The organism is Paenibacillus sp. FSL M7-1455, assembly GCF_038004655.1.
GTDB classification, from domain to species: domain Bacteria; phylum Bacillota; class Bacilli; order Paenibacillales; family Paenibacillaceae; genus Paenibacillus_AQ; species Paenibacillus_AQ cookii.
Map to the genome: position 1 here is coordinate 2,544,164 of NZ_JBBORO010000001.1, position 57,671 is coordinate 2,601,834.

At 53.9% G+C, this 57,671-nt stretch carries 51 protein-coding genes, 1 pseudogene and 1 riboswitch (2 of these 53 running past the window's edge); of the genes and pseudogenes, 38 read left to right on the forward strand and 14 right to left on the reverse strand.

Going from position 1 to position 57,671, the window contains the following annotated elements:
• Together NYE48_RS11710 and NYE48_RS11715 are read left to right on the forward strand one after the other, a co-directional pair.
• A protein-coding gene (locus NYE48_RS11710) for a DUF4274 domain-containing protein (RefSeq protein WP_340998713.1) crosses the window boundary here: on the forward strand, positions 1 to 261 show its end. Its footprint begins 468 nt before the window's first position; 261 of the gene's 729 nt are visible here — the last part of the coding sequence; its start codon lies off the left edge, out of view; the stop codon is at positions 259 to 261.
• 80 nt (positions 262 to 341) lie between these two features.
• On the forward strand, positions 342 to 1,067 hold the full coding sequence (locus NYE48_RS11715; protein WP_340998716.1) for a HEAT repeat domain-containing protein: 726 nt from the start codon (positions 342 to 344) through the stop codon (positions 1,065 to 1,067).
• Between the two features lie 211 nt (positions 1,068 to 1,278).
• Here NYE48_RS11715 and NYE48_RS11720 read toward each other — a convergent pair.
• The 3 genes and pseudogenes from NYE48_RS11720 to NYE48_RS11730 form a co-directional block, all read right to left on the reverse strand.
• Positions 1,279 to 2,132, reverse strand: a pseudogene (locus NYE48_RS11720) (manganese catalase family protein).
• Positions 2,133 to 2,397: 265 nt separating this feature from the next.
• Positions 2,398 to 2,748, reverse strand: a complete 351-nt coding sequence (locus NYE48_RS11725; protein ID WP_036714106.1) for a DUF2512 family protein — start codon at positions 2,746 to 2,748, stop codon at positions 2,398 to 2,400.
• Positions 2,749 to 2,975: 227 nt separating this feature from the next.
• A complete protein-coding gene (locus tag NYE48_RS11730) occupies positions 2,976 to 3,710 on the reverse strand; it encodes a hypothetical protein (protein ID WP_340998719.1) in 735 nt (244 codons plus the stop codon).
• 401 nt (positions 3,711 to 4,111) lie between these two features.
• Between NYE48_RS11730 and NYE48_RS11735 the strand changes: the two genes are divergently transcribed.
• The 14 genes from NYE48_RS11735 (at position 4,112) to NYE48_RS11800 (ending at position 23,450) form a co-directional block, all read left to right on the forward strand.
• Entirely contained in the window at positions 4,112 to 4,345 is a 234-nt protein-coding gene (locus tag NYE48_RS11735; protein WP_340998721.1) for a hypothetical protein, read from the forward strand.
• 112 nt (positions 4,346 to 4,457) lie between these two features.
• Entirely contained in the window at positions 4,458 to 5,282 is an 825-nt protein-coding gene (locus tag NYE48_RS11740) for an Hsp33 family molecular chaperone HslO (RefSeq protein ID WP_340998724.1), read from the forward strand.
• 127 nt (positions 5,283 to 5,409) lie between these two features.
• Positions 5,410 to 6,969 carry an IS5 family transposase gene (locus NYE48_RS11745; protein ID WP_340996292.1) on the forward strand — a complete coding sequence of 520 codons (1,560 nt, stop codon included), beginning with the start codon at positions 5,410 to 5,412 and terminating at the stop codon, positions 6,967 to 6,969.
• An 83-nt stretch (positions 6,970 to 7,052) separates the two neighbouring features.
• Entirely contained in the window at positions 7,053 to 7,877 is an 825-nt protein-coding gene (locus tag NYE48_RS11750; protein WP_340998727.1) for a MerR family transcriptional regulator, read from the forward strand.
• Between the two features lie 123 nt (positions 7,878 to 8,000).
• On the forward strand, positions 8,001 to 9,119 hold the full coding sequence (locus NYE48_RS11755) for an ABC transporter ATP-binding protein (RefSeq protein WP_340998729.1): 1,119 nt from the start codon (positions 8,001 to 8,003) through the stop codon (positions 9,117 to 9,119).
• A gap of 13 nt (positions 9,120 to 9,132) precedes the next feature.
• Entirely contained in the window at positions 9,133 to 12,117 is a 2,985-nt protein-coding gene (locus NYE48_RS11760; RefSeq protein ID WP_340998730.1) for an extracellular solute-binding protein, read from the forward strand.
• A gap of 67 nt (positions 12,118 to 12,184) precedes the next feature.
• Complete coding sequence (locus tag NYE48_RS11765) at positions 12,185 to 13,096, forward strand: carbohydrate ABC transporter permease (RefSeq protein ID WP_445324067.1); 912 nt, start codon at positions 12,185 to 12,187, stop codon at positions 13,094 to 13,096.
• A gap of 1 nt (position 13,097) precedes the next feature.
• The gene (locus tag NYE48_RS11770) at positions 13,098 to 14,006 is read left to right on the forward strand and encodes a carbohydrate ABC transporter permease (protein WP_212947658.1); all 909 of its coding nucleotides are present in this window, start codon (positions 13,098 to 13,100) and stop codon (positions 14,004 to 14,006) included.
• Positions 14,007 to 14,024: 18 nt separating this feature from the next.
• Positions 14,025 to 16,178: a YIP1 family protein gene (locus tag NYE48_RS11775; RefSeq protein WP_340998732.1), complete on the forward strand. Its 2,154-nt coding sequence runs from the start codon at positions 14,025 to 14,027 to the stop codon at positions 16,176 to 16,178.
• Positions 16,178 to 18,634: a DUF5696 domain-containing protein gene (locus tag NYE48_RS11780; protein WP_341000643.1), complete on the forward strand. Its 2,457-nt coding sequence runs from the start codon at positions 16,178 to 16,180 to the stop codon at positions 18,632 to 18,634. The genes NYE48_RS11775 and NYE48_RS11780 overlap by 1 nt, the downstream gene beginning before the upstream one ends.
• Positions 18,631 to 19,494, forward strand: coding sequence for a carbohydrate ABC transporter permease (locus NYE48_RS11785; RefSeq protein WP_036715457.1), 864 nt, complete (start codon positions 18,631 to 18,633; stop codon positions 19,492 to 19,494). Before NYE48_RS11780 ends, NYE48_RS11785 begins: the two co-directional genes overlap by 4 nt.
• A 30-nt stretch (positions 19,495 to 19,524) precedes the next feature.
• A complete protein-coding gene (locus NYE48_RS11790) occupies positions 19,525 to 20,502 on the forward strand; it encodes a carbohydrate ABC transporter permease (RefSeq protein ID WP_340998735.1) in 978 nt (325 codons plus the stop codon).
• A 177-nt stretch (positions 20,503 to 20,679) separates the two neighbouring features.
• A complete protein-coding gene (locus NYE48_RS11795; protein WP_340998737.1) occupies positions 20,680 to 22,038 on the forward strand; it encodes an ABC transporter substrate-binding protein in 1,359 nt (452 codons plus the stop codon).
• A gap of 50 nt (positions 22,039 to 22,088) precedes the next feature.
• The gene (locus tag NYE48_RS11800) at positions 22,089 to 23,450 is read left to right on the forward strand and encodes an ABC transporter substrate-binding protein (protein ID WP_340998741.1); all 1,362 of its coding nucleotides are present in this window, start codon (positions 22,089 to 22,091) and stop codon (positions 23,448 to 23,450) included.
• Between the two features lie 121 nt (positions 23,451 to 23,571).
• Here NYE48_RS11800 and NYE48_RS11805 read toward each other — a convergent pair whose 3' ends face one another.
• The 9 genes from NYE48_RS11805 to NYE48_RS11845 form a co-directional block, all read right to left on the reverse strand.
• On the reverse strand, positions 23,572 to 24,297 hold the full coding sequence (locus NYE48_RS11805; protein ID WP_340998743.1) for a hypothetical protein: 726 nt from the start codon (positions 24,295 to 24,297) through the stop codon (positions 23,572 to 23,574).
• A 55-nt stretch (positions 24,298 to 24,352) separates the two neighbouring features.
• Positions 24,353 to 25,741 (reverse strand): sensor histidine kinase, encoded by a 1,389-nt coding sequence (locus NYE48_RS11810; protein ID WP_340998745.1) that lies wholly within the window; start codon positions 25,739 to 25,741, stop codon positions 24,353 to 24,355.
• Positions 25,738 to 26,436, reverse strand: a complete 699-nt coding sequence (locus tag NYE48_RS11815; RefSeq protein WP_340998747.1) for a response regulator transcription factor — start codon at positions 26,434 to 26,436, stop codon at positions 25,738 to 25,740. The genes NYE48_RS11810 and NYE48_RS11815 overlap by 4 nt, the downstream gene beginning before the upstream one ends.
• Positions 26,437 to 26,837: 401 nt before the next feature.
• Positions 26,838 to 27,248, reverse strand: coding sequence for an alpha/beta fold hydrolase (locus NYE48_RS11820; RefSeq protein ID WP_340998749.1), 411 nt, complete (start codon positions 27,246 to 27,248; stop codon positions 26,838 to 26,840).
• Entirely contained in the window at positions 27,245 to 27,751 is a 507-nt protein-coding gene (locus tag NYE48_RS11825) for an alpha/beta fold hydrolase (protein ID WP_340998751.1), read from the reverse strand. The genes NYE48_RS11820 and NYE48_RS11825 overlap by 4 nt, the downstream gene beginning before the upstream one ends.
• Positions 27,752 to 27,783: 32 nt before the next feature.
• Positions 27,784 to 28,371, reverse strand: a complete 588-nt coding sequence (locus NYE48_RS11830; RefSeq protein WP_340998752.1) for a TetR/AcrR family transcriptional regulator — start codon at positions 28,369 to 28,371, stop codon at positions 27,784 to 27,786.
• Positions 28,372 to 28,464: 93 nt separating this feature from the next.
• Entirely contained in the window at positions 28,465 to 28,899 is a 435-nt protein-coding gene (locus NYE48_RS11835) for a DoxX family protein (RefSeq protein ID WP_340998754.1), read from the reverse strand.
• 36 nt (positions 28,900 to 28,935) lie between these two features.
• Entirely contained in the window at positions 28,936 to 29,397 is a 462-nt protein-coding gene (locus tag NYE48_RS11840; protein ID WP_340998756.1) for a DUF2269 family protein, read from the reverse strand.
• Positions 29,398 to 29,418: 21 nt separating this feature from the next.
• Complete coding sequence (locus NYE48_RS11845; protein WP_340998759.1) at positions 29,419 to 30,015, reverse strand: TetR/AcrR family transcriptional regulator; 597 nt, start codon at positions 30,013 to 30,015, stop codon at positions 29,419 to 29,421.
• A gap of 283 nt (positions 30,016 to 30,298) precedes the next feature.
• Between NYE48_RS11845 and NYE48_RS11850 the strand changes: the two genes are divergently transcribed.
• Positions 30,299 to 30,664, forward strand: a complete 366-nt coding sequence (locus NYE48_RS11850; RefSeq protein WP_340998762.1) for a MerR family transcriptional regulator — start codon at positions 30,299 to 30,301, stop codon at positions 30,662 to 30,664.
• A gap of 32 nt (positions 30,665 to 30,696) precedes the next feature.
• Positions 30,697 to 31,458, forward strand: a complete 762-nt coding sequence (locus tag NYE48_RS11855; RefSeq protein WP_340998764.1) for an SDR family oxidoreductase — start codon at positions 30,697 to 30,699, stop codon at positions 31,456 to 31,458.
• A 175-nt stretch (positions 31,459 to 31,633) separates the two neighbouring features.
• Here NYE48_RS11855 and NYE48_RS11860 read toward each other — a convergent pair whose 3' ends face one another.
• Positions 31,634 to 32,470 (reverse strand): sulfurtransferase, encoded by an 837-nt coding sequence (locus NYE48_RS11860; RefSeq protein WP_340998766.1) that lies wholly within the window; start codon positions 32,468 to 32,470, stop codon positions 31,634 to 31,636.
• Positions 32,471 to 32,754: 284 nt separating this feature from the next.
• On the opposite strand from NYE48_RS11860, the gene NYE48_RS11865 reads away from it, so the two are divergent.
• From NYE48_RS11865 to nagZ, 12 genes are all read left to right on the forward strand, one after another.
• Positions 32,755 to 33,078, forward strand: coding sequence for a rhodanese-like domain-containing protein (locus tag NYE48_RS11865; RefSeq protein WP_036709235.1), 324 nt, complete (start codon positions 32,755 to 32,757; stop codon positions 33,076 to 33,078).
• Positions 33,079 to 33,124: 46 nt separating this feature from the next.
• Positions 33,125 to 33,520: a DsrE/DsrF/DrsH-like family protein gene (locus NYE48_RS11870; protein ID WP_036709238.1), complete on the forward strand. Its 396-nt coding sequence runs from the start codon at positions 33,125 to 33,127 to the stop codon at positions 33,518 to 33,520.
• Between the two features lie 51 nt (positions 33,521 to 33,571).
• A complete protein-coding gene (locus NYE48_RS11875) occupies positions 33,572 to 34,684 on the forward strand; it encodes an MBL fold metallo-hydrolase (RefSeq protein WP_341000644.1) in 1,113 nt (370 codons plus the stop codon).
• A 66-nt stretch (positions 34,685 to 34,750) separates the two neighbouring features.
• Entirely contained in the window at positions 34,751 to 34,978 is a 228-nt protein-coding gene (locus tag NYE48_RS11880) for a sulfurtransferase TusA family protein (protein ID WP_340998769.1), read from the forward strand.
• A 224-nt stretch (positions 34,979 to 35,202) separates the two neighbouring features.
• Positions 35,203 to 36,390, forward strand: coding sequence for a glycoside hydrolase family 88 protein (locus NYE48_RS11885; protein WP_340998771.1), 1,188 nt, complete (start codon positions 35,203 to 35,205; stop codon positions 36,388 to 36,390).
• 18 nt (positions 36,391 to 36,408) lie between these two features.
• Positions 36,409 to 38,172: an alpha-L-fucosidase gene (locus NYE48_RS11890; RefSeq protein WP_340998773.1), complete on the forward strand. Its 1,764-nt coding sequence runs from the start codon at positions 36,409 to 36,411 to the stop codon at positions 38,170 to 38,172.
• 244 nt (positions 38,173 to 38,416) lie between these two features.
• Positions 38,417 to 40,039, forward strand: coding sequence for an ABC transporter substrate-binding protein (locus NYE48_RS11895; RefSeq protein ID WP_340998776.1), 1,623 nt, complete (start codon positions 38,417 to 38,419; stop codon positions 40,037 to 40,039).
• 164 nt (positions 40,040 to 40,203) lie between these two features.
• Positions 40,204 to 41,148 (forward strand): ABC transporter permease, encoded by a 945-nt coding sequence (locus NYE48_RS11900; RefSeq protein WP_341000645.1) that lies wholly within the window; start codon positions 40,204 to 40,206, stop codon positions 41,146 to 41,148.
• A 12-nt stretch (positions 41,149 to 41,160) separates the two neighbouring features.
• Positions 41,161 to 42,039 carry a carbohydrate ABC transporter permease gene (locus tag NYE48_RS11905; RefSeq protein WP_036709253.1) on the forward strand — a complete coding sequence of 293 codons (879 nt, stop codon included), beginning with the start codon at positions 41,161 to 41,163 and terminating at the stop codon, positions 42,037 to 42,039.
• A 97-nt stretch (positions 42,040 to 42,136) separates the two neighbouring features.
• Positions 42,137 to 44,524, forward strand: a complete 2,388-nt coding sequence (locus NYE48_RS11910; protein ID WP_340998779.1) for a helix-turn-helix domain-containing protein — start codon at positions 42,137 to 42,139, stop codon at positions 44,522 to 44,524.
• 93 nt (positions 44,525 to 44,617) lie between these two features.
• Positions 44,618 to 44,679, forward strand: a riboswitch (Fluoride riboswitch).
• A gap of 102 nt (positions 44,680 to 44,781) precedes the next feature.
• The gene (locus NYE48_RS11915) at positions 44,782 to 46,167 is read left to right on the forward strand and encodes a voltage-gated chloride channel family protein (RefSeq protein ID WP_445324068.1); all 1,386 of its coding nucleotides are present in this window, start codon (positions 44,782 to 44,784) and stop codon (positions 46,165 to 46,167) included.
• A gap of 25 nt (positions 46,168 to 46,192) precedes the next feature.
• Complete coding sequence (gene nagZ / locus NYE48_RS11920; protein ID WP_340998781.1) at positions 46,193 to 47,524, forward strand: beta-N-acetylhexosaminidase; 1,332 nt, start codon at positions 46,193 to 46,195, stop codon at positions 47,522 to 47,524.
• Positions 47,525 to 47,726: 202 nt separating this feature from the next.
• Here the strand turns inward: nagZ and NYE48_RS11925 are convergent, their stop codons facing one another.
• Positions 47,727 to 48,629 (reverse strand): DMT family transporter, encoded by a 903-nt coding sequence (locus NYE48_RS11925; RefSeq protein WP_340998784.1) that lies wholly within the window; start codon positions 48,627 to 48,629, stop codon positions 47,727 to 47,729.
• Between the two features lie 196 nt (positions 48,630 to 48,825).
• Between NYE48_RS11925 and NYE48_RS11930 the strand changes: the two genes are divergently transcribed.
• The 8 genes from NYE48_RS11930 to NYE48_RS11965 form a co-directional block, all read left to right on the forward strand.
• Entirely contained in the window at positions 48,826 to 49,737 is a 912-nt protein-coding gene (locus NYE48_RS11930; RefSeq protein ID WP_340998787.1) for a LysR family transcriptional regulator, read from the forward strand.
• A 168-nt stretch (positions 49,738 to 49,905) separates the two neighbouring features.
• On the forward strand, positions 49,906 to 50,607 hold the full coding sequence (locus tag NYE48_RS11935) for a response regulator transcription factor (protein ID WP_340998796.1): 702 nt from the start codon (positions 49,906 to 49,908) through the stop codon (positions 50,605 to 50,607).
• A gap of 2 nt (positions 50,608 to 50,609) precedes the next feature.
• Complete coding sequence (locus tag NYE48_RS11940) at positions 50,610 to 51,599, forward strand: sensor histidine kinase (RefSeq protein ID WP_340998798.1); 990 nt, start codon at positions 50,610 to 50,612, stop codon at positions 51,597 to 51,599.
• A gap of 171 nt (positions 51,600 to 51,770) precedes the next feature.
• Positions 51,771 to 52,544 (forward strand): ABC transporter ATP-binding protein, encoded by a 774-nt coding sequence (locus NYE48_RS11945; RefSeq protein WP_246536567.1) that lies wholly within the window; start codon positions 51,771 to 51,773, stop codon positions 52,542 to 52,544.
• Positions 52,519 to 54,447, forward strand: a complete 1,929-nt coding sequence (locus NYE48_RS11950; RefSeq protein WP_340998803.1) for an ABC transporter permease — start codon at positions 52,519 to 52,521, stop codon at positions 54,445 to 54,447. The genes NYE48_RS11945 and NYE48_RS11950 overlap by 26 nt, the downstream gene beginning before the upstream one ends.
• 19 nt (positions 54,448 to 54,466) lie before the next feature.
• Positions 54,467 to 55,441: a DUF418 domain-containing protein gene (locus NYE48_RS11955; protein ID WP_340998806.1), complete on the forward strand. Its 975-nt coding sequence runs from the start codon at positions 54,467 to 54,469 to the stop codon at positions 55,439 to 55,441.
• A gap of 131 nt (positions 55,442 to 55,572) precedes the next feature.
• Positions 55,573 to 57,039: a sensor histidine kinase gene (locus NYE48_RS11960; RefSeq protein ID WP_340998809.1), complete on the forward strand. Its 1,467-nt coding sequence runs from the start codon at positions 55,573 to 55,575 to the stop codon at positions 57,037 to 57,039.
• Positions 57,040 to 57,196: 157 nt separating this feature from the next.
• On the forward strand, positions 57,197 to 57,671 hold the beginning of the coding sequence (locus tag NYE48_RS11965; RefSeq protein ID WP_340998814.1) for a TolB family protein. Its footprint extends 638 nt past the window's final position; 475 of the gene's 1,113 nt are visible here — the first part of the coding sequence; its start codon is at positions 57,197 to 57,199; its stop codon lies off the right edge, out of view.

Consider the following 57,671-nt stretch of genomic DNA (forward strand, 5'->3'; position numbering starts at 1 on the left):
CTGTCTTCGCCGGAATTGATCCATGCCGTCGTGGACGGCTACAACTGGGATGACGGTCCGGAGCCGATGATTGCGGCTTACGAAAATCCGGCTTGCGCCGAGATTACGCTGCTGGATATGTACGAACTGATGGAAGCCGACTATTGGCTCGACATGGACGAAGAGGAATGGTCGCAAAACGAGGAATACCGGCTTTGGCGGCGGCTTGCCGAAGGGCTGCAGAAAAAAGTGGCTTCCGCGGACGCCATGGAAGATCGCTGAGCCAGCGACAACACCGGCTCTATGGTTGCCCGGCCAGCCTGCGGGATGTTTTTAATGGGGGCCGGGAACGCGGGAGCGTCATGCGTCAGCGGTTCAGCTTACCTGTGAATGAAGGGGAGATTTGCGTTGAGCACGATCCGGCCGGCTTTTTATGCGGCGTGCATGCCGAGGAACCGGGGGAAGTCGGGCGCTCTGCGCTTCAAATTTTGGCCAAGTTCAAATTCGGGCAGGCCAAGACGCTTTTGCGGGAGATGCTTCGCAGCGGCGATATGGCAGGCCAATTGGCGGCGCTCGAGTCGATCCAGTGGTATAGGCCGAAAGGGGACGCAAGCTTTGTTGAAGAGCTGGCCGCCTTGTTGCCGGACGTGGCGGACGAGCGGTCCTTTCGCTTAGTCACCATGATTTTACACGACTCCGGAGCGGACATGCTGCCTATGCTGCTGCCTTTTTTTGGCCACCCGCACAAGGAGTTTCGCGTTCAGGCATTGTATCTGGCAGGCAAGTCAGAGGCTAAGGCCGGCTGCGTAGAAGCCTTCCTGGCTGCCCTGGAAGACCCCGATCCGCGAGTGCAGCATACGGCGCTGCAGGCCCTTGGAGGGGTGCCGGATCCGAGGCTGCTTCCCGTTTTTGAGAAGCTATTGCAGCAGCATAAAACGAACAAGGATTATATCCGCTCAAACATTAGAGGGCTGCTGGAAGGGTTCCCTTTTGCTTCGATGGAGCAGGTCGAAAAAGAGCTCCCCTCTTCCATGAGGCAAGTGAAAGGGATGCTGAGAAAAATACTGGAGCCTTACCGCAGGAATTGATCTCCGGGGTTGAAACAAGCAGCAAGGCGCGGATTTCCGTGCAAGAAGCCTGGCGGGCCGGGAGTGATATTTGACCAAAAATGAGGGGACATGCGGATAAACAGCAAAAAAAGCTGTGCCTATGATGGCACGGCTTTTTGTATGCCTCTGATGAATACGGCAGCAGGTTGCTTCATCCGTAGCGATTCCGGCTCCTGTTCCCCGAACCGGCTTAGGCGTTCAGATCGCGAATTCCGGGGCTGTGCTCGTTAGGAGCTCCGGCAAATTCGGAACCGGAAAGCCTTCGGGCGGCTGAACGACTTGGAGACTGCCGCCGTTTCGGCTTGGGGTTTGGCCGCTGAAAATTTCGCCGATCCTCGTTGCGTCCAGCCGGAAATTGAATTGGGCGTTATGGAAGCCCATATCCACATATTTTTTGCATTCCGGATATGTATGGATATCGTAATTCGGGACCGGGAAGAGCTTGCCCCACTCCACTCCAAGCGTTTCGAGCGCTTTGGCGAATGCGTTTTGATGGGCATTGTCGCGGACGATCAGGAAAGCCAGCGTTTCCCGGAACGTTTTGTTCGAGCTCATTTCATAGATCCTTGATTTTTGCAGCACGCCCGTCGATTCCAGCACGAGATTGTCGAGCAGATTCGCTACCAGGTTGCCATGGTCGTATACATAATTGCCCATCCATGGATTTCCCGCCGCATCGACCGGCAGCGAGCTTTGAGCCCCCATGATAAAATGGTGCGGGTTCGCATGTTTGATCGCCTCGTCCAGCGGCGCTTCGTCGATGCCGGCATTGCCCGGTCCGGGAGCTCCAGCCCCTGTCAGCAGCTGGTTGATCGTATGCTGCACAAGCTCGACATGGCTGATTTCCTCCAAAAACACGCCCCGGATCAAATCCCGGTATCGGGTGTCTTTTCCCCGGAAGTTGTTGCTCTGGAAAAAGAACTGCATCATGGTCCGCATCTCGCCGAAACGGCCGCCGAGCGTTTCTTGCAGGACCTTAGCGGCAGCAGGATCCGGTTTATCCGGTACGATCAGGTTGATCAAATCTTCCTTGTAAAAATACATGGCGATGCCCCGCTTTCCTGAAATGTTGTATGCCTTCAGTTTCATTCAAGGCGGCCGGTTTCATGCAGCTAAAGGGGCAGGTAATCCTTTCCTTTGTCCTCATCTGGAAAAAATTTAAGACGAGCCAGGTCTCTACAAAAAACTAAGGACAACCCATTGCAAAAAATATAACAAGAAGCGAAAAGACCCTTTAGCACAAAGCCAGAGAGTCTTTTCGCTATTGTTGTATTGACCGTGTTAGGGCTCCGTCAGCCCTCGCCACAGGTTAGGCCCGCTGTCTGCGAACCGGGGTATGGTCCCGCAGCAGCCACATATGGAAGAAGTACTCAAAAACTCCTGCCAAAACGGTGATCACCAATATTTCCGTGAGGTTCAGCGTCCAATCGGCGGCATCGGCGATGATCCACAGCATGGCAAAAACCAATACTGCATCCGCGATGGTTGCGACGATGTTGCTGGTTCTTGGTAGAATCAGGAGATCTCCCAGCAGGTAAGCAACGATGCCTATGCCAAGCGCGGCCAGCAGCGCCGACATCAGGGTCGCGTTCGACATCAGGTAAATCAGAGCCGTAATCATGACGCCGTGAACGACCAGTTTCACCAACAGCTTTTCCATCAATATCACTCCTTTTGAAAATTAGGTTACCCAACTGATACATTTATAACCCGTTGAATCGACTTGAAACAGCGTTGTCGGTTTGTGGTACTCCGCTTTAGAGGAACGGAAGGCCCGAATGAACGGTTTGTCATCCGGAGGCATGCCGCCCCGCCCGTAATGCAAAAAGCCGTGCCAATGATAGGCACAGCTTTTTTAGCATTTTATAAAAGGTTATCCTGCTTCGATTATTTCAGCGGCAGCTGCTTGGACAACCGCTCAAATTCGTCCAAAATTGGATTGAATTTGGATGTATGGCTTTGGAAATATTTTAGGGCCGCATCGTATTTGCGCTGCTCCGCTTTGGTATCCACAGGGAATATGCTATAGGCGTGGTGAATGGAGCCGCTACGGTAATCGACGCTAAACATCTGTCCTTTTTTAAAGAAAGCTTTCATGTTGACGTTGCTGTCAAGAATGTTCAGCGTTTCATTCGGGCTTTTGTAGGTGAAGCTGTAATCCGGGTCCGCCAGCGCATGGATGACGTTGTAGCCGGTTTGGAGAACGCCGCCGCTGAACGTGCCGGTTTGGATTTCGTTCCAGCGGACCGAGCCGTCTTCCTGGGTTACTTTGTGGGTCAACGTCCCTTTGCCGCTCATTTTGTCCTGCTTCCACGAGCCCGAGTACACGACTTTATGTTTCTCGCCGTTTTCGTCGACATATTCGTTGATGTATTTTCCCGAGCCTTCCCGTTTGCCGTTGACGAATGCGCCGGAATACTGCTTGCCTTCGCCCCATTGAATCGTTCCGAGCCCATCCGGAGTCCCGTTTTTGACCTCGCCGTAATAAGAGGCTTGATTCGGTAATTTCACCCATTCTTTGGCGGCCTCGGCCTTCGCCGGGATGGAGCCTGCAGCGAGGGAAGCGGTTGTCAATGATGCGCACAGCGCCAAAGATAGGGATAAAGCCGTCCATTTTTTCATGTAAAGCATCCTTTCGAGTATGAAATTTATGTATGTCGAGACACCTGGAAACGTTTTGCGCGATGGCTGGATGGAACGTTCCCGTCCGTCGACTATCCCCATTATATACGATTTTCGACAGGAAGAAGTTGCCCCTTCTGGGGATTTTTTATCCTAAGTTCAGCGAATGCAAAAACAGCCCAAGACGACCCAACGCCTTCTTTTAAATATAGCGGTTGATCTCCGACGCCGGAAGGATTTTATTCGCCGTTTTCTAGTTGAATATTAAAACCGCACACCAGATGAATCCGGCAGGGAGTACCTGATAAATGAAGAATATTTGCAGTGTAACGCGAAATGGTGGAGTTTTGCCTAGCAATTTCGTGTTTGATGGACGGAATGGAATTAGTAAAGTAGGGGCGTTGCTGGACTTAATCCGGTTCGGCTGGAGATCGCAGGGACATCACAGGGAACTTCAGCGATTATCGCGGCAGTTATATGACGAATGCGAATTTCCGGTGCGTTACGAGGAAGGTCAATCCGTGCTGTACCGGGTGTTGCAGGAGGATCGTTATCCGCGAAAATTCTATTATCATACGGTGTTTGAGCAGCGGCTTAAAAAACACTGGATCACGCCCGGACAGCATTTTAGCTGAAAGTGCAGATCCGCACGAGTTTCGGGCTTTTTTAGCGATTTGATTCCATGCTCTTGAATCTGACGTAACGTTAGGTTGTATGATGGTGCGAAAGAGGAAAGGAGCACCAGAGATGAAAGCGACAATTGCAAAATTGATGACTACGGACAAACAAGCCAGAATTTTGTATATGGACAACACGTTCATGATGCGCGAGCTGATCGGCGAGCGTCCCATACATCCCCTATGCGCGGAAGCGTTGGCTGCGAGTTTTACGCTATCGAGTCTGGTTTGCGGTTTACTGAAGGATGGTCAGCGGTTAAGCATCCGCATCGACACGTCGGTGCCTTCCGCCTATATTCATTGCGATGTTGATTCGGAGGGCAATGTCAGGGGTTACGCCAGCGATACATTCATCAAGCAAAAACCCGTGACGATCCCGGAACTGATCGGGGACAAAGGCGTGATCCGGATCACGAAAGATATCGGAATGGGGGCGATGTATACCAGTGCCGTCGATATGCCGCACGCCAACATTACGGACGATTTCTCCCATTTTTTCTTGCAAAGCGAACAGGTGGAAACTTTTTTTCGTTATGATTATGGCACGGACAAAAACGGTAACGTCGCTTTTAGCCGCGGCATGCTGTTTCAACTGCTGCCGTTTGCAGGAAACGGGTTGTTCGAAAAGTGGGCAAGTCGGATGGATGAAAGCCGGGAGAAATTCAAGGCTGCGTCCTTGCCAATGGACCCACAGACATTAAAAACGTTGTTCCCGGACGCCGATGTCATGGAATTTGGCACCGTGCGGCTTTTTTGCGGATGTTCCAAAGATGCTTTGATCGGCTTGCTGTTCGGATTGGGCATGGAAGAATTGAATCAGGCGATCGACAAGAACCAGGAAATCGAGATCGGATGCAGCACCTGCGGCAAAACATACGTAGGGCTTGCTGAATAATCAAAAAATCCTTATCTCACAAGGGTTTAGAGGCACTATTGTCGAATTCATCTGCAAAGAAAACACGGAAAATCGGTAAAAAACCTTGCAGATGGAGTGAGCGAAAGTGTTCGTGCTGAATCGAGATATGGCAGACTTGTTGGAAAACTTCTATTTGCCCTTTGGCGGAAAATTAAATCCAACCAATCGGTGGGTGCAGCTTGCGGCGATCATCCCTTGGGACAAAGTAGAAGAGAAATATGTGAGCTCGTTCAAGTCCCCAGCCATCGGCCAAAAGGCGTACTCGGCACGTATCGCCCTCGGCTCGCTCATCATCAAAGAGCGCCTTGGTTTAAGTGACCGCGAGACCACCTTACAAATCCAGGAAAATCCATATTTGCAGTTCTTCTTGGGCTACACCGCGTATGTCGATAAAGTGCCGTTTCATCACTCCCTGCTCACGCATTTTCGGGAACGGCTCGGCTTGGAAATCCTAGCTGAAGTCAACGACTGGATCGCCCAAGCCGCGCTGCAAGCAGAGCGAGAGGTCGAGGCGAAACCGAAATCGTCCAAGCGGGATCGCGATGACGACGACAACGACGCGGGCGGCTCGCAGCTCACCATGGAGGTAGGGGACGCTTTCTCTATTCCCGAGGAGCCCCCTGTTGTGGCGAAGAACCCCCGCAACATGGCGAAAAAGCTACACGCCCTGCCATCTACAGCCGCACCGACAGCGGAAGTCATGAACAAGGGCACCCTCATGCTGGATGCGACATGCGCGCCTGCGGACATCAAGTATCCGACTGACTTGGGGCTGCTGAATCACGCCCGTGAAATCCTGGAAGACATCATCGACGTGCTGCACCGTCCCCATGTCGGAGCGATGGAGAAGCCGCGCACGTACCGCGAGAAAGCCAGAAAATCGTACCTGAGTGTTTCCAAGCAACGCAAGGCATCGGGCAAGGTGATCCGCAAAGCGATCAAAAAGCAACTTGGCTACGTGGGACGGAATCTGCGGATTATTGAAGCCCTCGTAAAGTATACGCCTCTCACGGAACTGAGCAAAAGACACTATCGCCAGCTTCTGATCATCTCGGAGCTCTACCGTCAGCAGCGCGAAATGCTAGAGAAGAATACGCATGTCGTCGCCGATCGCATCGTGAGTATCGAACAGCCGCATGTACGTCCGATGGTTCGAGGCAAAGCTGGAGCGAACGTGGAGTTCGGCGCCAAAATCGCCGCCAGTCTGGTGGACGGTTACGCTTGGATCGAAACGGCACAATGGGACAGCTTCAACGAGGCAACCACGCTGCAAGCATCGGTGGAAGCGTACAAACAGCGATTCGGGTATTATCCCGCCGTCATTCTAGCCGATAAAATCTACCGCAATCGAGACAACCTGAACTATTGCAAAACGCTAGGGATTCGCCTTAGTGGCCCGAAGCTCGGCAGACCCTCGAAAGAGCAAAGTGAAGTCGCCGATCGTCGGCAAGAGCGCCAGGACGCTGTACAGCGTAATGCGATCGAAGGAAAATTTGGAGAAGGCAAGCGCAAATTGGGCCTAGGTCGCATTCGGGCGCGTGGCGCCGAAACCAGTTTGACCGTCATCGCCCTTCAGTTTCTGGTCATGAATCTGGAGCGGCGACTGCGTGTTCTCTTTTTGCATTTTTTCAGACTGCTTGGGTTTAGAGACTTGCGTTGGGTGTAGATGGAACGAATCTTGTTCAGCAAGCCCTACGTATATAATAGCAGGGACTTGCTTGCTCTCATGGGGAAAGGATAAGATGCGCAATGGAACAAGAGTACATGAAAATCGGCGATTTGGCTAAAATGGTCGGCGTTTCGGTCCGAACGCTGCATCACTACCATCAGATCGGGTTGCTGATTCCCGGCCATATGACGGAAGGCGGACACCGGTTATACGACGAAGAAGACCTCAAGAAGTTATACCACATTATAGCGCTAAAAGATTTCGGATTCAGTCTCGAAGAGATTCGGGACCTGATGCATTCGGTTTCCGTGAACCCGCTTTTTTTGATTGATTTGCAATTGAAAAAGGCGACGAAAATGCTGCAATGGCAGCAAAAGCTTTGCGATTCGCTGAAAGAAGTCCAAACCATGCTGCGAGCACAAAAATCCCCGTCCGTAAGCGATCTTGTCGAAATTGTCGTCATGATGCAGATGAACACGAGGTTTTATCTGACGGATGAACAAATCGCGCAAATCAAAGAAGTTTATCGATCGATTCCGCCCGAAGAGGAACGGGATTTAAAGGAAGGATGGCGGAGCTTCATATCCCGGTTGGAGAAATGCCGAAGCAACAAGCTGCCGGTAGAAGATCCCGAAGTAAAAGCGCTGGCGTACTACTGGCAACGTTTTGTGAAAACCGTAACCGGCAATGCTCCGGATATCATTAATGCCGCATATACGTTCCATGCCGATCATGCCGGAAGCAAACAAAATGTTCTTCAATACGGGCTTACTCCGGAGTTGTTTCAATATTTACTGCGGGCAATGCAAGCAATTGACGCGAATGAAAAAGGGGAAGACAGGGCCGACGTGATCCGCGGCATGTCTAACGATGAAGACGGCGATCGGCAGTTAACAAATGAATAAGCCGAATTGGGGAGCCGAAAACGGCCCCCTTTTTATGTTCCAAAATAAAATCGCTTAAACCTTTATTAACACCAAATTAACAGCCTCCCCTTTATAATGGGCAGTAATCGGGAGGGATCGCCAGTGGCCAACATTCTATTCAATCAGGTTTACAAGCGGTATGGAAAATACAAAGAGATTTCTGTAAGCGATTTCAATTTGACCGTGGAGGATACGGAATTCATCGTCCTGGTAGGCCCGTCAGGGTGCGGAAAGTCCACGACGCTGCGCATGCTGGCAGGCCTGGAAGACGTGTCCGACGGCGAAATTTATATCGGCGACAAGCTGGTCAACGATATTCCCCCAAAGGACCGCGACATCTCCATGGTATTTCAAAACTATGCGCTGTATCCGAATATGAGCGTGTATGAGAACATCGCCTTCGGCCTTCGCTTGCGGAAGCTGCCTAAACATGAAATCGACCTTGCCGTGAAGAGGGCGGCCCGCGTGCTTGAAATCGAAAATTTTTTGAATCGGAAGCCGAGGGAACTGTCCGGCGGACAGCGTCAACGGGTGGCGCTAGGCCGGGCCATCGTGCGGACGCCGCAGGTGTTTCTCATGGATGAGCCGCTTTCGAATTTGGATGCGAAGCTGCGCGTGCAGATGCGGTCGGAGATCATCAATTTGCACCGCAAAATCGAAGTAACGACGATCTACGTCACCCATGACCAGATCGAGGCGATGACGATGGGGGATCGGGTCGTCGTCATGAACCGGGGGATCATTCAGCAGGTGGACTCGCCCGAAATGATCTATAACAAACCCGTGAATATGTTCGTGGCCAACTTTATCGGGAATCCGCCGATGAATTTCATCAAAGGCAAGCTCCAGGAGCGGGACGGGGAATTGCAGTTTTATACGAACCGCTTTGACTTGACCGTACCGCCTGCGCAAGCCGGCACATTGCGGTCGCTCCATATGATCGACCGGGAGATTATCCTGGGGATACGCCCGGAGCATATCAGCTTTGAACCGCACCGGATCGAAGCTTCCTCGAAATCCCTGGTCACCGGCGTCCTGCAGTTCAACGAATTCGTCGGCTCCGACCGTTATTACCATATTGACATCAAACAGGATCGCAGGCTCGTCATCCGCGCGAACGAAGGCATCCGCTGCGATGACGGGAGTTTGGTTACCGCGGCGATCAATATGGATAAGGCATTGTTTTTCCACAAAGATACGGAAATGCTCCTGACGAAATAAGGGGGTTGCAGACGTGAAGCTCAACAAGCACAGGTGGAGAAAACGCTCCATCATCGCCGTTTTATTGCTGGCAGCGGTGGTCAGCCTCATCAAGCCGCAGCCATACAGCCATCCGCCTTCCGCATTTGCCGAACCGCAGCAAGGCAAGAAAACGTCCGACCATGCCATGCCGGGCGAAGAGGAGACGATCGAACCCTATTATCTGGAACGGCTTCAAGCCTGGCAAAAAGCGGGCGTATCGAAGGGGACATCCGAGCAAACGCTGCCCGCTTCGGCATTCACCGCCAAATCCGATGACGCCGACCTTCGCGTCGAAACCTTCGAAGGAAAATCCGATGCGCTTGTCTGGCCGAACCAACGCGGTTGGGTGGAATACGAAGTCGATGTGGCCCGGGAAGGGCTGTATGAGATTTGGGCCGACTATTATCCGCTGCCCGTGAGCGACGGAGGCAACCGTCAACCGGTTCTGCTATCGGTTTTCGTCAACGGCGAGTACCCGTTCAACGAAGCCAGATCGATCGTGCTGGAACGTTACTACCGCGAAGTCGGCAGAGAGCGGTACGACGAGTCCGGAAACCAGCTGCGCGCCCAAGTGGAAGAAGTGTCCGGGTGGAAAAAGACGGCGTTTCGGGAATCGAACGGAGCTTACGCCCTTCCGCTTGAATGGCATTTGAAACAGGGGAAAAACACGATCCGCCTGCAAGTGCTGCAGCAGCCCGTTGCGCTCCACGGGATCACGATCAAGCCGGCGGAGGAACTGCCTTCGTATGCGGATGCGAAAGCGTCGTATCCTGCGGATGGGGTTCGGTCGGGAGCTCCTATCGTCGTCGAGGCGGAGCTTTACGACCAGAAAAACTCAACCTCCATTCAAAACGTGTATGACCGCGATCCCGCGTCGCATCCCAAATCGATCGGCTCCATTGCTTATAACACGTTGGGAGGCTCAAGGTGGATGGAGGGCGGACAGTCGGTCGCCTGGACGATCGACGTGCCGGAGACCGGGCTGTATAAGCTGGCCATGCGGGCCAATCAGAACAGCATGAAAAACATGGCTGTATTCCGCAGTTTATACATTGACGGCAAAATTCCCTTTCAGGAAATGAAAACCGTTCGTTTTCCCTATGATTCCGGTTGGAAGGGGATAACGTTAGCGGATTCGGACGGGGCTCCGTTCGTTTTTTACCTAACCAAGGGCACGCATACGCTGGCCATGGAAGCCCATTATGAGCCCTACATGCCCATGATGATCGAGATGGACCGTATATCCAAGGAGCTGCGCTCCATTTTGCTGGAGCTCCGGATGGCGACCGGCAACCGGGAGGACAAATACCGGGTGTGGAACGTCGAAAAGGATATTCCGGGGTTAATCGAACGGCTGGAGCGGATCCGCGAACAATTCGTTTCCCTGCAAAACCAAATGAAAAGCATCAATCCGAAAACCGATAACGTGACGCAAATGTTGAAAAACGGGGCGGCCGATCTCAAAAGCATCCTGAATAAGCCCAACCAGATTCCTTACGCCAAGGAGCGCATCGCATCGGTGCAGGAATCGCTCGAATCGAACCGTTCCCTCCTGATGGATAGCCCGTTGCAGCTGGATCAGCTGTTCGTCGCTCCTCTGGACGCGAAGCTGCCCGGCATGACGTCTAATTTTTGGCAGAAAACGGGCGGTATGCTCCAATCCTTGTTTTATTCGTTCGGAAAAGGTTCGACGACGAAAGCCCAAGACGAAGACGTGCTCGAAGTCTGGATGGTCTGGGGACGGGATTACGTGGATGAGCTGCAGCGTCTGGTCAATGACCGGTTTACGCCGGAGACGGGGATCAAGGTGCATATCAACATGATCCAAAATCCGCAAATGCTGACCTTGGCGAATGCATCCGGCATGATGCCCGACGTGGCTTTGGGAGTTCCGGCCAACGTTCCGTTCGACATGGCGCTGCGCAACGCGGCGCTTGATTTAAGCAAGCTGCCCGGCGCGGACGAGTTTTTCTCTGCGTATAATCCGGGGATGCTGCAGCCGCTGTATTATGACGGCGGTTATTACGGAGTGCCGGAAACGGTCCGGTTCAAAGTGTTGTTTTACCGCAAAGACATTTTGGATCAGTTGGACTTGAAAGTGCCGCAAACGTGGGACGACGTCTACGCGATCTTGCCGACGCTGCTGCAGAACCATTACAACTTCTACATGGATCCCGCGGATTATACGCCGATCCTGTTCCAGAACAACGTCGATCTGTATACGGCGAACGGGTTGAAAACGGGGCTGGATACGCCCGACGCGTTCAAATCGTACAAAATGTGGACCGATTTCTACAACGTCCAAGGGCTGGAGCGCGTCGTGCAGAGCTTCTACAACCAGTTTAGGCGAGGAGACATTCCGATCGGCATATCCGATTTCAATATGTACATCCAGCTGCTCGTGGCCGCGCCGGAAATCGCCAACGATTGGGCGATCGCCCCGATTCCGGGGACGAAGCGGGAGGACGGAAGCGTGGTACGCTGGTCGGGAGGCGCCAATCCGACCAATGCGATGCTGTTCAAGAGCAGTGCTCCGGAAAAGCAGCAGAAAGCCTGGAAGTTCCTCCAATGGTATATGTCCACCGAAATCCAGACGGAGTTTGGGCTCAATCTCGAGCAGTATTACGGGGAAACGTTCCGCTGGAACACGGCCAACGTGCAGGCTTTCGCGCAGATGCCGTGGAAACCGCAGGATTTGAACGTCATTTTGGAGCAGTGGAAGTGGACCAAGGAAGTCCCTCAAGTGCCGGGCGGGTATATGACGGATCGCGAGATCGGGTTCGCCTGGAACCGGACGGTCGTCGACGCGGAGAATCCTCGTATTTCGCTCGAAAAAGCGATCAAGGAAATCAACCGCGAGCTCGCGCGGAAGCAGCAGGAATTCGGGATTGCGGGGCCGAACGGCGAAGCGCTGAAGTCGCTGGAACTTCCGCGGATGGATCAACCTTGGGAAGGAGTGGATCAGCTTGTCGAATGAAGCGACCCGGGTCGTACGGCAGCCGGCAGCTGCGCGGAGCCCGAAGCTGAAGGGCAGTCTCGGCCGGATGCTGCAGGACAAGATCAGAGAAATATGGAGATTCCGGCTTTCCTATCTCTTTATCGCGCCTTTCCTCGTCGTGTTCAGTTTGTTTATTATCATTCCTGTTTTTACGGGGGTCGCCCTCAGCTTTACGTATTTCAACTCGATCGAATTCCCGAAATGGGCCGGGTGGATGAATTACCAAAACTTATTTTCGCAGGACGTCATTTTCCTGCAGCATGTCATACCGAACTCCTTCAAGTTTGCATTGTTCGTAGGCCCGATCGGATACGTCCTGGCCTTCGTCCTGGCCTGGCTGATCGCCCAGCTTCCGGGCACCCTCCGCGTTTGGTACGCGCTTGCGATGTACGCGCCATCCCTGACGGGAGGGATCGCCATGGTCGTCGTATGGCAGGTCATGTTTACGGGGGACCGCACCGGATATATCAACAGCTTCCTTTTGAAATGGGGTTTGATCGACCAGCCCATGCTTTTAACGATCGATAAGGACTATTTGCTCGGAATCATGATCGTCGTCTCGATCTGGTCCAGCATGGGCCTCGGGTTCCTGGCCATCCTGGCCGGCATTCTGAACGTCGACCGGACGCTGTACGAAGCGGGAAGGATCGACGGCATCTCCAGCCGGTTGCAGGAAATCTGGTATATTACGATTCCGATGATGAAACCGCAGATGCTGTTCGCCGCGGTCATGGCGATCGTCGGGACGTTAAAATCAGGCGGTATCGGAACGCAGCTGTCCGGGATGAACCCGACGCCGGATTATTCGGGACAGCTTTTCATGAACCATATCGAGGATTTCGGGTTCACGAGGCTCGAGCTTGGTTATGCGAGCGCCATCTCGATCGTGCTGCTCATTCTTACGATTCTGCTCAGCCGGTTCCTGTGGATGCTGCTCGGGCCGAAGGAGGATGAATAACATGGCGGTACTGAACAAAATGCGGCAGTCCATGGCCCGGTCCTGGTCCCTGTACCGGAGCGATTTCCGGAGCATGGACAAAACTCAAATCTTTTTGCTTTTGCTGCTGACGCTGCTTGCCGTATTCATGCTTTTGCCTCTTGTCTTTATTTTTAACCATGCGTTCAAGCCGCTGCACGAGCTGTTCCTGTTTCCGCCGACGTTTTTCGTGCGCCAGCCGACGCTGCAGAACTTTACCGACCTGCTCCAGGCGACGCAGGACACGTTTCTGCCGGTGACCCGGTTCATTTTCAACAGCATCGTCGTCACGTTGTTATCCACGGTCGGCATGGTCATTCTGGGCGCCTTGTGCGCCTATCCGCTGGCAAAACATCCGTTTCCCGGGCGCAAAATCGTGTTCGGCGTCATTCTCCTGTCGATCATGATCTCCGTGGAGACGATGGGGATTCCGCGTTATATCGTCGTGAAGTCCTTGGGCATCATGAATACCTATTGGGGGCATGTGCTGCCGATCCTGGCCCTACCCGTCGGCGTGTTTTTGCTGAAGCAGTTTATGGATCAGGTGCCGGATGAGCTGCTTGAAGCGGCGAAGCTTGACGGAGCCACCGAGTGGCAGCTTCTCGTCCGGATCATCCTTCCGATCGTCACGCCGGCGATGGCGACGATAACGATTTTGTCGTTCCAAACCGCTTGGAGCAATTCGGAGACATCCGCGCTGTTTATGCAGGACGACGCGATGAAGACGCTGCCGTTTTATGTGGAATCGCTTACATCGAACCTGGCGAATACGGTGGCGCGGCAAGGGGTTGCGGCCGCTGCGTCTTTAATCATTTTTATGCCGAATCTGATCATCTTCCTGCTGTCGCAGCGGAAAGTCATTCAGACGATGGCCCATTCGGGCATCAAGTAGGGTAACGGAGGTTCAATCATGGAAAAGCGAAGGGCCGGACAACGGCTGATCTATATGTTGACGATTCTCTGTATTTTGACCGCCGCCTTATTGCCGGAATCTGCCGCGGCGGAACCGCCCTACATGACTTTCAGCAAGGACGGTTACGACCGGAGGATCCCCAGCCAGGCAGCCTATTACCCATCCACCGTCGTGGGGGACAACATCTATAAAAAGAAGGTTCAAAACGGCGCGGAGCGCCTGGAATATTCGCCGCTCAAACGGCCGCAGGACCTGTTCATCGACCGCAAGGACGAAATCTATATCGCGGATACGGACAATAACCGGATCGTCCACCTGAACCGGGACGGAGAATTTCTGCGCGAAATTACCGCAAAAGGCATGAAGTCGCCTCAAGGCGTGTTCGTCGCTTCGGATGGGACGATCTACGTCGCCGATACGGGAAACAAACGGATTTTGAAGCTTTCCGCCAGCGGCGAGCTGCTTGCCGAGTACGGGCGTCCCGAGTCGCGTTTCATCGACGAATCCTTTCACTACGAACCGACGAACCTTGTCGTGGATGCCCGGGGTTTCATGTACGTCATCAGCAACGGCAGTTATCAAGGGATCATCCAATTGGATCCCGAAGGCCGATTTTACGGCTTTTACGGCACGAACATGACCGAAGTATCGCTGATGGACATCGTACGCAAGCTGTTTTACACGGAAGAGCAGCTCAGCCGCCAGGTCCGGACGCTGCCTTCGACCATCCGCAATATTCACATCGACGCACAGGGGTTCATTTATACGGTGTCCGCGACGGATAAGGAGCAGGTCAAGAAGCTGAATATCCGCGGCGAAAACCAATGGAAGGACAAAAAGTTCGGGATCGAGCCCCGGTTCAGGAGGCGGAGCCAGGCGGCGGAAACGCAGCAAACCGATTCGAAGCAGGATGTGCAGAAGTCCGGTTTGACCGACATCACGGTGGACCGCGCAGGAAATTTGGTCGCGATCGATAAAGTGTCCAATGCGGTGACGCAATACGGCCCGAACGGGGAACTGCTGTTTTTCTGGACGGGACCGGTGACGATCGGGTCTCCGCAGCTCGGCATCAGCCAAAGCCCGGTCGCGGTGGACACCAATTCCAACAACGAACTGTTCGTGCTGGACGATTCCCAAAACCTGATCCACGTACTGAAGCCCACGGAGTTCGGGATGCTGCTGCATAAGGCGACGAGCTTATCCCAGGAAGGAAAATATGCCGAAAGCGAACCCGTCTGGCGGGAGGTGCTGAGGTTAAACGCGTTGTATTCGCCGGCTTACCAGGGACTCGCGGAAGCAGCGTATTACAAGGAAGATTACAAAGAAGCGCTTCGCCTGTTCAAGCTGTCGGGGGACGTCGGCGGATATTCCGACTCGTATTGGCAGCTGCGCCTGCAGTGGTTCCAGCGCCATTTCTCCGTCATGGCCAATACCGTTTTCGCTGCGGCCATCCTGATCTGGATCTTTTACCGCAGCAAGAAAAAGATGCGTTTTTTAACCCAGGGAAGCCAAAGATTGCGGGGGGTTTTGGGCAAAAACAAGCTGCTGGTCCAGCTGAGGCATGCATTTACCATTTTAAGGCACCCGATCGACGGGTTCACGGATCTCAGGTACAGGCAAAAAGGAAGTTACCTGAGCGCTTTCCTTCTTCTTCTGTTCGTAACGCTGGTGCTTCTGGCGAAGGAATATTACACGAGTTTCACCTTCATGCCCGTTCCCAGCAACGAACGCAGCGGCAGCTTCCTGATGACCGGGGCGGTGACTTGGCTCACCTGGGTCGTCTGCAATTATTTGATCGGCAGCATCAGGCAGGGGGAGGCGCGCTTTAAGGACGTGTTTGTCGGCAGCTCCTATGCGCTGTTCCCGATCGTCATTCTCGGGCTGCCGCTGGCCGCCGTGTCCAACATCATGACGCTCAGCGAATCGTCGATCTACGGCTTTTTCCAGACCGGGATGCTCATCTGGTGCGGATGTTTGTTTTTCTGGAAGATCCAGTCGCTTCAAAATTACGGCGTCGGCGAGACGGTAGGGAACATCCTGTTGACCGCGTTTGCGATGATCATCGCCTGGGTGTTGATTTCGATCATCGCCGGGCTGTCTTCCGAGCTGCAGAACTTCTTCTATACCATATATCAGGAGGTGTCGATGTGATGCGGATGCCGGCGAAGTGGAAACGGCTTTTCGTTCTGACGCTCCTAGCGGCCATGACAAGCGCAAGCATCGTCACGTACACCATCGCCGCGGAGACGAAGACGCCGAACGGGGCGGAAGCGGGCAAAACGGATTCGGAGCAAAATGCGAAGCGGGAAAACAGCGCCGAAAGCGCTCGGGGATCCGAACCGGGGACGATAGTCGATCCTTCCCAAACGAAAGATGCAAAAGCAGGGGGAGGGGCCGACGGCAAAACAGTGACGGGCCGCAGCGGCCAAACGGCCAGCAACAGCTACCGCTCCCTGTTCCCGGACGACGATGCCTTTCGGCTCGCAAGCGAAAATGCCTATCTTGGGCTGTACGTCGACCCGAAAACGGGGCATTTCCTCGTCAAGGACAAACGCAGCGGCCAAGAGTGGAGGTCCTTTCCGGATGCTAACGGCTGGAACGACAAGGATAACACGAACACCTGGAAAAAGCATATGCAATCGCCGGTGTTCATCAAATACGTCGAGTTTAACGTGCGGAAAGACCAAATCAAGGAAACGAACGTCAAGGATCAGAAAGCGTCGATCGAGCGGTTCGAGATCACGGATTCGGGTTTCCGGCTTACGTTCGACATGCCCGACATAGGGTTCGCCATTCCGATCGAAGTGAGCCTGAAGGATGACAGCGTCGAAACGAAAATCATCGAAGAAGGCTTTAAGGACGGGAAAAGCAGCGAGGAGATGGCCGAATACGAGTCACGCACGAAAAAAAAGGATAAAAACGCGCGCATTGCGGCGCTTCGCTTATATCCCTTCCTCGGCGCTTATACGTCGGACCGGGAGGATGGCTATCTCCTGATACCGGATGGTCCGGGGACGCTGATCCAGTTTCGGAAGGACCGGCCGCCAAACAACAATTTTTATTTCGAAGGGGTGTACGGGGAGGATTATGCCTTCAGCAACAACAACCAATCCCTTTCCATTCGCCAGCCCGTTCGCATGCCCGTTTTCGGCATCAAGGCCGGCGGTCAGGGGCTGTTGGCCGTCATTCGCGACGGGGCGGAATACGCCAACGTGCTTGCGGCCCCGTCCAAATCGATGAACCAGTACAACTGGGCGACGGCCGAGTTTACGTACAGGCAGCGTTTTTTTCAGCCGACCGATAAACGCAAGCAAAACGGATTCCAGACCTTTAACAAGGAACGCGCTCATGGCGACCGGTCGATCCGGTATTATTTCCTGGACGCAGGCTCCCCCGATTACGTCGGGATGGCAGCGCGTTACCGCCAGGTTTTGACGGAAGAAGACGGACTGAAACGGGCGACGCCGGATGACGGTTCCATCCGTTTGCCGATATATTTGCTCGGGGCCGATTCCAAAAAAGGGTTCCTGTGGGATTCTTACGAGGCTCTGACGACGACGTCGGAAGCCGAAGAAATCGTCAACGAGCTGACGGCGATCGGAGTCAAAAAAATGGCCGTCACCTACGCCGGCTGGCAAAAAGGCGGCATCAGCGATTTCGGAGGTCATTTCCCGGTCGACAAAGGCATCGGAGGCAATGAGGGAATGCGGCATTTCATCGAATATGCCCATGTCAAAGGCCATGACGTGACGCTGGACGCCTCCTCGTACACGTTCAACAACACGGGGCGCGACGGCTTCCGTTCCAGCCGGGACGGGCTGCAGGACCTGGGATCCGTCGTCATCAAGTATGGAGGAAGGAACGAAACGTCAAAGACGCTCGTGAGCCCCCGTTTTATGGAAAAGGTGCTGCGGAGGGACTTGGACAAATTCAAACCGCTCGGGGCCGACGGATTAACGTTTGGCGAAGGGCTGGGTTCGCTGTTGAACAGCGATTTTAATGAACGTCACAAAGCGACGCGGGAAGAAGTGAAAGGAATCCAGCAGCAGCTGTTCGATCAAGCGGTTCAAACGCTGGGCTCCGTCAGGGCGGAGAGCGCCAATGCGTATGCCTGGAAATACGTCGATGCCCTGGACGGCCTGCCGATCGAAAATTCCTTCGATCTGTTCGTCGACGAGACGGTACCTTTTATGCAAATCGCGCTGCATGGGTTGATCCCGTATTCATCGACGTTTGCCAATACCGCCGACAACTACACGACATATTTGCTGAAAAACCTGGAATACGGCTCCATCCCGAGTTTCATGCTGACCTATGCGGCTTCGCAGGACCTGATCGGGACGCGTTCGCTTTACAACTATTACAGCACGCATTATAAGGACTGGTCGGAAGAAATCGCCAAGCAGTACGGCCGGTTCAACGAAGCGCTTGGAGACGTGCAGGACCGGATGATCGTCGGCCATCGTTCCCTTGCCGCAGGCGTGTACGAGACGACCTACGACAACGGGAAACGGATCGTCGTGAACTACAACGAATCGCCATATCACGGGAGCGGTTATGAGGCCGAAGCCCGCGATTTTGCCGTCGTTCATGGGGGGAGATCATGATGGGCAAATTCAAAATCAAAGCTCGTACTTCACGGCATTTGGAAGCGCTGATGTTCGTCGCTCCCTGGGTCCTCGGCTTCCTGTTGTTCATGGCCTTTCCGCTTGTTTTCTCCCTGTATATGAGCCTGCATAAAGTGACGGTTCTGCCGACGGGCCTCAAATACGATTTTCAAGGGTTGAAATATTATCAGGAAATTTTGTTCGGGAGCTCGGCCTTTTACGATAACCTCATCCCGTTTTTTCAGGAAATCGTCATCATGGTGCCCGTCATCATCGTCTTTTCATTATTTATCGCCATCATGCTCAATCAGAATTTTCCGGGACGGATTTTGTTTCGGGTCGTGTTCTTCCTGCCGATCATTTTTACCTCGGGATATGTGTTGACGGAATTCGTGAATCAGGGCGAAGGAACGCTGGGCTTTTTGGAGCGGTTTTCGATCGGGGAATACCTGCTCGATTTTTTGGGGGACAGTTCCTGGACGAAGCCGGTCATGGACGTGCTGAATCGGTTCGTGCTCGTGTTATGGTACTCCGGGGTGCAGATCCTGATTTTCCTGGCGGGAAGGCAGACCATCTCGAAATCGAGCTACGAATCGGCGCGGATCGACGGCGCTTCCCCATGGGAGGTGTTCTGGAAAATTACGCTGCCGGCCATGTCGCCGTTCATTTTGCTGAACCTGATTTATACGGTGGTCGACATGTTCACGTTCCCCTACAACCCGATCATCGAGCTGATCAATACGGGGAACTATGGCTACAACAGCGCTTTGGCCTGGATCTATTTCGTCGTGATAGCTTGCTTCCTGAGCCTGATCATGCTCCTGTTTTTGAGAATGAACCGCAGCCGCCGCTACCGGTAATGCAGATCCCGCAAGAGAGGAGGGGCCGAAATGATTGGAAAAATCAACACGATCAAGTCCAAAACGTCTGCGCTTAAAAAAAGGATTGCCCGCGACAAGCTGAACACGGTCCGATACGTCATCCTCGGCCGGGAAGTGAACCGGGGACTATTGTTCAAGCTGTTTATTTACTGGATCCTGATCGTGACCTCTTACATTTATTTGAACCCCATTTTGAAAATGCTCGTGAAGATGGTGATGAACGAGAAGGACCTGAACGATCCGACGGTGACCTGGGTGCCCCACGAAGTTTATTTAGGCCACTTAAAAACGGCTTGGCAGGCGCTTCATTACGTGGAGTCCTTATTGGTTAGCGTCGGCATTTCCACGGTCGTTGCCCTATTTCATGTCATCGCGTGCGGATTGATGGGTTACGCGCTCGCCCGGATGCAGTTCCCTTTCAAAAAGCTGCTGACGGTGCTGCTCGTCGTCACGTTTATCATTCCGCCGCAGGTCATCGTGCTGCCCATGATCATCATGTACACGAAGCTGGGGCTGCAGGGGCATCTGTTTTCGCTGGTGCTGCCTTCCTTATTCGGTTTCGGGATCAAAGGCGCGTTGTTTGTCATCATTTTCAGGCAGTTTTATACGACGCAGCCGAAAGAGCTGGAGGAGGCGGGCAAAATCGACGGGGCCAGCAGCTTCAAATTTTATTGGAAGGTCATGTTTCCGCTGGCAAAACCCGCGATCCTCGTGGTTTCCCTGTTCTCCTTCGTATGGACCTGGAACGACACCTATTATCCACGAATGTTTCTCGGCCAATCTCCGCTGGTGCCGCTTTCGACCCAGATGTCCCGGGTGGATGCAAGCATTGCGAGCATGCTCGGGAACGAAGAAACCGCGCTGGTGCTGGTGGAAGCGATCAAAATGTCGGCCAGCTTCCTTGCGCTTTTGCCGCCGCTTCTCATCTTCTTTTTTGCGCAGCGTTATTTCGTCGAAAGCGTCGAGCGTACGGGGCTTGTCGAATAACGGGCATATGCGGATGCCCAAGGAGAAGCGCGGAGGACCGGGCTTTGCCGAATGATCGGAATCGAGAAAGGGGGGCTGCCGGTCAAACTGGAGGTTTCAAAGATCCAATGCGATTCAATCAGTTCATGAAATGCCAAAAGGTATACAGTGAATCCATGTTGAAGGGATGAATCGGTCATGAAAAAGCGGATGAATGTTTTTTTCTTGATACTTGCAGCATTTGCGCTCATTATTACGGGATGCGGCTCCGGAGGTTCGGGGACCGACATGGCGGCGAAGGAGCAGGCCCCGTCGGATGCAAAGCAAGCCCCCGGTCAACCGGCGGAGCAAAAGCCGGAAGAGAAAAAAGAAAATCATGAGCCGATCAAGCTGATTTTCATGGCGCCTTGGAGCAAGGAGCAGGTCGAAAGCCGCATTCTTGCGGGGACGAAGGAGAAATTTCCCAATATCGACATTGAGCCGACGGGCAAATTCGCGGATGCGGCGTCCTTTGACGAACTGTTCGCCCAAAATGTGATGCCGGATTTGATTCTGACGACGGACGGCTTCGACATTTTGAAGGAAAGAGACATGCTGCTGCCGCTCGACGACATGCTGAAAGAACGGAACTTCGACTTCAACAAAATCAGGCCGGGAATCATGGATGCGCTTCGGGCCCGGGATCCGGAAGGCCAAGGAAGGCTGCTTGGCGTGCCGATCGAGGACGTGACGGTGGCGCTGCATTACAACAAAGCCGTTTTCGATAAATTCGGCGTGGACTATCCGGTCGACGGGATGACGTGGGATGAGGTCATTGAGCTGGCAGGCCAGGTCACCGGGGAAAGGGACGGCGTGAAATACCGGGGACTGGCGACCAATTCATTGTCCCAGGCGATGACGCAGCTGTCCGCGAACGGCACCGATCCGAAGACGGGCGAACCCCAATTTTCGAAAAACCCGGCATTCGCGAAATTTCTGGATTTGACCAAACGGATCGCCAGCATACCGGGGAACTGGGAGCCAGACATCGAATACGACTTCAAAAAGGGCGACGTGGCCATGAGCCTTGGACTGATCGCCAACACGATCCCTTATTATCCGGAAGAGCTGGATTATGACGTCGTAAGCTTCCCGAGCTGGCCGGATCTGCCGGGCGTCGGACCGTCCACGCTGCCGCTGACGATCGCCATCAACAAGCACAGCAAACATATTGACGAAGCGATGGATCTCTTGGAATTCCTGCTGACGGATGAGCAGCAAATCCGCATGACCCGCGCGGGCATCCCTTCGGTTTCTTCGGATCAGGGCATATTGGAGCAGTTTGCCGCCGATACGCTGAACGGCCGGGAATTCAACATCAAAGGCATCTATTCGCTGCAGCAGGCCAAACCGGCGCTTTACAGCCCATTCGGGCCGGACATTTTGCTCTACGGAACCAACTATGTCGGCTCGCAGGTGAAACCGTTCCTGACTTCGGGCAACGACGTTCAAACGTTCCTGCGGAAGATGGATGAGGATTATGCCACCATCGTGAAGGAGAAAAAGCAGCAGAATTGATGCGCGGTAATTGTCTTTCCCAAAATAATCGCGGATGAGGGGGAATACGAGTGGGCAATAAGCGATCTTGGATTCACGGAGCGCTCGGTTTGCTGTTGTTGTTATGGATCACCGCTTGCACCGGCAGTACGGCGCAGGAAGCCGTGCCCGAGCCGAAGCCGCAGACGCAGACGGAAGAGCAGTCGGAGCCCAAGGAGGAGGCGCCCGTGAAGACGTTTCCTGAGGATCCGGTTGAACTGCTTGTAGCCACGCCTTGGGGCGAAGATTACTTTAATTCCCGCATTGGAAATTATATGAAGGAAAAGCTGCCTCATATCCAGGTGAAGCATGTCGATTGGAACGGTACGGTAGAAAACATGCAGGAGCTCAACGCTTCGCAGATCGTTCCGGATATCGTGCTTGCTTTTTCGGGCCAAGAGCCGCTTGAAGAACTCGAAATGGTTTATCCCCTGGACGACATGGTGAAAGATTACGGCGTTGATTTGAGCCAAATCGATCCGGCGATACTGGCCCAAGTGCGATCGCGGGACCAACAGGGCCGGTTGGTCGGCATTCCGCAGGAGATGGGCGTCATCGGCCTTCATTACAACAAGGAAATTTTCGATCTGTTCGGGGTTGAATATCCTTCGGATCATATGACATGGGATGAAGCGATCGAGATGGCGAAAAAAATGACCGCCGAACGGAACGGGGTGCATTACAGGGGATTGGAATTTGGAAGCTATACGTTCCCCCTGAAGCAGCTATCCGTCACTTTAACCGATCCCGATACAGGCGAAGTGCTGTTATCTAAATATCCGGAATTCACGCAGTATATGGAATTGTTGAAAAAAATATATAGCATACCGGGCATGTACGATGAAAACGTCAGCGGATTCAGCGATAAAACGGTCGCGATGCATGTGGACTGGCACGGATATCTCACATGGTTCGGGGGGAACGACGAAGAAGCGAAGGAGTTCCAGCAGGACATGGACATCGTCCCCGTACCCACGTTTCCCGGCCAGGAAAATACGGCGCCGACGCCCAATACGCAGATTTTCGCGATCAATGCGTTCAGCAAGCACAAGGAAGCGGCATTTCAATGGATCCTTGAAAGCATTTCGCCGGAGTATCAGGCGACGCTTGCCCGGGCGGGAACGCCATCCGTCATCACGGGGGACAAAACGATCAATGAGCAATTCGCTCAGGACAATATAAGGTACGAAGGCAAAAACATTAACGCGTTTTTCCAATATCCTTTTACGCCGCCGCCGGCCAAAAGCAGCCCTTGGGATTCGTACGTGAAGCTGGATGACGCGGTCAAGGAGTTTTTGCAGTCGGACATGGACATTCAGCAGTTCCTGAGAACGCAGACGGAAAAAGCGGAAAAGGCGATTCAGGAGGCAAAATCCTCGAAAGGGGAGTCATAAAGCCGCATGAATCTTTAAAAATTCCAAGGGCTGGCCGAAAATAAGCAACCGCAGAAAATCCCGCATCCGGAAAACGGAAGCGGGATTTTCGGTTTTACCGCCACAAAAACGGCTGCGGCGCTTATCCTTCATATCTCCGGGCTTCGCGATAGGTTAGCATCAGCGCCAGCAGGAGCACGGTCATGACCGCATCGTACATGATGAGGATCAGCATAAGCGGTATCGGCTTCGTCAACAGGTTGGCGGCCAGGCTTGCCAAACCCGAAACGGCCAAAATCGCAACGCCCATCCCGACGGAGGCCGGCCCATGCTGCTTCAGGGTCCGAAAAGCCCGGCGGAAGGCGGCGTCGAAAGGGACGCGATCGGTGACAATGGTAAATTCCAAATAGACGAACAAAATCCGAAAGACGATCAAAAACAGCAGGGCGGCCCCCGAGCCGATCGCCCCAAACATGACGATCAGCAGGGTGGACGCCGCCGAAGCCGCAAACATAATCGCGGCCTGCAGCAGCAGAAAGGGGAGTCCGTAACGCAAGTTCGCCCGCATCATCTGCGAAACCGGAAGTTTCGAACCTCGGCATGCCGCAGCGAGCGTACGGATGTATCCTCCCTGCGCGAATGACCATAACAGGGCCGCAACCAGCATAAACCAGGTGAACGGCAGGGAAAACAGCTGAAAAACGGACGGGATTCCCATGCCCAGCATGACCCGGGAACTCCATTGGGATTTGATCTGCGACGTTTGAGAGCCGTATAGAACGACCAGCAAAATGGCGTCGATCAGGAAGGGCTGCAGGACAATATAGGGATGCTTTCTGAACGTTCGGCAAGCTTCCAGGATCGGCATAGCAACCTCCTTTGGATTGGTGTCGATAAGTTTTTGCGGAATGTCAGCCTGCGGTTCAGGCCGGCTTGGACGAATCGAGCTGAAACGATTGCTGCACCGGCAGCCTGATCCAGAAGACCGAACCTTTGCCGATTTGGCTTTCTGCCCATATGTTGCCTTGATGGGCCTCGACCAGCGCTTTGGCAATGCTCAAACCGACCCCTAGGCCGCCGCTGTCCCTGGATCGGGATTTATCCGCCCGGTAAAAGCGGTCGAAAATCCGGCCGAGCTCCTCTTCGGGAATGCCCATGCCCGTATCTTTGCAGAAGACGAGGATCGAGTCCTCTTCATGAACGACGCCCACCTCGATTTTCCCGCCGCTTGGCGTATATTTGATGGCATTGTACATGACGTTGGACAGAATTTGCGCGATCCGGTCCGGGTCGGCTTGCAGGTAGCACGGCGTTTTGGACGGCACGTAATCGAAGCGGATGTTTTTTTCCCGGGTCAGGAATAAAAAACCTTCGTAAATGCCTTGCACGATCCGCGACAAATTGACCTCCTGCTTATTCAGTTCGAATTGCGCTCCTTCGGCTTCCGACAGCTTCTCCATGTCTTCCACGAGACGGTACAGCCGTTCAATGTCGACAAGGATACGCTGAATTTGATCGGCCGTAAGCGGGTAAATGCCGTCAATGATCGCGTCCAGCTGCGACAAAACGGCGGTCAGCGGCGTTCTGAGCTCATGCGTGAGATCCTGCATCAGCTGATTGCGCCACGATTCATGGCGTTCGAACCGGTCGATGAGATGATTGATCGTCGTCATCAGGACCCGGATCTCCTTCGTGCCGCGGACGGGAATCGGCGAAAGCTGGTTGCTCGTTACGATGGTCTCCGCCGCGTCGGAAGATGCGGAAATGTTTCGGCTCCAGCGCCAAGAGGCCAAGAGGGACACCGCGAAAGCGGCGCTAAGAAACAAGATGAGCACCGTCCGGCCCCTCCGCTCGAGCTGCTCTTCCAGCTGCCGGATGGCAGGCGAATACGCGCCTTCGGCCGTATCGTAATAGGAAGTGAGATAACCGTCGATTTCTCCGTCCAAGACGAGCGGAGCTTCTACGGAAAAAAGGCCGGGGCGCGACAGCCATGCCGGGTCCACCAAATCCAGGATCATCGTTTGGCGGTCTTCGCCGACATATCGGATCGGGACCGCGAAATGGCGCGACGCATCTTCGAGTATTTTGATGCTTTCGCTGCGATCCGCGCCGTTTTTCATCCGTTCGCGCAGCGTATAAAGCAGATGGTGGCTTTGCTCGGCGGCGTATTTTTGTTTGAACGAAGCAAGCTGCTTGCTCCAAATTTGCGTCAGGGCCATATAGGAGCCGATGGAAGCGGCCGCCGTCAGGGAGAGGATCGCCAAAAACAGGCATGTACGGGTGGTTATCGTCCAGGATGCCGTTTTTTTCATGTTTCGTCCGGCTGGAAAGTAAATTTGTATCCGGAGCCGATCTTGGTGACGATGTACTGCGGGTTTTTGGGATCCTCTTCGATTTTTCTGCGGATATTGCGGATATGTACGTCCATGACGCGCCCGTCGCCAATAAAACGGTAACCCTGCACCTCGTAGGACAAATCATGCCTGCTGAATACCTTCCCGGGTTTTTTGACGAGGATGCTCAGCGTGCGGAATTCGGTCGCGGTCAGGTTCGCGGGTTTTCCGTCGATATACACGTCCTCGAATTCGAAATTGACCATCAGCCGGCGGCGGTTAAAATAGAGCACGTTAGGTCCGCTTTTGTTCAGCTGGGTGATTCTTCGCTGCAAGGCATAGATTCTGGCAATCACTTCTTTCATGCGGAACGGCTTCGTAATGTAGTCGTCCGCCCCAAGGTTAAGGCCGTTGATCATATCGGCTTCGCGGGCTTTCGACGTAATCATGATGAGCGGGATGTTCGATACCTGCCGAATGCTTCGGCACACTTCCTCGCCGGGGAGCCCTTGAATCATCAGGTCCAGCACGACCAAGTCCAGCTTCAAAAGCTGGATTCGCTTCAAGGCTTCCCGGCCGTCGCCCGTAATGTGCACATTCCAGCCTTCACTGAGAAAATACGATTGCAAGATGTCCCGGACGGAAGCTTCGTCTTCTACAATCAAGATGTTCATCCTGTAACCTCCTAGAACTCTTTTTCATTTGAGCGGAATCAAACATACTCGAAAAAGGGTAAACCCGGACCGCCAAGAGGGCGCCATATGCTAAAAGCAGGGGATGAATCTATGGAACATGTCTTTTAAAAGATATATCTAATCCTTCGTTTATATGTATTGGTAAACGCTTTCATTCATGCGTGGTTATATTTTACAATAAAACCAAACGAAGTGGTAGCGATTTGTTATATTAACTTGAGCGGGTGTTCGAGAAATAAGCAAAGGACCAAAAACGCTTCAAAATAAGGCTGCCGAAAATTATTTTCGACAGCTCATTATTGGGCCGGATGCGGACCGGATGGACTCAAAAGAAATGGGATAAGGAAGGGGAACGATAATAAGACGGGGCGTTGTTCGGTTTAGCGTCGCTCGCGTTCGATCACGTCATCCAGAAATGAAAGCAGCTGCCCGCACATCACATCCGTACCGGCTCCGAGCCAAATCAGGTGGCCCCATGAATCAAGCTCGCAAAGCCGGGCGTTTGGAATGGTCCGATGGGCATGCCGGGCGTGTTCCAGCGGGACGGATGCATCGTGAATGCTGTGCATGATCAGGGCGGGGCACCGGATCGATGCCAGCTCCGAAGTCAGGTCATGCCTTGATTGTTCCAAATCGATCAGAAAGCCATGCCCCGAACGTTGACGGTCGATCATGTTTTTGAACTGCCTCCGGTCCTCGCCGCTAATGAGCGGCAGCACCTTTTCTTTCGGCAGCTTGCTGAAGGAGGGGATCATGCTGTTCAGCAGGACGCCGGGCGCAAATTTATTCATGCACCGTAACGTCGCCCATACATATTTTTCGGCGGAGGGCCGGAACATGATCCGTGCCACCCGGTACGCCTGATCGCCGGGAGACAGCCAGCAACGGGAGACGGCGGATTGCAGGATAAGGCTTTTATGCGGCTGGGGGATCGAGACGCCAAACATATTCCGCTCGGCCCTCCAGCCGACATGGCCAGAATATGCGCTTGGGGCACTTGGAGCTCATTCAACAGTTCAATATAAGCTTCGCATGCAGTCATGATCGACTGGCCCAGTTCTGCCGACGTGTTGCCGTAACCTGGGCGGGAAGGCGTAATAACCCGAAAACCATGCGCCACGAGATGGGCATAACCCAACTCTTCGTGGCAGTTCGAATGGCCACCATGCAAAATGAGGACCGGTTCTCCCGATCCGACAAGGCTGTATTCCAGCGTGTAGCCTTTTCTGGTCAAGTGTTGATGGATGGATCTTTCCATAGAACATGCGCCTCCCAAAAGCGAATTATGATTCATTATTGAATCCAAAAAAAACGCGTGCGCCCTTTTCACAGAAACGCCCGCAGGCCTTGATACCAAAAAGAGACATATTGGCGAACCACTTGTTTGCAGTCTTCCGGATCCTGATGGCGGCGGATGATCTCGAAGTATCCCTGCATAAAAGCGACCGCGATCGGCCAAGCCGTCTGCAGATCGAACGCTGCCTGACCCTGCTTGCGGTTATAGGCTGCCAGATGATCCGCGACGTTCTCTGCCATCGCCTGGTGAAAATCCGCGGCGGCGTTTTCGAACCGGGTCCCCTTGGAGCCATCGATCAAAATAAGGAGCGGCACCCGATACTCCCCGACGACCGCCGTCAGCGCCTGGACGACACGTTCAAAAATGTCGGTATGCTCATCATAAGCGTATTTTTCGTGATTGTAGATCAGCGTCTCCAGTTCATGCTGAACCGGGGATACGACCGTTTCGAACAACGCCTCCTTCCCCGGAAAATACCGGTACAAGTTACCGACCGAAATGCCGGCATTCGCCGCGATTCTTTTGATCGAGGCATTTGCATATCCATGCTGCGCAAACTCGTCTTGCGCATGCCTCACGATCGCCTGTCGCAGTTCTTCCTTCAATACTTGAACCATAAATGAACCTCCATTCGCTTTTAGAGTATATAAAAAAGGGCCGTTGTTTTCAAGCATTAAAAACAAGGCCATCCCGGTCGAAGGGCCGGACTTTTATCCGGCCAGAAGGACCGCCGCAATAAAAACAAGCTGCAGCGCGGTTCGGAGTAACAGCTTGGGTACGGGCCGCCCGCCGATCGTTAATTTTTCCTTGGCCGCGCGCGCGTTGGCGGGGAACATGGCCATAAACAGCACAGCCAATCCGATCGAAGCCGCCTTGGAGACGGCAGGGATCAAGATGCCGACGGCTCCGGCGATTTCCAGCAGTCCGGTGGCCGTCACGATCCAATCCGGTCTGGGAAATACCTGCGGAACCATGCGGATCAGGTCCGGCCTGCGGGTCCCCCAATGCGCGGAAGCCGTGAGGAGCAGCATGACGGCCACCGCCGCCTGAAGGGAAGCATGCCAGCCTTCAAAATAGGCCAAGCCGATCAGGCCGAGACCCTTGAACAACAGAAAAGCCGCAACCAGCACATAAAAAGGCAGCATTCGTACAACCTCCTTAGGAACGTGATCAATCCCAACTTAGAACCCTTTCATGACCATGAGATATAAAATGACGATCGGAAGCAGCGTAGCCGCAATGCCGAATACGGCCCAGGAACGGGACGCTTTCCGGTACGCTTGGGAAATCTCTCCTTTTTCGATGCTCCCGGCGCTGGTTCGGATCATTTTGCGCTGCAGGGGAATGAGGATCGCCGCCCAGAGGAGGCCGGTCAGGGCAAACAAGGCGAGAGATAACGTGAGCCAGTTAAATCCTTCCAGGGAAAATCCCGCGCGGGCGGCCATGATGCTGCCGGAAAGGATCACGAGGAACAGACCCGGAATCGTAAAGATATAATCGGCAAGCATGACGTTTTGCACGGCATGATGGATGGCTGCAGGGTTCTTCGTCAAATCCGCCCGAACCTTCCAAAAAGCCGCCGTAATGATGTTTCCCGCGAATAATACGACTCCGAGCAGGTGAAGCGTTAACCATAGATTCATGATGGTTCCACCTTTCGCTTTTTATTTTCGAGACTGCAACATATCCGAAATCATGGACGTGAAATCATGTCCTTTGAAAGAAGCGGCCGTCAACGGGATGGAGGAGCGCACACGCAAGCCGAGCGTAAGAAGGACGAACATATCCGCCGTTTTGTCCGGATCGACCGATGCCGGAATGACGCCGTACCTCTGGCCGGTCATGATCCACTGCCTGGATAATTCCATGGATCTCTCATAGTATTGTTGGAGGGCTTCCGCGATGACGGGCTGATCCTCCTTGCCGAGCAAGTAGAGCAGCACTTTGTTCGTCACGTCCTGGGGGTTTTCGTATTGCAGGATGCTTTCCGCGATTTTCCGCATCGGCTCCTCGAAAGACCGGCGGCCTAGTTCCACTTTGTTCATAAATTGCGTATTCGTTTCTTCCAGCCGCTCCTGAAGCACCCATACAAAAATTTCATCCTTGCTTTTCACATAGTGGAAGATCGCCCCTTTGGACAAGCCCGATCGATCCATAATATCCTTCATGGTCATCGCATGGCATCCTTTTTCCCGGATCAGCTCTTTGACCGTATCCAGCAGAAGTCTTGTTGTTTGCTGTCTGCGCTCTTCTTGTTTCAACGTCTTTCCCTCCGTGAGTGGTAATCGTTTTTTGCGTCTCTGATTTTCGATGTATGCTTATTATAAAAAACCGACCGTTGGTTTGTAAATAGTTTTTTGACATCTCGAGTTTTTTCTTCGATAGCTGTCTGCGGCGAGGTCACAACTATAAGCGATATTTTTTTGCGTGCATGGGGATAAACCGCCTGTTGGCCGAACATAATTTTGTGTTGACTTAAACCATGGTTTAAGTCGTATCCTATTCCTGTCGACAGAATCAAGATAAAAATTTGGAGGACTCCAAATGAAGTATTATTCCATTAGCGAAGCTGCAGCCAAATTCGATATTCCGGAATCCACGATCCGCTATTACGAGAAAAAAGGACTATTGCCATTAATCGAGCGCGATGCGGCCGGGAGGCGGTTATTTTCGGAAGATTCCATGACGCTCCTTAAAGTCGTGATTTATTTGAAAAACACGCACATGCCAATCAAAAAAATCAAGCAATATGTGGATTGGGTCGTCGAGGGGGATCACACCACCCAACTCCGGCTTGACATGATGAAGGAACATAAAAAAGCCGTGCTGGCCGAAATTTCATTGATGGAAACATCGCTCCACGAAATCGATCTGAAAATTGCAAGGTATACCAACCGTATCCAGGCGTAAAAGCAAAAAAATAATGGAAAAGAGGAAGCAAGATGAAACTATCGGGAAACACCATACTTATTACCGGCGGAAGTACCGGAATCGGGCTCGCTTTTGCGGAACGTTTTATTAAAGCGGGAAACCAAGTGATCGTTTGCGGACGCCGCGAACACGCGCTTCAAGCTGCGAAAGAAAAACTCCCCGGCCTTATTACTCGCGTGTGCGACATAGGGATCGTGTCCGAGCGGGCATCGTTGTTTGATTGGGTCACCGCGAACTATCCGGAAGTGAACGTGCTCGTGAACAACGCAGGCATTCAGCAACGGTTTAACGTGCTCAAAGCGGATGCGAAAAACGATTGGAGTTATTTCAGCCAAGAAATCACGACCAACATCGATGCGCCATTCCATCTCTCCATGCTGTTCGCTCCGTTTTTTGCGGCAAAAGAATATGCGGCCATCGTAAACGTCACATCGGGGCTCGCTTTTACTCCGTTTGCGATTGCTCCGATTTATTCGGCCACCAAAGCGGCGCTGCATTCGTTTACGATGAGCCTGAGACATCAGCTTTCCGAAACGCCGGTCGAAGTCATTGAAATCGCTCCTCCGGCCGTGAATACGGATTTGGGCGGGGCGGGTCTGCATGTCCACGGGGAACCATTGGACGCCTTTGCAGACGGCATTTTTGAAGGATTGAAAGAAGGGGAAACGGAAATCGGATACGGCACTTCCGCAGATCGCTTGCGCATGTCGCGGGACGAAATCGATCGGTACACGGAAAATATGTATCAGGCCACGAAAAATATGATTGAATAACGTTCAACAGATACGATCCATGCAACAGTTGCTTCGGCTGCGCACGGGCATAAAAAAAGAAAAACTCGCGGATATTCCGGCGAGTTTTTCCTTTTTTGTCCGAAAGGGCTGCGCTCCCCGGCCCCACGGGGACTTGGCGCTGCGCCGGCCTGCATCCGATGAGGGTTTATGATTCTTACTCTTCCCCAGTCGCCACGGGGTTTTCGCTGTACGAGATCCAGTCGCTCCAGCTTCCCGCATACAGCTTTACATTTTCGTATCCCGCCTCTTTCAGCCCGATGAAGTTCGGGCAGGCGGATACGCCGGAACCGCAATAGACAATGATCTCCTTGTCCCGCGGAAATGCTTTGTAATGCTCCTGCAGCCGCGAAACATCGATCCGCTTGCCGTGTTCGTCCAAGAGAAGCTTCCAAAATTTATTTTTGGCGCCCGGGACGTGTCCGGCCACGGGATCCATCGTTTCATCGAAACCTTGGTAGCGCCGAGGATCACGGGAGTCGATGACGATGGCGTCATCCCGGCCTGCCGCGCGGCGCACGTCTTCCATGCTCGCAAGCAGCTCAGGATGCAGCGTGTAGCTGTAGCTTGCGGGCACGCGGATCGGCTGATCCGCCGTCACCGGATAACCCGCAGCCTTCCAGGCGCTGAAACCTTCGTTCATGACAAAAGCTTGCCCATGCCCCATATATTTCAGCTGCCACCATAACCGGGACGCATAAATGCCGCCTTGATCGTCGTACGCGATGATCCGCGTTTCGGGCGTGATCCCGTTTTTGGCCAAAGTACGGCTGAGCTCTTCCGGGTCGGGTAAGGGATGGCGGCCGCCATGCTCGCGCACGGGGGAAGAAAGATCTTTCTCCAAATCGAGGTAAATAGCCCCGGGGATATGCTCTCGTTCATAAGCTTCTTTTCCGGCTTCGGGTTTTCCGAGTTCGAATCTGCAATCCACGATGGTCACATCCGGTTCGTACATGCGGGCGAGCACCCAAGGTTTGCTTACGATTGCGTTCATGGTTATTACACCGCCTTAGTTAAAATAGGGATCAGGTCAATGGTTCAACTCCAATGAATATCCTCATTATATCGAGTTCCGGTCCGTTTTCACCAGCAAAAAGTCGGATCTCTTTCCTCCGTTCGGGCTTGACAAAGGATAGAAAGACTGGTTAGACTTATACCCATGGGGGTATACAAAACATGAGTTGTTAAAAGAGGACCCTGATAAAGACGTCGCATGACGTTTTTCTTTATCATCATTTTATACCCATAGGGGTATTAGGAAGAAAGGAGGTTCGCCGAATGTCAAACCAAACTTGGATGGAGATTATGCCCGAAAAAGTGGAAGAGCTGATTCGAAGCGGCCGCGGAGACGTCCAGCTGATTGACGTCCGGGAGTTGGATGAGTACAAGGAAGGCCACATTCCCGGCGTGAAGCTGATCCCGCTGAGCCAGCTCGAAGTTCGGCATGACGAAATCGAGCGCGGCAAAGACGCGATCCTGATCTGCCGCAGCGGCGGACGAAGCCGGCAAGCCTGCGAATTTCTGGCCTCTCGCGGACACCGGAAACTGCAAAATATGTCCGGCGGCATGCTGAGCTGGAAAGGCGAAGTCGTCCGAGATTAAATGGCGCACGATGCGCACTACAAACCAGTATTGGGAGGAACAAAACATGGGAAACAAAGTAGCGATCATCGCGGCAAACGGCGGCATGTTCGACGCTTACAAAGTTTTTAATATCGCAACCGCGGCCGCCGCTAGCGACGCCGAAGTCGGCATCTTTTTTACCTTTGAAGGGTTGAACCTGATTCATCAAAAGGCGATGAGGCAGCTGCCGATGCCGGCCGGCACCGAACATTTCGCGGACGGCTTCGCCAAAGCGAACGTCCCCCCGATTCCCGAACTCGTGAATATGGCGCGGGAGCTCGGCGTCAAAATCATCGCCTGCCAAATGACGATGGACGTCATGGGCTTGAAGCTCGAGGACTTGATCGAAGGAACCGAAGTTGGCGGGGCGGCGAGCTTTATCGATTTTGCCAAAGACGCGAACATCAGCCTGTCGTTCTAACCATTGGAGGGAGATGCGATGGATAACAATCCACAAACTTTACCGGTCAACATGACTCCTGATGAGTTGGGCCGCATCATCACCCGGCAGGAGAAGCTGTTCGTGCTGGATGTGCGCAACGAAACCGAATTCAAGGATTGGAAAATCGAAGGACAAGCGTTGGAAATCATCAACATACCGTATTTCGACCTGCTGGATAGCGTCGAGCCTGCGCTCAAGCGGATCCCGGAAGGCGAGCGGCTGCTGGTCGTGTGCGCCAAGGAAGGCTCCTCCAGGTTTATCGCGGAACGGATCGCGGAAGCGGGACGAAGCGAGGTGCATTACCTGGAAGGCGGGATGAAGCGGTGGGGCGAACTTCTGGTGCCGGTGAAGGCCGGGGATCTGAAAAACGGCGGAGAAATATACCAGTTTAACCGCCTCGGAAAAGGATGCCTGTCGTACATGATCGTTTCCGAGGGGGAAGCCGTCGTGGTGGATGCAGCCCGCATGGTGCAGCCTTATATCGATTTTGCAAGGGAACGGGGCATTCGCATTCAACACATCGTAGATACCCATCTGCATGCCGACCATATTTCGGGCGGACGTGAACTTGCGGGGCGAACCGGCGCATCCTATTTCCTTCCGCCGCAGGATGCGGACGAAGTCGTATTTTCATACCTGCCGCTTACCGAAGGACGAGACCTCAGAATCGGCCATACGGATGTCCGACCGATGTATTCGCCCGGGCATACGCTCGGCAGCACGACGCTGCTGGTGGATGATCGATATCTGTTGACGGGAGACATTTTGTTCGTCGCTTCCATCGGCCGTCCCGATCTCGCCGGGAAAGCGGAAGATTGGGTCGGGGATTTGCGGAACACACTATACGGTCTGTATAGCGGCCTGCCGGAGGAACTGATCGTCCTGCCCGCCCATTTCGGCACGGTTGCGGAGATGGACCGGACGGGGGCGGTTTCGGCCAAGCTGGGCGATTTGTATCGGCAAAACCCCGGGCTCAAGCTAGAAGACGAGCAAACCTTCCGGCAGACGGTAACGGAACAGTTGCCGCCGCAGCCGCATGCTTACCGGGAAATCCGCCAGACCAACATGGGGAAAATCAGCCCCGACGAAGAGACGCAGCGCGAGATGGAGACCGGACCGAACCGCTGTGCCGTCCATGATTGATCGTTGAACCTGCATGATCGTTAAGGCCGATATATTTTCAGTTCCATTTATTAAGGAGGAAAACCGATGAACGCGGATAAACAGCTGGATGCCAAAGGCTTAGCCTGCCCGATGCCGATCGTCAGAACGAAACAAGCGATCGACGAGCTTGCGTCGGGACAAATTCTCGAAGTGCAGGCAACCGACAAAGGGGCCCGAAACGACCTTGCGGCTTGGGCCAACTCCACGGGGCATAAACTGTTGGAGAGCCGGGAAGAGAACGGAATTTTGACTTTTTGGATTCAGAAAAAATAAACCTTCTGGACGTCAAACGTAAGGCCGGCGCTTGATTCGCAAGCGGCCGGCCTTACGTTTTTTTTCTGTGCCGACGATTTTTAAGGGGCATCGACTTTTTTTCAACCCCCGCCCGCATGGAGTAAAAACGGCAGTGCATCCAAAAAGATAAAGATTGCCCGTTTCGCTCGTACTGGCTACAATTTGATCCGAACACCAATTGAATGTTTGGGAGGAGTGCAGGCATGAAGCAAGTCATTGACGAAGGAATCCTGGCCGCCGGCAGGTATGACGACGCGCCCCGCTTGACGAAAAAAAGGTGCGAAGAAGCATTGTCTTTTATTTTGGGTCAAATCGACCGCAATTTGGAAACGTTCATCGGCACCTTTCCGTCCGAAGCCAGCACGGGCAACGTTTACCGGCAGGTCGGGAATACGGAGTGGACGCCGGCTTTTTGGACGGGAATGCTGTGGCTTGCTTACGAGACCACCGGAAACGAAAAATATCGGCAAGCGGCGGAAAAGCAGCTGTCCAGCTACAAGCAGCGGATCGAAGAACGGCGATATACGAATACGCATGACCTCGGTTTTCTGTATACGCTTTCCTGCGTATCGGCGTATAAGCTGACCGGCAACGAAGAAGCGAAGCAGATAGCTTTGGACGCCGCCGAACTTCTGTATATCCGTTATCTGGACCAAGCGGGCATCATCCAGGCCTGGGGCAATTTGGACGATCCGAGGCAGCGCGGCCGGATGATCATCGACTGCTTGATGAATTTGCCGCTGCTTTATTGGGCCAGCGAAGAATCCGGGGACCGGAAATTTTACGATGCCGCCCATTCCCATGTCCGCATGTCGGCCAAATATCTCATTCGGGAGGATGCCTCCAGCTATCACACCTATTATATGGACGCCGAAACGGGCGACCCGAAATACGGGAAGACCGCCCAAGGCTATTCCGACGATTCATGCTGGTCGCGGGGGCAGGCCTGGGGGATTTACGGCTTTCCGCTGTCTTACCGCTACACCGGGGAAACGGAACTCCTCGATTTGACGACGAAAATCGCGAATTATTTCCTGAACCGGCTTCCGGAGGATTTTGTCTGCTACTGGGATTTGATCTTTACCGAAGGGCCGGAAGAAAGGGACAGCTCTGCCGCCGCCATTGCCGTCTGCGGGCTGCTGGAAGCCGCGGCGCATCTCCCGTTGACCGAACCGCTGAAGCGGAAGTACGAAAATGCCGCGCTAAAGATTCTGGAATCCTTGATCGAAAATTACATGACGACGGACGTGCCGGAGTCGAACGGGATATTGCTCCATGCGGTATACAGCAAACCGGGGAACAACGGCGTGGACGAATGCTGCATTTGGGGCGATTATTACATGCACGAAGCGCTTGTCCGGGTCACGAGAGACTGGAAGCCGTACTGGTAGGAAAGGAGCGTGAACATCATGGGCATAAGCAAAGCAGGCAGCACAGGCCAGGAAGAACAAAACCGAACGGCGGAACGCGACCCGCGAACGGCATGGTGGACGGCGGCGCGATTCGGCATGTTCATCCACTGGGGATTGTATGCGCTTCCCGCGCAGGGCGAATGGATCATGTATGCGCAAAAAACGCCCGTCCGCGAATACGAGAAGCTGGCGCAAAGGTTCAACCCGACCGAATTCGACGCGAAAGCGTGGGTGGCGTTGGCAAAGGAAGCGGGCATGCGTTACATCGTCATTACCGCCAAACACCACGACGGCTTCGCCATGTACGGCTCGAAAGCCGATCCGTTTAACATCGTGGACGCCACGCCGTTCGGCCGCGACCCTTTGAAGGAATTGGCTGAAGCCTGCGCAGAAGCTGGAATCGTCTTGTGCTTTTATTATTCGCATGTCATCGACTGGCATCACCCGCATGCGCTGCATAAAGAGCATAACAATACTTGGGATTACAAGCTGGAGGAGAAGCGTTTTGCGGAATATTTCGAAGGCAAAGCGAAACCCCAGCTGAAGGAGCTGCTGACGGAATACGGCAGGGTGGGGTTGCTTTGGTTCGACACCGCCGGAGGGTTGTCCGAAGAAGACAGCAAGGACATCGTCCGCCATGTGCGCAGCCTCCAGCCCGATTGCCTGATCAACTCCCGGGTGTCCCATTTCATGGGCATGGGAGACTTCGTATCCAAGGGCGACAACGAAATCGGCATGAGCGGGGAGGATACCCGGCCGTGGGAAACGCCGATGACGCTGAACCAGTCCTGGGGATATACCACCAAGGATCAGGTGTGGAAAACGGCGGATTCGCTCATCAAAAAGCTCGTGAACGTCATCGGCAAAGGCGGAAACCTGCTGCTGAACGTCGGCCCGATGCCGCAAGGCACGATTCCCGAGCTCTCCGCGGAACGTCTGCGCGAGGTTGGGGAATGGACCGGCCGAAATGCCGAGGCCATCTACGGAACGGACGGGAGCCCTTTTCCCGTGGAGCTTGAATGGGGGGCGTTGACCACCCGGCCGGGGCGGGTCTATCTTCACGTCCACAACGATAAATGGCCGGCAAACGGCCTGCGGCTCGGCGGAATCCGAAACCGGGTGCTGCGCGCCTACTGCTTGGCCGATCAGAGCCGTACCGAGCTTGAATTCGAACAGGCTTACGATGAGGAGCTGGAGCTTCATACGCTCGAAATCCGGTTGCCTGACGAGCCCGCGGATCAATATGTATCCGTCGTCGCCTTGGAACTCGAAGGGGAAAACGACTTCGACCGCACCCTGACGCAGATGCCGGGCGGCGTATTCCAGCTGGAAGTGCCGCATGCCAAAATCAGCCTGGTCCGGGAAGCCGACGAAGAAGCGGGCATTCCCGTCATCCGGGGCGCGGAATGGACGTTTAAGCTGGTAAAGCCGGGAACCTACGAACTGCTGCTGGTCAGCTTCAAACGCCATGATCAGGCATGGAACGGTCTGTATCCGGAACCGATTTTGCTGGAATCGGCAGGTCAAGTGATCGCCGTGGATCCCCGGGAAGATTTGGCGGATTCCGATTCGCCTTCGTGCCAGCATCCGTATACGGCCGTGCTGTCGCGAATGGGACAATTTACCTGGGATCAGGCGGGCGTCCATACGTTGACGTTGCTCTCGTCGAGGCTGAAGGATCCGGCGCCGAAATTCACGGAAATTTGGCACGCCGATGCGGTCAAGCTGCGGGCGTTGAGGCTGGTGCGGGTGGACGGCTGACGAATTTCACGATCCTCAAAAACGCCGTCCCGACAAGGGTTTGACGCGATTCTGTACAATTTTAATATTAAAAAAAGGCTGAAAAAAATAAGAATCGTCAGTCCTCAATCTTACGAAAATATAAGGTTTATGAAAAACTTCCAGTATCTTGCCGGCGGGGGCGTTCCCTATACTTTGGATACCGGCTGGACGAAATGAACCAAGCTCCGGATAGTTTAGAAACGATCAAAAGGGAGGCGCTTACATGGTAAAAAGAGGCAAAAAAATCGGGACTGCGCTTTTGGCGGCCACATTGGTTTTATCGCTTGCGGCATGCGGAAGCAGTTCCGGAGGAGATCAAGCAAAAGGGGGAACTTCCGCGGAAGGCAAATCGGGCGAACCCGAAAAGCTCACGCATCTGACGTATTGGGTAAGCATGCACTCTGCGGCTGCGGCCCAAATGAAAACGTACGCCGAAATGGGCATGTACAAAGAGCTTGAAAACATTACCGGCGTCAAAGTCGATTTCCAGCACCCGCCGACGGACTCCGCGCAAGCGGCCGAGCAGTTTAACCTGATGATGGTATCCGATAAGCTGCCCGACGTCATCGAGACGTCCTGGATCGGCTATCCGGGCGGACCGGAAAAAGCGATCCAGGACAACAAAATCATTAAATTAAACGATCTGATCGATCAATATGCGCCGAATTTGAAGAAGTTGCTGGAAGAGCATCCGGATTGGAAAAAGCAAGTGACGACGGATGACGGCAGCTTGTATATGTTCCCGTTTTTCCGCGGCGGCGAAAAAGTCCGGGTATTCTACGGGCCGGCCATCCGGCAGGACTGGCTGGATAAGCTCGGGCTGCAAAAGCCGACGACGATCGACGAATGGTATACGGTGCTGAAGGCATTCAAAGAAAAAGACCCGAACGGCAACGGCAAGGCGGACGAAATCCCGCTGTATTTCACGAAAGACGACGTGGGCATCGACGCGCCATTCCTGGGGGCCTGGGGAATCAACTACGGGTTCTACCAAGTCGACAACCAGGTGAAATACGGTCCGATCCAGCCGGAATACAAAGAATTTTTGACGACGATGAACAAATGGTACAAGGAAGGTTTGCTCGACAAGGACTTCGCGGCGCCGAACGACAAGCTGTTCGATGCCAAAATGACGGGCAACCAGCTCGGCGCGGCGCCGACCTACAACGGAGGCGGCATCGGCAAATACGCCAACCTGATGAAGGATAAAGACCCGACGTTTAATCTGGTGGCGGCTCCTTATCCGGTGTTGAACAAAGGGGATAAAGCGATCTGGGGCCAAAAGGACTTTGCGACGAACGGCATCGGCGCGGCGATTTCGACCAGCAACCCGAACCCGATCGAAACCGTGAAATGGCTGGATTACGCGTACGGCGAAAAAGGAAACTTGCTGTTTAACTACGGCAAGGAAGGCGAAGCTTACAAAATGGAAAACGGCAAGCCGGTCTTTTTGCCGGAGGTCCTGAACCCGCCAAGCGGCGTAAGCTTGCAGCAATCCTTCGCGAAGCATAACCGCTCGACGTGGAGCGCGCCGTTCGTGCTCAGCGACGATTTCCAAATGCAATACCTGGCGCTGCCGAACCAGCGCGAAGCGCTCGAAATTTGGTCCCAGCCGACCGGCGAACGCAAAATGCCGCTCGTGACGCCGACCAAAGACGAAAGCTCGCAATACGCTTCGATCATGACGGACATCAATACGTACCGGGACGAAATGTTCCTGAAATTCATCATGGGCGCCGAACCGCTCGATAATTTCGATAAATACGTGAAGAAAATCGAGGCTATGGGCATCGAAGACGCGATCAAGATCCAGCAGGCAGCCCTTGACCGGTTCAACAAACGCTAATGGCATGAACGCGATTCAGGGTCGGGGGATGAACGCTCATCCCCCGGCTTTTCTAAAAATAGGGGAAGACAATTCGTTTCGCACTTACCATCAGGCTCCTATTTCATCCGGAATCCTACAGAAAGGCAGGGATAAGCATGTGGCAGATAAGCAAAAACAAGCCGATGAACAAGCGTTCCGCCAAGCCCAAAAACGATCTCTCCACCGCCCAAACGATCCGAAAGGATCTGCGCCGCAACTGGGTCATCTATTTGATGGCGCTCCCGGTCATCGCTTATTACGTCATTTTTCATTACGGTCCGATGTACGGCCTGCAAATCGCTTTTAAGGATTATTCGCCGGCCAGCGGCATTTGGGGCAGCCCATGGGTCGGGTTCAAGCACTTCGACAGCTTTTTTAACGGCGTGTATTTCTGGAGACTGATCCGAAACACGCTGCTCCTGAACGTGTACGACCTGATTTTCGGGTTCCCGGCCGGCATTATTTTGGCGCTGCTGTTAAACGAAATCCGCAAAATGCTGTTCAAGCGGTTCGTCCAGACGATTTCCTATCTGCCCCACTTCATTTCGATCGTCGTGGTGGCAGGGATGATGTTCGACTTTTTGAGCCGCGACGGCTTGATCAATCAACTGCTTGGGTTTATCGGCGTCGAGCCGATCGATTTCCTGAAGGAAGCGGGCTGGTTCCGGTTTATTTTCGTATCCTCCGGCATTTGGCAGGGCGTGGGCTGGGGTTCGATCATCTATTTGGCGGCGATCGCCAACATCGACCCGACGCTCTACGAAGCGGCCAAAATCGACGGCGCGAGCCGGTGGAAGCAGATTTTCCATATTACGATCCCGGGCATCATGCCGACGATCGTCATCATGCTGATTCTGAACATGGGCCATCTGCTTTCGGTCGGCAGCGAAAAGGTGCTGCTTCTTTACAATCCGCTCACCTACGAAACGGCCGATGTCATTTCCACTTACGTGTACCGCAAAGGGGTACTGGAGGCGAGCTACAGCTTCACGACGGCCGTCGGCTTGTTCAACTCGGTCATCAGCTTGATTCTGATCGTTTCGGCAAACGCCGTCAGCAAACGCGTATCCGAAAACAAATTGTGGTAAGGAGGCCAAACGATGGGCGCACAAACAACCGGCGAAAAAATATTCGGGGTCGTCAACACGATCCTGATGCTGCTGCTTTGCTTCGTCACGTTATACCCGTTTTTGTATGTTCTGTTTGCCTCCCTCAGCGAGGCATCCGCTTTCATCCAACACCGGGGCATGCTGCTGAAGCCGCTTGGGTTCAATCTGGACGCATACAAAGCTGTTTTTGATAACCCGATGATCACGAGCGGCTACAGGAACACGCTATTTTACGTCGCGGCCGGGACGGCAATCAACCTGTTCATGACGGCGCTTGGAGCGTACGTCCTCTCCCGCCGGAACCTGTACTTCAAAAATATTCTCATGTTCGGCATCGTCATCACGATGGTGTTCAGCGGCGGCTTGATTCCGAACTATATTCTGGTCAATAAGCTGGGCATGATGAACACGCCGTGGGCGCTGCTCATTCCCGGAGCGATATCTACGTTTAACCTGATCATTATGAGAACCGCGTTCCAGGGCGTGCCCGTTTCCCTCGAGGAATCCGCCAAAATCGACGGGGCGGGGGAGATGACCATCCTGTTCCGGATCGTGATCCCGTTATCCATGCCGGTTATCGCGGTCATGATTTTATGGTATGCGGTAGGGCATTGGAATTCGTATTTTTCGGCGCTGGTGTATTTGCGCGACCGTACCATGTATCCTCTTCAGCTTGTCCTGCGGGAAATTTTGATCGCAAACTCCACGGATTCGATGTCGACCGGGGTGGCGGCGGACGATAAATACGCCATCGGCGAGACGATCAAATACGCGACGATCATCGTGTCGACGCTGCCGATCATCTGCCTGTACCCGTTCCTGCAGAAGTATTTCGTCAAAGGGGTTTTGATTGGTGCCATTAAAGAATAAAACGGGTGACCGGCCCTTACTGCTTGCATTATAATGTACGTAATCGTTCATTTTTGCGTAAGTTGCATAATGCAAATTAAGGTAGGGGTGATGCTTGTTGAAATGGCTGCTTCGTCCGCTGGGGATATCCAATCTGAGAAGCGTTTGGATGACGATGTTGATCTCGAATCTCGTTCTTTTGCTTATACCCGTTTCAATGGGCGCCTTTCTGTACACCAAGGTCGAAGCCAGCCTCGAAAACGGGGCCAACCGGTCCAATAAGGCGATGCTGGAGCAGCTGAAGCTGTCCCTTGACGGTAAATTGAACGAAGTGGAAAAATTGGCGCAGCAAATCATTTTTGATCCGAAGCTGGAATATTTGCTGAAACTCAGCGGGGATCCGTCCAGCCCGGACCGCTACAAGTTTATCGAATTCATGCAAAATACGATGTCCCGTCCCGGGAACATCACGAATTTCATTTTGGATTATTACGTTTATTTCGAAAATAGCGATCTCGTTCTAAAGTCCGGCCTCATGACGGATTCGCGAAAGTTTTACGACATGTATTACAGCTATCAAGGCATATCCTACGAGCAGTGGCGGGAAGAGATGCTGGGAAGCTTCCATACGATGGCATATCTTCCTACCGCGACGCTGCTCCGCCGGGCGGAATACGATCCGATGGAAAGCCTGGACAAAAGTCCGCTGAACGTCGTGACGTTCGCCCAATCCCTTCCCGGACGCGACCGGAAAGACATTAAAGGCAGTTTTGTCGCCTTGATCGACGAAAGCCAGATCAAAGAAATGTTCGCGCAGATCGAGTCCGCGAGCGACAGTTCGATCTATGTCGTGGACGGCGACGGCAGGACGATCATGGCGACGGACCGGGAGCCTCTCCCGTCCCAGCTGTTGTCCCGGATCGAAGGCGGCGGGGGATTGTTCAACCAGACCTTGAACGGGGAACAAAAGATGGTTTCGTATACCGCCTCCAAAAAGGAAGGCTGGAAATACGTCCTGGTCACGCCGAGAAGCGTGTTCATGCAGCAGGTCATTTTGATCAAGCAATGGGCCGTCATCCTGTTCGCCTTGTGCCTGGCCGTCGGCATGTCCGCCGCGTTCATGATTACATACCGCAATTACAGCCCGCTGCGGAGAGCGGTCAATGCGATCCTTCGCGGCAAAAACTGGAGCGGCAAGCCGTCCGTCAACGAATACGATTTTATTTTGCAGACGATCGAGGGTTCCCTGCACGAGGAAAAAAACCTGCGCAGCCTGTTGGCCCGCCAAACTCCCGTGATCCGTTCCAACTACCTGTCGCGCCTCCTTCGCGGACAGATGGACGTGGATACGTCGGAGAAAGGCGGACAGTCGCTGCGGTTTATGGACATCGAATTTGTAAGCGATTACTTTTCGGTCATCGTCGTGCAGCTTGACAGCATCGCCGGGTTTAATGCGGAGCAAAGCGAGGAACAATGGGCGCTTGCGCGCTTTATCGTCTCGAATATCGGAACGGATATGATCCCAAGTCCGCATAAGTCTTTTGCCGTCGAACTCGACCGCGATCGGGTGGCTTTCCTGAACAACTTCGATCCGGGGCTGTCCGGGGAAGCGGGACGCGTGATCGCGGAGATGTGCGAGTCCCTCAAAACGGTCATCGAGCAGCGCTTCAAGATGGATATTACCGTGGCCGCCGGGCTTCCCCACTCGGGAGCGAAAAGCATCGGGGAAAGCTATGCGGAGGCGGTGGCGGCCTTCGAATACCGCATCATCCGGGGCGGCGGCACGATCATCTATTTTCAGGACATCAAAAACGTGCATGCCCACTATTATTACCCGATCGACATCGAGGTGCAGCTGATCAACTTCGTCCGCAGCGGAGACACGGAAAACGTCCTAAAGCTGCTGGATACGATCTACGCGATGAATTTCGAGTCGGGCAGCATTACGCCGGAGATCGGCCGATGCCTGTTCTTTAACATTACGAGCACGTTCCTGAAAATCATCAACGCGACGGGGACGAATCAGCATGACATTTTGGGGCCGGACATCGATCTGGTCAAGGATATTTTTTCGTACGAAACGGCGGAAGGCATGCACAAGCGGACGAAAAAGCTTTACGAATTGCTGGCCGAGTCGCTCGTCACCGAGCGGACCGACCACAGCTCCCAGCTCCTGCAGGAGATGGAGGAGTTCGTGGAGCAGAATTTTACCGACCCGAACATGGGGCTCGGCATGGTGGCCGACCGTTTCGGCATGACGCCGCAATACGTTTCGACCTTTTATAAGAAGCAGAGCGGGAAAAACCTCAGCGACACGATCGTCCGAAAAAGAATCGAGCTTGCCAAGCAGCATATGGGCGACAAGGACCTGACCAATGCCCAAATCGCGCAGATGGTCGGCTATACGAGCGACGTCGTTTTTATCCGGGCCTTTAAGAAGCTGGAAGGCGTCACCCCGGGCAAATACCGGGAAAACATGCTTCCGTACGCCGATGACGCAGGGTAACCGAAGCCAACTTTTCAGATTCTTAAAAAGGCAGCGGACGGAAGCAGGCTTTCTGTTGACTGAAAACGATCCGTTCGTATACAATAAAACAAGCGAATATAAGGCGATGGAGTTCGCCATAACCGCCTGAAAAGGCTGATGACTCCTACCGGTGATGAACGTGCGCACTGGTAGGAGTCTGTTTATTTTCATGCTCCTGCCCGGCGCGTCAGGAAAAATTATACATATTGTTGAACAAAAGGGGCATAACAGAAATGATGGATAAGATGATGCATCCGAACGGGCGCCGCGGTCCGAAATTTTTGCACGCGGCATTGTTCCGGAGTTTTATCAAATGGATTTGGCTCGGAGGGGCGGTCGGCCTCCTAAGCGGATCGGCTTCGGCCCTTTTCCTGCTGGCGCTCGAATACGCGACGGACACCCGCGAAGCGCACCCTTGGCTTTTATATTTGCTGCCTGCCGGCGGCGCTTTGGTCAGCTATTTGTACATGAAAATCGGAAAAAACAGCGCCAAAGGCAACAACCTCATTCTCGAGCAAATCCATGACGGCAAAGAAACCATCCCGCTGCGGATGGCGCCGCTCGTGTTGTTCGGCACCGTCGTGACGCATTTGTTCGGCGGCTCGGCCGGCCGGGAAGGAACGGCGGTGCAGATGGGCGGAAGCCTGGCCGAAGCATTCGGCAAGTGGACCCGGGTCGGACCGGTCGACCGGAAAATTCTGCTTATGTGCGGGATCAGCGGCGGATTCGGCTCGGTGTTCGGCACGCCGCTTTCCGGAACGGTCTTCGGCCTGGAAGTCGTCGCGATCGGGCTGATCCGGTACGAAGCGCTCATCCCTTGTTTTACGGCCAGCTTCGTCGGCCACCTGGTCACTACCCGTCTATGGGGAGTGGAGCATGTCCAGTACCCGCACATGGTCGCGCCCGAGCTTAGTTTGATCGTACTCCTTAAAGTCGCGGCAGCTTCGCTGCTGTTTGCCCTCGCCAGCATCTGTTTCAGCGAGCTGACGCATGCGCTGAAAAAGCTGTTCGCCAAAGCGTTTTCGAACCCTGTGCTCAAAAGCGCCGCCGGCGGGTTGATCGTCATCGGCCTTGCGTATATTGCCGGTTCCCGCGCCTATTTGGGCCTCAGCATCCCGCTGATTACGGATTCGTTTGGCGGGGACGTGCCTGTTTTTGCGTTTTTGTGGAAATTGATCTTTACGTCGGTGACGCTGGGCGCCGGTTTTCAGGGGGGCGAAGTGACACCGCTGTTTGCGATCGGGGCTACGCTGGGCCATACGCTGGCCGACGTCTTCCAGATGTACGGGCCGTTTTTGGCCGGGTTAGGTTTTATCGCGGTGTTTTGCGGCGCGACCCACACGCCGATCGCTTGCTTTTTGATGGGCATCGAGCTCTTTGGGGCGGACGGGGCGATCTACATGTTTATCGCTTGTCTGATCAGCTATTTGTTTGCAGGATACAGCGGGATTTACACCTCGCAGCGCATCGGGACCGCCAAAAGCCACTGGATTGCCGTGCCGCCGGGAACGACGCTGGCATCGCGGAAAAACCTGCTGTTCCAGGGGCGCCAACAAAAAGGCGGAAAAGACGATATGCCGAACGGAAACGAGAAGGATGACACGGGGGAAGATCGACGATGATATCTGCTTTCGAAAGGAGCCTTGAATGGTGAAAAAAATAGGGAAGACCGGTTTGGCTTTGCTGCTGGCCGTCATGCTGCTGGCCGGATGCGGCGGGAACCGGAATGAGGTCCAACCGGCCAAACCGGGGGAAGGCACATCGAACCAACAAGCACAGCAAGGGAGCGGCGGCGCTTCGGAAGACCCCGGCGCTTCGAAAGGAAACGGCCAGGACGGCGGGAACGATCAGGGGGACGTTCATCAAGTCCCGAACGATCCGGCGCTTGAGCTGCTGGGGAAAATGCATACGGACGAAAAGATCGGGCAGCTGGTCCTTGTAGGCATGGACGGCACGGCAACAAACGATGCAACCCGCGAGCTGATCGAATCCTATCATGTCGGCGGCTTCATTTTTTATAAAAACAACATCGAAAACGCCAAGCAGGCGCTGAAATTGTTTAATGACCTGAAGGCGGCCAACCAATCGAATCCGGTGCCGCTTTGGATGAGCGTCGACGAAGAGGGCGGACGCGTGACGCGCATGCCGAAGGAGTTCGCAAAGGTGCCGACCGCCAAAGCGATCGGATCGAAGAACAGCGAGGCGTTGTCCCAAGGGATCGGCGCCGTGCTCGGGCGCGAGTTGTCCGGCTTCGGGCTGAACATGGATTTCGCTCCCGTGCTGGACATAAACAGCAATCCGAATAACCCGGTCATCGGGGACCGCTCGTTCGGGAACAAGGCGGACGTGGTCAGCCGGCTCGGCATCGCCACGATGGAGGGCATTCGGAAGGAAGGCGTCGTTCCCGTCGTCAAGCACTTTCCCGGGCATGGGGACACCTCGGTCGACTCCCACATCGGACTGCCTGTCGTCAACCATGATTTGAGCCGCCTCCGGAAGCTGGAGCTGATCCCCTTCAAGGAAGCCGTCGAAAACAAGGCCGATGTGGTCATGATCGCGCATCTGCTCATGCCGAAGCTTGATCCCGATCACCCGGCTTCGTTTTCCAAAAAAGTGATCACGGATCTTTTGCGCAACGAGCTCGGGTTTCAAGGGGTGGTCATCTCCGACGACATGACGATGGGCGCGATCGAAAAAAACTACGAAATCGGCAAAGCGTCGGTAGAGGCGATTTTGGCCGGCGGCAACATCGTTTTGGTCGGGCATGATGCCGAGAAAGAAAAAACAGCGATCCGCGCCCTGAAAAAAGCGGTAGCCGACGGAACGATTCCGGAGGACGTGCTGAACAACCGGGTTTACGCGATTCTCAAACTGAAGCAGGCGTACGGATTGACCGACCGCCCGGCATCCGGCCCGGATGTGCAGAGCATCAACAAGGATTTGACGGCGCTGCTTCAAACATACGGTTTGCGGAAATAATCGCGGACGCATAAAAATCGACATTAAGTCAAAAAGCGGCCGCTGCGGTTTGCGTACGCGATTGCCGTCCGCCCGCGGCCGAACGACATAAAAGCCCTGACCGGTGCTGATTGCACCCGGCAGGGCTTGTTTGCTTCCGCTAATATGTGCTCGGGACAAGGAATCGTCGTCACAATTCGCATGACCGAGCCGAACGATATCCTTAAGCCGCCCGATGATACGACGACTTCCCAGGCCTTTTGCGCCCAACGAGAAGCTTCCGAATGTCCAGTTCGCATACGGCCACGCCGGCGAGGACAAGCCCGGCTCCGATGTAGCCCTGCATGGTCAACGTCTCTTTCAGGAAGCAGATCCCGAAAAAGGCGGTGACGACGGGCTCCAGCGCAAATATGAGGCCGGTATGCGTCGGCGACGTATATTTTTGGGCGATCGCTTGCAGGACAAAACCCACCGCGCTGCACAAAATGCCGAGCGCAAGGATCGAAAGCCAGCTAGCGGCGGTGTTCGGAAGTTCGGGCTGCTCGAAAAGAAACGAAAACAAGCCGCCCCAAAGCGCGGCAAATCCCAGCTGCAGGACGCCGACGGTCACCGAATCCGCTTTTTTCCCCGCGCGGCCGGTGACGATGATATGTACGGCAAAAAACAATGCGCCAAAAATGCACAGCGCATCCCCGGATTGGAGTGCGGCATGCGGCCTTAACGTCAGCAGCCCGATGCCCGCCACCGCAACCGCGATGCCGGCGATCAGCCTCTTGTCCGGTTTGATTTTCAGGAACAGCGCCGTCAGCACGGGGACGAATATGACCGTCATGCTCATCAGGAAACCGGCGTTCGATGTCGATGTATTCCGCAGTCCGAAGATAATGCAGACGAATACGGCAAAAAGGAGCGTTCCGAGCAGCAGCGCGTATTGAACGGCCTTGCGGTCCGCGCGCCGGAGTTTTTTGTGGAACAAAACGCCTGCCGCGATGAAAGCGACGCCGAACCGCAGCGCGATCAAGTTGAACGGAGCCAGCGTATCGAGCCCGATTTTCATGAACGAATAGGAAGTTCCCCAAAAAAACGTCACCAGTAAAATGATCAAATCCGCTTTGTATTGTTTCATGTTCCCATTTCTCTGCCTTTACGTCAAAAATGAAGGTTGTCGGCCGGCACGAAAGCCGTTTCCCGATCGGTTTCCCTTGTGCCTGAATCAGTATAAATGGTATCGTAAAATAAGAAAATTGAATGTTTATCATTCTAAACATGAGGAAAATTCATGTAAAATTTCAGCCTTATTTTGCTGGGAACAGGTGAGTGCGATGAGTCTCGTAAAATACGAAATATTGAAGCAGGTCGTGGATCTGGGAAGCTTGACGAAAGCCGCGGAGGTGCTCGGTTTGACGCAGTCGGGCGTGAGCCACGCGGTCCAGAGCCTCGAGACGGAATTCGGATTTTCTTTGCTGAGCCGGAGCCGGTCCGGGGTGAAGCTGACGGACAACGGGGAACGGGTGCTGACCTATATCCGGGACATGCTCCGGGTGCAGGAGCAGCTGAAGCAGGAGGTGGCCCTGATTAACGGGATCGAAACCGGGACGATCCGAATCGGTACGTTTACGAGCATTTCGGTGCAATGGCTGCCGGGGATCATCAGAAGGTTTTTAAGCCAGCATCCTAATATCGAGGTCAAACTGTTCGAAGGCGATTACCATGAAATCGAAGAGTGGCTGCTGCAAGGGGAAATCGACTTCGGATTCGTTTCGCTGCCGACGATGGACTCCTTCCGCATCATCCCGCTGCGGCAGGATCGGATGCTGTGCGTCATGCCGCCGGACCATCCGCTGGCGAACCAGCCGTTTGTCCGCTACGGCCAGATCGCGAACGAACCGTTTATTATGCCGAAGGAGGGCAGCGATTATGACGTGCGCCGCGTGTTGCGGAAAGGGCGGATCAAGCCGCCCGTCCCGTTTCAAGCCTCGGACGACTATGCCATCATCGCGATGGTGGAGAACGGGCTGGGCATCAGCATTTTGCCGGAAATGATATTGCAGGGACGAACCAACCGGATCGTCGCGCTCGAGCTGGAGGACCAAAGCTTCCGTTCGCTCGGGATCGCCCTGAACTCGGCCAAAAACACGGCCCCGGCAACGAAAAAGCTGATCCGCTGCGCCAAAGAGTGGCTGACCGGGTGGCAGCCGTCGCCCCAGACCGGCATCTTGCGATCGGATGGGTGATGCTTTGAATGCAACCCTGCGATATGCCGGGCATCGATCCTGTCCGGTTTTGCGTTCCCGCCGGGTTGGATTTTTTTCACATCCTTGTATATGATAGGAAGCGTTGACGGTTCGGCGTACGCATGAATCGAAAAGCGGCGGGAAACGGCTTGAAACGGAGATGAAACGGTGGATCAAGTAAACATTCTCATTATTGAAGACGATGCGAAAATCGCGTCATTATTGAAAACGCATATCCAAAAATACGGCTATACGGCTTTTACGGTCGAAGATTTCGCCAAGGTGATGGACGATTTCCGGGACGTGCGGCCGCACCTGGTCCTGATCGACGTCAACCTGCCGATGTTCGACGGCTTTTATTGGTGCCGCCAAATCCGCACGCTGTCGACGTGCCCGATTTTGTTCATATCAGCCAGGGAAAGCGAAATGGATCAGGTGATGGCGCTTGAAAACGGAGCGGACGACTACATTACGAAGCCGTTTCATTATGAGGTCGTCGTGGCCAAAATCCGCAGCCATTTGCGGAGGGCATACGGCTCTTATTCGGCGAAATCCGAGGAACGGACGGTGGAAGCGTCGGGATTGGTATTATACCCCGAGCGGTTCATGTTAACTTACGAGGGGCAGTCGGTAGAGCTTACGCAAAAGGAATCGGTCCTGGTGGAGGCGCTTATGAAGAAAGCGGATCGCGTCGTCAGCCGCGGACGCCTGCTGGATCTCATGTGGGAAGACCGGCATTTTATCGACGACAATACCCTGAACGTCTATATTACGAGAATCCGCAAAAAGCTGAAGGAGCTTGGGTTTGATGATCCCGTGGAGACGGTTCGCGGGGCAGGATACATGCTGAGGCTGGAAGGAAAGGGATGACGATGAGGCTTTTTTTTCGGGAACAGCTGCCTTTAATCCTTTTTTATGCCGGGCAAATGTTGATCGTCGGATTGTGGTATTGGTTAGCGGTCGAGGACCATTCTGGGTTCACCGTGTTTTATGGGGCGCTGCTCGGCTTCGTCGTGCTGGCGCTATATTTGGCTTACCGCTACTATACCCATCGGAAGCTGTACGAACGGCTGGAGTCTCCGCTGCAGTCCATGGACCAATCGCTGACCCGGCTGGGCGAAGCGCCGGTGGCCGAGGCGGTGAGCGATATGCTTCGCCATCAATTCCAGCTGTACAAAGACGAGCTCTACGGCACTCAGCAGCGGCTCGATAACCATACCGCATTCATCAACCGCTGGATTCACCAGATGAAAACGCCCGTTTCCGTCATTCAGCTCACGCTGCAGGATCTGGATCTCGACGATGAAATCGCGGACGGACTGCAGGAGGAAATCGACCGGCTGAAAAAGGGGCTGGAGATGGCGTTATACACGGCGAGGCTGGACAAGTTCGAGCAGGACTTCAAGGTGGAGGGCATGCCGCTTGCGGAAGCGGTCGAAAAAGCCGTCGCCGAAAACAGGCAGTGGTTTATCCGGAAAAAGGTTTACCCGGCGATCGAAATCCCGCCTGGCCTTGCCGTGATCAGCGACGCCAAGTGGCTGGCGTTCGTGCTCGGGCAAGTCATCGTCAATGCCGTCAATTATTCGGAAGGCGAAGGCAAGAAGGTTGCGTTTCATGCCTTTAAACAGGGAGCGCATGCCGTCCTTGAAATTCGCGACGAAGGCATCGGCATCGCCAAAGAGGATTTGGGACGGGTGTTCGATCCCTATTTTACGGGTAATCAAGGCAGGCAATACCATGAATCGACGGGCATGGGACTGTTTCTCGTCCGGGAAGTGTGCCGCAAGCTCGATCACCAGGTGGAGTTGGAGTCGGAACCCGGCAAAGGAACGACCGTTAGGTTTACGTTTAAAACCGCTTGAGCCATCAGGGCGCTGCATCCGTGCAGCGTTCTTTTTTTGCCGCCTTCGGCCGGTTCGAAGAAAACCTTACAAAGGTTTAAGGTTCGGGTAAGGAGAATCCATGGTTTTGAAGCCGGTCATGCTATAAAGTGAGATACATAGAGAGAAGGGAACCCAGAAGGAGAGATGTTTGTGACCGAAATATTAAAAGTGACGGGACTCAGCAAAGTATATCCGGGCAAAGTAACGACCCGCGCTTTGACGGACGTGAACTTAAGCATTCAAAAAGGGGAGTTCGTCGGCGTGATGGGGCCTTCGGGAAGCGGGAAAACGACGCTGCTGAACATGGTTTCGACCATCGACGCGCCAAGCTCCGGAACCGTGCTGATCAACGGCAGCAACCCGCATGCCTTAAAGAAAAAGGAGCTGGCTTTGTTCCGCAGGCGGGAGCTCGGATTCGTGTTTCAGGATTTTAACCTGCTGGATACGCTGACCGTGGCGGAGAACATCGTCCTTCCGCTGACGCTTGACAAACAAAGCCTGAAATCGATGGAAGCCCGGCTTGAAGCGATCGCCGACAGGCTTGGCATCAAAGAGATTTTGAATAAAAGGGTGTATGAAATTTCGGGCGGGCAAAGGCAGCGCGCCGCGATCGCCCGCGCCATCATTCCGGAACCTTCGCTTTTGCTGGCGGACGAACCGACGGGTGCGCTGGATTCGAATTCTTCGCAGATCGTCATGCAGACGCTGGAGAAACTTAACGAAGACGACGGCGTCACGATGATGCTTGTCACGCATGACCCTCAGGCAGCCAGTTACTGCCACCGCGTCGTGTTCATCAAGGACGGAACGATTTCCGGGGAAATTCGCAGGGGCGAAAGCCGGCAAGCCTTTTTCCAGAAAATCATCGACATGCTTTCGTATTTGGGAGGTCAGGCTCATGAGCTTTCCTCAATTCGCGTTTAACAACGTCAAGCGGAATGCGCGCGCGTATTTTGCCTATTTCCTGAGCAGCTGCTTCATGGTCATGGTGTTTTTTACGTATGCGCTGTTCATCTTCCATCCGGATATCGATAAAACCGAGCTTGGCTCCAACGTGCAGATGGTCATGCTCATCATGGAATACGTCATTTATATTTTTGCGTTCCTGTTCGTGCTGTATTCGATCGGCTCCTTTTTGAAAGCCAGGAACAAGGAATTCGGGCTGCTGACCATTTTGGGAGCGACCCAGGGCCAGCTCAGCAAACTCGTTTTCGTCGAAAACATGATCATCGGGGCATTGTCGATCGTTACCGGGATGTTGGCGGGGCTGCTTTTGTCCAAGCTGTTTTTGACGCTTAGCGCCCGCATGATCGGGATCGAGGAGCTCGGACTGTATTTTCCGGCCAAAGCGCTTCTGTTGACGGTCGGCGCTTTTTTGCTGCTGTTTCTGGTCATCTCGGCTTTTACGCTGCTGTTTATCAACCAGAGCCGCGTGCTCGAACTGTTGAAGGGCGGAAGCAAACCGAAAAAAGAGCCGAAGGTTTCGGTTTGGATTTCCCTGTTCGGGGTATTGCTGCTCGCGGCCGGGTATGTCACGGTCGACAAAAACCTGGCCGTCGCGGCGGCAACGGGGATTGCGGGCACGTATTTCTTTTTCACGCAAATTACCGTCCTTGTGTTCCGAATGCTCAAAAAAAGCCGGCGCTTGACTTGGCGGGGCACGAACCTGATCTGGATTTCGGAAATGGCCTATAAAATCAAGGACAACGCGGTGATTTTGTTCATGGTGACCGTCGTCACCGCCATTTGCTGCATGGCCGTGGCATTTGTCATGTCCGTCAATGTCCGCACGCAAAACATGTACCACGAAGATCCTTATCCGTTCCGGTATTATGTCAGCGACCCTGCGCAAGGCGAAAGCGGATTGAAAACCGTCGAGCAAAAACTGAAAGAAAAAGGCATCACGTACGAGAAATTCAAAACCGAATCCTATGTTGCGACAGCCTCCGGAAGAAAAGGCACCGTTACCGTCATGTCGGAGGAAGTGTATAAAAGCATTGCGGATGCGCTGGGGCTGGCAAAGATCGATGCGCTCGAAGGGAAACAAGCCGTCCTGGTGCAGTCCGACAAGGAAGCGCGGAATAACCCGGACTGGTCCGCAGGCTCGTCGATCGAGCTGAAAAATCCGTCTTCCGGGCTGGAAGTCGTCAAGGAAATCCGTACGCAAAAAGAGGTTTCGCCGGTGAACGGCACCAATCTTCTCGTCGTGAGTTCCGCCCTCTATGACGGATTGGTCAAGCAAATCCCGGCCGATCGAAGCTATTGGATCTATACCATTTACATTTATATGGTTCCCGATTGGTCCGGCCAAACGCCTCCGGGCAGAAACGACAAAGAATACAAGATCGGGCTGGAGCTCGAACAATGGGCCCATGAACGGAACGTAAGCGGCGAATCGGCGGACCTGCTGTCTTCCCGCGGGGGAATGTACGCCCAGCACGAACAGGCGACGGCCATGATGAGCTTCGTCGGCGTTTTTATCGCCTCATTGTTGTCGGTATGTTCGGCTAGCTTCCTGTATTTCAAGCTGCATTCCGAGCTGAGGCAGGACCAGCAAATCTATAACGCCATGTCCAAAATCGGCCTGCAGTCCGGCGAGATGGGCAAATCTTCGACCGTGCAAATTGCGGTGCTGTTTTTCACGCCGATCTTCGTATCGGCGGTCCAAACCTTGGTCGTGCTCAACCGGGTGCGCGAAGGCTTCGATTTGGATGACGTGAACCAGCCTGTGCTGCTGGCTTCGGCCGCTTTCCTGGTCGTGCAAGCCGTATATTTCGTTTTGGTGAGCTCGCGGTACATTCAAAAGCTGAAAAGGGTGATGGTGTAAGGAAAGGAGCTTCATGTTCGTGAAAAGAATCGACACGCTGGATTATTTGCGCGGATTCGCGCTTGTCGGCATCATATTCATCAACATTTATCAGATGGTTCCCTATGTCCCGGTTCCGCCGGAATACGGGTTTTGGAGCCGTCTCGACCAAGGGCTGCTGACGTTTGTGAACGATGCGGTGCACGGCCGTTTTTATACGATTTTCAGCTTTTTGTTCGGGCTCGGGTTTTATCTGTTCGTTTCCCGGGCCCGGGCCAGAGGGGAGAAGGCGAACGTGCTGTTCGTGCGCAGGCTGCTGGTTTTGCTCGTGTTCGGCCTTGTGCATCATCAGTTTCAACCGGGCGAAGCTTTGCTGATTTACGCGCTTTTAGGATTTTTGCTGCTTCCGCTTTACCGGCTGAAACCGGGCGTCAATTTGTCGATCGGCGTGCTTTTCCTGCTTTCGGCCTGCTGGCTCGGACCGATCGGGATCAGCCTGGGGATGTTCCTGTTCGGGTTGTGGGCAGGGCAAAACAAAATTTTTGAAGACGTGCGGCAGCACAAAAAACGATGGATCGTCGCCATGATCCTCTCGCTTGTCCTGATTCCTCTCGGATTATGGGCGGAATCCCGGATCGTCGATGCAACGGGTTTGGTCGACATCGCGATGGTGGCCGGAGGATTGCCCGAGGACGTATTTTACGTCGCGGCGCTGACGCTCCTGCTGGAGCTGCCGTTCATGAAGTTGTGGCTTATGCCGCTGAACCGGCTTGGCCGGATGGCGTTAACCAATTACATCATGCAAACCGTCCTGATTTTGACGTTGGATGCGGTGCTGAACCTGAGCGGCCAGGCCTACTATTTGATATTGGCCATGATTGCCATCGAAATTTTGGTCATCCAAGCCATTTTCAGCACGCTGTGGCTCAGCCGTTTTCCCATGGGACCGCTGGAGTGGGTGTGGCGGATCGGCACTTACGGAAAAATTCCGCCGCATTATTCCAAGCAAGCTTGATTGAACCCCGGGTGCCAAGGGCCCGGTTCCTGCCATTGAAATTATGCCGCTTCTCCGCTAATCTTAGATCAACTGTCGCCTTTGCATCGTTTAAGATGCGGGGGACCGAAGAGAATAGCGGAGGATTTGGCATGCGCTTCAGCTTAAAGTGGAAATTAACGGGGTTTTTGGCCGTTTTGCTCGTGTTTGCGATCGGTTTGCTAAGCTTTCTGGTTTTGCAGGGCATCTCCAATAACCAGCGCCGGGAGATGGAACATGCGATGGAACAGCAGGCGGCTGTAGCGGAGGACCGGATCTTGCAAATGTACGTCACGGGAACGCAGGTGGACAAAGAGGCGTTCATGCGTTTGCAGGGGCCGGCTTTGGCGCGCGAGCTTGGCAACGTCAGCGGGATGCGGGTCATTTTGTATGACGCCAAAGGCAAGGCGACCGGAGATTCGCTGATTATGGCCGAAAAACCGGATGTGCGGCGTACGCTGCCGTTTGCCTTGCAAAATAAAATCGCCTATGAAATTCAAGGGGATGTGCTGGATTATTTGGCGCCGGTCGTCAGCGATCAACAGCAGCTTGGCGTCGTCCATTTTCAGACCTCGGTCGGCAGCCAGCATCTTTTTTACCGCAGCATGTTGAGGCTGTTTTTGTTCGCCGGAGCGGCGGTGCTCATCGTTTCGTTTATGTTCGGATGGATCTACATGAACAGGCAGGCCAATGCCATTCACGCGCTGAAAAATGCTAGCGAGCGGATCCGGCGCGGGGATTACCTGGCGGAACCGACCCTCAAGCGCAAAGACGAGCTCGGGGACCTCAGCGGCGGCATTTTCGAGATGAACCGGGCCATCCAAGCGAACGTGCAGTCCTTGCAAGCGGAGCAGGAAAAGCTGATGGAAACGCTGGAAACGCTGCGCCAGCTCGAAAAGCGGCAGAAGGATTTTATCCATAACATCAGCCATGAATTCAAAACGCCGCTGACATCGATCCGCGCGTATGCCGACCTGCTGCATCTGTACCCGGACGATCCCGCATTGATCCAGGATGCTTATGCATCGATCACAAAGGAAACGGGGCGGCTGTACGACCTGGTGGAACGGGTTCTCCATCTGGCTGCCGCGGAAAAATATGCGTTTGACCATCATCCGGAGGAGGTTGATCTCAAGGAACTGCTGACGGATGTGTGCGCACGAATGAAAGGTAAAGCCGAACAGTTCGGCATCACGATCCGGCAGCGGCTTGAACCCGCCGTCATTGTCGGCGACCGCAACAACCTCACGCATATTTTCGTCAATTTGCTGGATAATGCCATTAAATATAACGTCGCCCAAGGAGAGGTGACGGTCTCGAATGCAGCCGGGGAGGAAGACGCGGTGGTGCGCATTCGCGATACCGGAGTCGGCATTCCGGAAGAACAGCGGGAGCTGGTCTTCGAACCGTTTTACACCGTCAATCACGACCGTGCGCGAAAATCGGGAGGCAGCGGCCTCGGACTGGCCCTGGTCAAGCAGCTGACGCTGCAAAACGACGGGCGGATCGGGATCGAAACGCCTGCCGACGGTCCAGGGACGGCGTTTATCGTCACGTTTCCGCTGGCCCGAAGGCACTGACCCGGATGTTTCCGGCGGGATTGAAGCAGGCTATAAAAGTTCAAAAACGGATACAAGTTTGAAACATTTGATTATATTTTCGAAACGATTGTTCGATATACTCGAAACAGATCGAAGCTCGGGCGATCCGGCAGAGACGCGAAAGGAGGGGGCCGCAATGAAAAGAAACGCCGAGCGGAAGCTTGCCAAGGTCGTTGCGGCCATGGCCGCTTCCCTAGCGATCCTGGCCGGATGCAGCGAAAACGGCGGCGCGCGCGTCACCGTCAAAAACCCTCCGATCCGCGAGGAAACCGGCAAGATCGAGCTCGGGCAAATCGTCCGCCTCGAAGATGCTTACGGCTTCGCGTGGCTGTCGGATACGGAAATCATCGCCTCGAAAAAACCGAAGTGGATGGAAGAACCGCTATATGTCCATTCGCTCGTCAAGGAGAAGGACCCGGACAGGGCTCTGGGGGTTCAAGACGCTTTGACGGTCAATCCTTCGCCGGGGGGCGGCATGTTGTTCGTCAGCAATCAGATGAAAGCTTCGTTCGTTTATGCGGATGGCCTAAAAAAGATCCCGCTGCAAGCTTCAAGCGGAAACGAGACCAGCCTGAACGGCAACGTACGCGGCGCCTGGCTGGGCGATCGGG

Excerpts from the sequence above, each read along its gene's own strand:
- NYE48_RS11880 (WP_340998769.1), top strand. The coding sequence starts at position 34,751 with ATGAACGCGGATAAACAGCTGGATGCCAAAGGCTTAGCCTGCCCGATG.
- NYE48_RS11950 (WP_340998803.1), top strand. The coding sequence starts at position 52,519 with ATGAGCTTTCCTCAATTCGCGTTTAACAACGTCAAGCGGAATGCGCGC.
- NYE48_RS11805 (WP_340998743.1), bottom strand. The coding sequence starts at position 24,297 with ATGCCGATCCTGGAAGCTTGCCGAACGTTCAGAAAGCATCCCTATATT.
- NYE48_RS11835 (WP_340998754.1), bottom strand. The coding sequence starts at position 28,899 with ATGCTGCCTTTTTATGTGCTGGTTGCGGCTTTTCTGTTGTTCAAGGGT.
- NYE48_RS11930 (WP_340998787.1), top strand. The coding sequence starts at position 48,826 with ATGAGTCTCGTAAAATACGAAATATTGAAGCAGGTCGTGGATCTGGGA.
- NYE48_RS11765 (WP_445324067.1), top strand. The coding sequence starts at position 12,185 with ATGCTGCAGGACAAGATCAGAGAAATATGGAGATTCCGGCTTTCCTAT.
- NYE48_RS11780 (WP_341000643.1), top strand. The coding sequence starts at position 16,178 with ATGCGGATGCCGGCGAAGTGGAAACGGCTTTTCGTTCTGACGCTCCTA.
- NYE48_RS11855 (WP_340998764.1), top strand. The coding sequence starts at position 30,697 with ATGAAACTATCGGGAAACACCATACTTATTACCGGCGGAAGTACCGGA.
- NYE48_RS11900 (WP_341000645.1), top strand. The coding sequence starts at position 40,204 with ATGAACAAGCGTTCCGCCAAGCCCAAAAACGATCTCTCCACCGCCCAA.
- NYE48_RS11815 (WP_340998747.1), bottom strand. The coding sequence starts at position 26,436 with ATGAACATCTTGATTGTAGAAGACGAAGCTTCCGTCCGGGACATCTTG.
- NYE48_RS11785 (WP_036715457.1), top strand. The coding sequence starts at position 18,631 with ATGATGGGCAAATTCAAAATCAAAGCTCGTACTTCACGGCATTTGGAA.
- NYE48_RS11840 (WP_340998756.1), bottom strand. The coding sequence starts at position 29,397 with ATGAATCTATGGTTAACGCTTCACCTGCTCGGAGTCGTATTATTCGCG.
- NYE48_RS11925 (WP_340998784.1), bottom strand. The coding sequence starts at position 48,629 with ATGAAACAATACAAAGCGGATTTGATCATTTTACTGGTGACGTTTTTT.
- NYE48_RS11715 (WP_340998716.1), top strand. The coding sequence starts at position 342 with ATGCGTCAGCGGTTCAGCTTACCTGTGAATGAAGGGGAGATTTGCGTT.
- NYE48_RS11940 (WP_340998798.1), top strand. The coding sequence starts at position 50,610 with ATGAGGCTTTTTTTTCGGGAACAGCTGCCTTTAATCCTTTTTTATGCC.
- NYE48_RS11745 (WP_340996292.1), top strand. The coding sequence starts at position 5,410 with ATGGCAGACTTGTTGGAAAACTTCTATTTGCCCTTTGGCGGAAAATTA.
- NYE48_RS11865 (WP_036709235.1), top strand. The coding sequence starts at position 32,755 with ATGTCAAACCAAACTTGGATGGAGATTATGCCCGAAAAAGTGGAAGAG.
- NYE48_RS11905 (WP_036709253.1), top strand. The coding sequence starts at position 41,161 with ATGGGCGCACAAACAACCGGCGAAAAAATATTCGGGGTCGTCAACACG.
- NYE48_RS11730 (WP_340998719.1), bottom strand. The coding sequence starts at position 3,710 with ATGAAAAAATGGACGGCTTTATCCCTATCTTTGGCGCTGTGCGCATCA.
- NYE48_RS11960 (WP_340998809.1), top strand. The coding sequence starts at position 55,573 with ATGCGCTTCAGCTTAAAGTGGAAATTAACGGGGTTTTTGGCCGTTTTG.
- NYE48_RS11915 (WP_445324068.1), top strand. The coding sequence starts at position 44,782 with ATGGATAAGATGATGCATCCGAACGGGCGCCGCGGTCCGAAATTTTTG.
- NYE48_RS11725 (WP_036714106.1), bottom strand. The coding sequence starts at position 2,748 with ATGGAAAAGCTGTTGGTGAAACTGGTCGTTCACGGCGTCATGATTACG.
- NYE48_RS11895 (WP_340998776.1), top strand. The coding sequence starts at position 38,417 with ATGGTAAAAAGAGGCAAAAAAATCGGGACTGCGCTTTTGGCGGCCACA.
- NYE48_RS11860 (WP_340998766.1), bottom strand. The coding sequence starts at position 32,470 with ATGAACGCAATCGTAAGCAAACCTTGGGTGCTCGCCCGCATGTACGAA.
- NYE48_RS11820 (WP_340998749.1), bottom strand. The coding sequence starts at position 27,248 with ATGAATAAATTTGCGCCCGGCGTCCTGCTGAACAGCATGATCCCCTCC.
- NYE48_RS11830 (WP_340998752.1), bottom strand. The coding sequence starts at position 28,371 with ATGGTTCAAGTATTGAAGGAAGAACTGCGACAGGCGATCGTGAGGCAT.
- nagZ (WP_340998781.1), top strand. The coding sequence starts at position 46,193 with ATGGTGAAAAAAATAGGGAAGACCGGTTTGGCTTTGCTGCTGGCCGTC.
- NYE48_RS11740 (WP_340998724.1), top strand. The coding sequence starts at position 4,458 with ATGAAAGCGACAATTGCAAAATTGATGACTACGGACAAACAAGCCAGA.
- NYE48_RS11825 (WP_340998751.1), bottom strand. The coding sequence starts at position 27,751 with ATGAATCATAATTCGCTTTTGGGAGGCGCATGTTCTATGGAAAGATCC.
- NYE48_RS11750 (WP_340998727.1), top strand. The coding sequence starts at position 7,053 with ATGGAACAAGAGTACATGAAAATCGGCGATTTGGCTAAAATGGTCGGC.
- NYE48_RS11870 (WP_036709238.1), top strand. The coding sequence starts at position 33,125 with ATGGGAAACAAAGTAGCGATCATCGCGGCAAACGGCGGCATGTTCGAC.
- NYE48_RS11875 (WP_341000644.1), top strand. The coding sequence starts at position 33,572 with ATGACTCCTGATGAGTTGGGCCGCATCATCACCCGGCAGGAGAAGCTG.
- NYE48_RS11890 (WP_340998773.1), top strand. The coding sequence starts at position 36,409 with ATGGGCATAAGCAAAGCAGGCAGCACAGGCCAGGAAGAACAAAACCGA.
- NYE48_RS11810 (WP_340998745.1), bottom strand. The coding sequence starts at position 25,741 with ATGAAAAAAACGGCATCCTGGACGATAACCACCCGTACATGCCTGTTT.
- NYE48_RS11795 (WP_340998737.1), top strand. The coding sequence starts at position 20,680 with ATGAAAAAGCGGATGAATGTTTTTTTCTTGATACTTGCAGCATTTGCG.
- NYE48_RS11775 (WP_340998732.1), top strand. The coding sequence starts at position 14,025 with ATGGAAAAGCGAAGGGCCGGACAACGGCTGATCTATATGTTGACGATT.
- NYE48_RS11885 (WP_340998771.1), top strand. The coding sequence starts at position 35,203 with ATGAAGCAAGTCATTGACGAAGGAATCCTGGCCGCCGGCAGGTATGAC.
- NYE48_RS11790 (WP_340998735.1), top strand. The coding sequence starts at position 19,525 with ATGATTGGAAAAATCAACACGATCAAGTCCAAAACGTCTGCGCTTAAA.
- NYE48_RS11850 (WP_340998762.1), top strand. The coding sequence starts at position 30,299 with ATGAAGTATTATTCCATTAGCGAAGCTGCAGCCAAATTCGATATTCCG.
- NYE48_RS11770 (WP_212947658.1), top strand. The coding sequence starts at position 13,098 with ATGGCGGTACTGAACAAAATGCGGCAGTCCATGGCCCGGTCCTGGTCC.